The sequence below is a fragment of the Kribbella turkmenica genome, assembly GCF_004348725.1.
Classification (GTDB): domain Bacteria; phylum Actinomycetota; class Actinomycetes; order Propionibacteriales; family Kribbellaceae; genus Kribbella; species Kribbella turkmenica.
This window is the reverse complement of the sequence record NZ_SMKR01000020.1, coordinates 1-57,671: the sequence shown is the minus strand read 5'-3', so window position 1 is coordinate 57,671 and position 57,671 is coordinate 1. Positions and strand designations below refer to the sequence as shown.

Sequence of the window (57,671 nt, the reverse complement as noted above, 5' to 3'; positions counted from 1 at the left end):
GCATCCTGACCAGTTTGGCGGCCCGCGGCCGTCCGCCCCGGCCGGCGTTCTTGCCGGACGGAGCAGGAGCGGCCGCGGTGGGAGCGACTGTCGTCGTCACAGGGGCAGATCCTTCGTCGGACGGGGCTACTGGCCGCCGCTGTCGGTGGTCGTCTTGTCCTTGCCGACGATCCCCTCGACCGCCTCGTCGTAGTTCTTCGCGGCCTCTTCCGGCGACGACTGCCCGGTCATCACCGCTTCCATCGCGGTGATGATCTCGTTGGAGACCTTCGGGTACTCCGCGAAGGCCGGCCGGTACACCGTGACCGACACCAGGTCGGTGAAGAACTGGGTGCTCTTCGCCGACGACTTGTAGGTCTCGTCCGAGGCGACGTCCTTGCGGACGGCGATCTGCGCGCCTTCGGTCGCGTACTTGGTCGCGTTCTTCTGGGTCTGCAGCGTCTTGATCAGGTTCCAGGCCGCGTCCGGGTTCTTCGACTTCGCCGGGATCGCCCAGGTCCAGCCGCCGGAGAGACTGACCTTGCCCTTGCCGCCGCCGTCCTGCGTCGGCATCGCGGTCTGGCCGAGCACCTCACTCCACTGCGGCCACGGCTTGGCACCGGTCTTCTGCCAGTTGCCGTAGATCCAGGAGCCGTCGAGCGCGATCGCGAGCTTGCCGCCGGGCAGCAGCTCGGTGCCGACCTTGCTGCCCATGTTCGGGTCGAGCGCCTGCTTCGGGGTCGGCGCGAGGCCCTCGGTGAAGATCGTCTTGATGAAGTTCAGCGAGTCCTTGAAGCCCTGGCTGCCGACGACCCACTTCTGCTGGTCGTGGTTGTAGAGCGAGTCCTTGGTGCCGTAGAGCAGCATCTCGAAGCCCTGCATGGCGGAGGCCTCACCCATCGGCTTCCCGGAGTACACGTTCAGCGGGACGACGCCGGGGACCTTCTCCTTGATGGTGCGGGCGGCCGAGAGCACGTCGTCCCACGTCTTCGGCTGCCAGTCGGCGGGCAGGCCTGCCTTGGCGAACAGCTGCTTGTTGTACCAGAGCGCCCGTGTGTCGGTGCCGTCCGGGATGCCGTACGTCTTGCCGTCCAGCGCCTTCGCGGCACCCTTGGCCGTGTCCTCGAACTGGCTCCACTGGTCCCAGTTCTTGATGTAGTCGTCGAGCGGCCGCAGGTAGCCCGCGGTGATGTCGGAGTTGATCAGGAAGGTGTCTTCGTAGACCACGTCCGGCGCGGTGTTCGGCGACCGCATCATCAGCTGCAGCTTGGTGTAGTAGTCGTTCTCACTGGCCACGATCGGCAGGAGCTCAACCTTCGAGCCGGGGTTGGCCGCCTCGTACTCGGCCTTGACGCCGGTGAGGAAGTTCTTCATCACCACGCCCGGGCCCCATTGCTGGTAGGCGATCTTGAGGTTCGCCGGACCGGCACTCTGCGAGCCGCCCGCCTCCGGCTCCTTGGTCGTCGAGCCCTGGCTGCAGGCCGAGACCGCCAACAGCAACGCACTCACCGCGGCGGCTGCTTTGAAACGTTTCCTTGTCACCATCACGTCCACCTTCGGGCAATCGTTGTCATACCGGTACCCCGGCCCAAAACCGCTGGGCTTTCTCGTGACCGTAGGAGTCCAGGGTGGCTCAAGTCAATGCTTGACAGACAACGTTGTCCACGTCAGGACGCACCTACGCGGTGACCGGCAGGTAACGATCCGGTCACCGCGTTGTCATGACATTCAGACAGTAGCGAATCCAGCCTCCTGACGGGCAGGTACGACGCGTCGCGACCTGACTGCGCCGAGTCCGCAGAGCACCAGTCCGGCGAGCAACCAGCTGCCCAGTACTACGAGCGGTCCGGCCGCGCCGGCGCCGTCGAAGAAGCTCACCGAACGAAGCGCCGTACCTGCGGCTCCAGGCGGCAGCAACTGGCCCAGCGCACCCCAGCCGCCCGGCAGCATCTCCGGCGCGCTCGTCAGCCCGGACAGCGGGTTGCCGAGCAGCATCATCACCGCGGCACCGAGCGCCAGCCCTGCCTGGCCGAGGAGCCATTCGAGGCCGAGCAGCGTGAGGCTGACCGCCGCGATCGACAGCGCGATGACCCCCGAGTTGGCGAGGTAGCTGCCCTCGAACGACCCGAGCCAGAACTGCAGTACGGCGGCCAACGCGAGCCCACCCGTGATGGCGAACGTCACCGCGCCGACCATCCGCTTCGTCCCGCTCCGCACGAGCTGGGTGAGCAGAGCGGCCGCCGCGATCCCGCCGAGCACGAGTGGCAGCGCGCCCGCGGCGAGGCCCGCACCCCGCGGATCGTCGGCCGGCAGCGGCACGACGTCCGTCACCTTCGCCGGCGCCTCGGGCGACAGACGCGACGCCAACTGCGTGAGGATCTGCGCGACCGCCGGAGCCCCGGCCGACGCGGTCAGCACCTCGGACTGACGCGGGTCGAGCACGATGGCGCCGTACACGTCCCGGTCCTCGATCTTCTGCACCGCAGCGGCCCGGTCCGGTACGGCGGTGACCTCGAAACCACCCGGCATCGCGTGTTCGAGGCCCTGCTCGACCTGAGCGACCGCCTGCGCGGGGCCGGCGACCGCGAGCGGGAGATCCCGCGGCTCGGACCGCGCGGCCGGCCAGGCGAACGCGATCAGCAGCACCGTGAGTAGCACGGTGAGCAGCGTGACCACCACGAGCACCGGTGGGCGCCTTGGCGTCTCGGCAGCGTGTTCGGGTGTGTGGGCGGGGTGGCGCCCGGTCAGCTGTTCGGACATGAAGGACTCCTCGAAAAACCGAATGACCGTTCTTTATTGAGTCGAGCGTGCGACATGGCACCGCGACTTGTCAAGAACGGACATTCGTTTTATGTTCCCGTCATGCCGAAGGTCACCGAGGAGCACCGCGCGGCCCGCCGCGCCCAGATCGTCGCCGCGGCCCGCCGCTGCGTGATCGAGCAGGGGTTCCACAAGACGACGATGGCCGAGGTGATCCGCGAATCCGGGCTGTCCGCGGGCGCGGTCTACGGCTACTTCAAGAGCAAGGAGCAGATCGTCGAGGCCATCGCAGAGGAGGCACTGAGCACGGTCGACGAACTGTTCGGGAAGCTGCTGGCCTCCGAGGAGCCGCTCAGCCCGCTCGCCGCGCTGGAGGCCGCGCTGAATCACGTGGTCTCGATCGCCGAGCGGCCCGGCGGCGACGTGACCCGGGTCGCGATCCAGGCCTGGTCGGAGGCGCTCCGCAATCCCGCCATCATGACGATCGCGCAGGGCAAGTACGCCCAGGTTCGCGGCCGCTTCGAGGACGTCGCCCGCCGCGGCCAGGCCGACGGCACCGTTGATCCCTCGGTCGATCCGCGCCACATCGCCCAGGCGCTCTTCGGCATCGTTCCCGGCTTCCTGCTGCAGCGACTGATCATGGGTGACGTCGCCCCCGGCACCTACACCGCCGGGCTCCGCGCCCTGTTGCGCTCCTGAACCCGCGCCCACGGTCTGGCAGAAAGAGTGATGGATCGAGACCAGCCAGGTCGAGCTGCTACTTGACCTTCTCGGAGTCCGAACGCCGGGCCCGGAGCTTGACCACAACGAACCATGTCACCGCGGCAGCCGCAGCCGCGAGCACGACCCACTGGAAGATGCCTACCGAGGACTCCACCACGTGCCACCGCTCACCGAGCTGGTAGCCGGCAACGATCAGCGCCGAGTTCCAGAGGAAGCTCCCCATCGTGGTGAGCAGCAGGAAGAACGGCACGGACATCCGCTCCACCCCCGCCGGCACCGAGATCAGGCTCCGCACCACCGGCACCAACCGACCGATGAGGACGGCTTTCGAACCGTGCCGGTTGAACCACTCCTCGGCCTTGTCCACATCCTCGATACTCAGCAGTGGCAGCTTCGCGGCCAGCGTCCTGGTCCGACGACGGCCAAGAGCGGCACCCACGCCGTACAGGGCGAGCGCACCGACGACCGACCCGAGCGTCGTGAACACAATCGCGCTGGCGAGACCTAGATCACCACGACTGGCGGCGAATCCCGCCATCGGCAGGATCACTTCGCTCGGCAGCGGGGGGAACAGGTTCTCCAGTGCCACCGCGAGCCCGGCACCCGGCGCACCGAGCTGCTCCATCAGGTCGATCGCCCACCCGGCCACACCGGTCGGTTCGGTCGCCTGCAGCGCGGTCATCATCACCTGTTTCGTCGTGTCCGTGCCGACGACGCCAGGCGCGCGGACCGGGCCCGCACAGTGCGTCCGGCCGCCGTCCTCTCCCGGGATTTCCCAGTACAGAGCTGAGGAAGCCGCAGCGTCTTCCTGTCCTGTGCCCACTACTCTCGCGGGCATGCGGGCATGGCTCCGCTGGGTTTCCGTCCTCGCAGGGCCACGTGCACGACACTCGGCCGAACGGTCGATTGATCGTTGCGCACGGCAACTTGCCGTGGCTGAGGAGCAACACGTTCCACAACGTCCGGGAGTCGCCGCAGCGATGATCAGCACCTGGTCCTGGGCGGGAGCTGGGGTTCCGCCGAGAGCCCCGCCTCGGCCATCGATAGCTCACGCCGTCGGTCGAGGAAACCCTCTCCGCCGCGTCTCGGAACCGACCGTCAGCCGTGCAGAGGTGGTCGAGGTGGTCAACGACGAGCGCCGGATCGAACGTGACCCGCACGACGGCGTACAGCGTCTCGGCGACTGCTGCGACGTACGAACAGGCATGGCTTCTGAGGCGGACGTATATTCCTCATATGGAAAGTACGTTCGAGGTGCTGGCGGAGGGTCGGCGGCGGGACATCCTGGACCTGCTGCGCGCTGGTGAGCGGCCGGTGGGTGAGCTGGTCGACGAGCTCTCGCTGAGTCAGCCGGCGGTGTCGAAGCATCTGAAGGTACTGCGGGATGCCGGGCTGGTGGAGGTTCGTCAGGACGCTCAACGCCGGTGGTACCGCCTGCGCCCGGCACCCCTTGCCGAGGTCGACGCCTGGCTCGAGCCCTACCGCGACCTGTGGCGCACTCGCCTGGACGCCCTGGAGACCCACCTCGACACCATGGACTGACCCCAGCCGCAAACGAGCGCGCCGGCCACCGGCGGGGGTGGCGCGGCTGGTCGGCGCGCGGTGGGTGGTTGCGCGTGGTCGGCGGGATGGTGGGTGGTTCAGGTGAGTTCGGGGACTCGTAGGTGGGCGAGAGAGAGTTCGAACTCGCAGACGTCGAGGACCTTGGCGCCGGCTTCCTTGGTGGTGGCGGAGCGCATGGAGGCGGCGGCTTCGCGGTTGCTGTCCATGGCTTCCTGGCTGTCGTACGTAACCGAGGAGACGGCGCGGCCGGAGGTGCGGTCGACGAGGAGGCTGGCGCTGCAGAACCCGGCCAGGTCGTCGAGTCTCGGCAGGGACGCCAGTTTGTAGACGTCGATCGACCGGTCGAGGTTCATCGGGTCGACCTGCACCCAGGTGGCACGGACGCAGGCTCCTTCACCGGAACGGTGGTCACGGTGCAGGACCGCGATCTCCCACTCCTCGACCGTCGGACTACCGCCGCCCATCAGGTCGGCGATCCGGGCGCGGACCGGCCTGAGCTCTTCGTCGGTGGCCCGCATCGCCTCCTCCGACTGCCAGGCGCTCGTAACGATGCACCGGCCGGACTCCCGGTCGGACAGCATGGACAGCCCGATACAGCCGTCCATCTCCAGGAGCATCGGCATCACTTCGTCGCGCATCTGCGCGATGCCGGCGTCGATCGACTCCGGCTTGGCGTGGATCGTGGTGGAGCGTGCGTACACGGTCCACCCCCTTTGCCTCAGGGCAGCGCCCCGGTGGCGCCACCGGTCGCACCCAACATTGCTCCGCAACCAGAGCCGTGGCAATGCCCCGGAAACCCCACGACCAGGCCTATCCGGATGTCGATCAGGCCAGCGGCACAGAGGGGAATCGGGGCCCGAACTTCAGCCCGGACGGCCGCACCCTGTACTTCGTCGACACCCTCCCGCACCGCCGCCTCGAAGCCATCACCCTGTACGACGGGACGCCGGGCGAGCGCAGCACCATCGCCGAGATCAGCGGCGGCAATCCCGACAGACTGGTGCTGGACGAGGGCTGCGTCTGGGTGGCGGTCTGGGATGCGAGCGAGCTCCGCCGGTATGCGCCGACGGGTGAGCTCCTGGCCAGGGTCGAACTGCCGGTCCCCAAACCGACCGCGGTCTGCTTCCAAGGCGGCACGCTGGTGATCACCACCGCCTCGCTCGGACTCGGTCGGCCGCCTGCCGGAATCACCTGTTCGCTGCCGACGTCGGCGTCACCGGCCCGCCGGACCGTCCCTGGCTCGGGCGGCCTTCGACCTAACACCTCGCGCGGCCGGTGGTGTCGACCGCGAACGACAGTGTCGGCTTCGAGGGCGCGGTCGGTGCCGCGCCGGCCAGTGTGAACGTCCGATACCGGCCAGATCGCACCAGTCATGTTCCTCCAGGGCTTGACGGCAGCTCTATGAAGATCAACCATCTAGTCTCTGGATATTACACCTGCATAGTCGATGTTGTATCAGGATAAGTGCCGATCTTGGGAGAGGAGGGCCATGCCTCGTATCGGACAGACAGCTGATGCCACGGCCAGAGCGAGGAGGCTGGTCCGAACGAGGCTGCTCACGGTCAGCTCGATTGATCGCCCCTGTCCCGTAGCGCGGTGCGCCAGAGTCGCATCGGGTGGCAGATGATTCCGATTGCTGTGCTCCGGTGATCGGGCCCGGCCGCCTGAGCCAACGCCTGCTGCTCGGCGAGAATGCCTGGCCGTCTCAGTCCAGGCACCTCTCTGTCGCACCCCTGCAGAAGCCACTGCACCCCTGCAATTGATACGGATGGAGATCGGGTCGTGAGTGAGACAACCCCGTCAAGTCGCCAACCCCAAGGCGGGATCTCCCGTCGCTCGGCGATCCGGCTACTGGTCGGCGCCGCCGTTTTGCCGCCCGTCGTTGATTCACTCACCGGCGTAGCGGTGGCACAGGAGGCGACTGCGCCTGGACAGGCGCCGCTGCCGTTGCCTCTGCGCCGCCTGGATAAGCCGGGCCTGACAATGGAGCCGGTCGCGACGATCGCTGGCCGGCGGCACCGCGCCACGTTTTTTCGTGCTGCTTGGGAGGGTGGCTGGACGTACGTGCGCGAGATGGAGGTGCGTGACGGTCGCGGGTGGCTGCGGGTAACGGATGCGGAATCACGCTTCGACGAACAATGGGTCGTTCTGACGGGCTCTGACGGCAATCCCAACGATTACTACACGTCGATGACGCCCAACTGGGTGAGCTTCGACTCCCTGCGCCAACTCGACGACCGAACGGTCGAACTGCGCAGCACTCCGCCGGGAGCCTACGATCTCACTGTTCGCTGGAGTCTCGTCGGCGACAATCCGGAGCTGCACTGGACCATCACGGCCGGCCGGGACAGCAACTATGTGGTCGGCTACCAATCGTTCGATGCTGTCAAGCTCGATGGCGTCGACGAAGTTCTGTGCGGAACCCGCCAGCATGCGAAGTTCGTTGAAGGCTCCAGATCACTTGGCGCCTGGGAACTGTTCGCTCCGATGTCACTGACCGAGCGGCGACTCGCCAACCGGCAAGTGACTATGGGCGTCTACGTCCCTGGTGAGGTGCTGCTGTTCGAGCACGAGCGGGAGCTCGGCCCAGATGGGCAACCCTTCGCTATGAGCCTGGGCAACGACGATCGCGACGTGCAGCCGGTCGTCTTCGCACCGCAGATCGGCAGTCGCTCGTCGCTGGCCGCTGGCGAGAGTCGCGGCTACGCGTTCGGCTTGTATGCGGCCCCCGGGTCGATGTATGACGCCTACACCGACCTGACACGCAACGAGTACGGCTATACCGACTACCGACGCAACGTCTACGAGACGTCGCTCACCGACACGGTCCACAACATTATCGACCTGATCCTGATCGAGCCAGCCCAGGACGATAGCGAGACCTTCGTGCCGTCCTTCAGCGGGTGGTGGAACCGCGGCAAGGGATTCGCTGACATCGAGAACGACCGCGCCATCCGCACGACGGTCGCATCGGCACTGCTGTCCGCCTTCTATCTCACCGGCGACACCAGGCTGTACGACAAGCGAGCCCGACCCCTGATCGAGTATCACGTGTCTCGTCCCGGCCATGGCAGCACGCCGATCATCGGCAAACCCGTTTACGGGAACCGGAACCTGTACCGGATCGGTCGCGTTTCCGGCGACGCCTCGACCCTGGTACCTATCTACGAACAAACACGTGGCCAGAACGCCGGCATCCACAACCTTGCGATGGATCTGATCAGACGGCGCCCGCCGCGCGAGGCTCGCACGCCCATGAGCAATCCATTGCAGGCATACCTTCTCACCAGGAATCCGGCCTACCTAGCCGAGTTGCGCGCCGAGGCCCGCCGTTATCTTCGCGACGAGATCATGCGCCCTTACACCACCAATCAGCCCGAGAACGGGTTCGCGTACTGGCATTCCAAGGCTTGGACCGAACTTCTGGTGACCTACGAGATCACCGGCGACCAGGACATCCTCGACGCCGCGCATCGCGAAGCCAAGAGGTTCATCACTCAGACGCAGGTGCGACCAGTCCCCGATACGACGGTGACCGTGCCGAACCAGCCGTTCATCGACAGCCAGGTGAAGATCTGGCCTGACGGAACCCTATTGCCCGACTATCCCGTCCGCACAGTCAAGAGCGAGCAAGTGCCGGCATGGATGGTGTCTACTTGCGGCGTCACCTATGAACAGTTGACCACGCTCAGGATTCCTGATGACGGCAAGAGTCCGGTCGGCGGCTTGACGTGGATACCGTGCCGGGCAGGCTTCTTACTTCGGCTTGCCGAGCACACCGGTGACCGGCTCATCCGCGACGTCGCGCACAATCTCGTCGTCGGCCGGTATACGAACTACCCCGGCTATTACAGCCGGCAGCACAGCGTGACGCAGATGAAGCCAAGGTTCCCGCTCGAGGGCCCGAACGGCGTTAGTGCAATTTACTACCACCACGCTCCCGCACAGCTCGCCATGACAGTGGACTACTTGATCTCTGAGCACGTGACGAGGTCGGCGAGCCGCATCGACTTCCCCAAGCACTTCGAGACCAATTACGTCTTCTTTCGCTATTACGTGTACGGCCACGCGCCGGGCGTCTTCTATGGAGAGGACAACGTCTGGCCGTACTTCCCGAAGGGCATCGTTGCCGTCGACAACCCGCAGGTCAACTGGTTCACCGGAATCGGCAACAATAGTTTGTACCTCAGCCTGACCAGCGAATCCGAGCACACCGAACCCGTGACGATCGGCTTGGCGACGGTGCTCACAGGGCTCGACCCCCGTCGGCGCTATGACGCCGAGATCATTCGCGACAATGGCAGCCGCACCCCTGCCACCGTACTCGGCGGAAAGCTAACCACCACCGTCTCTGCAAAGGGAATCACGGCCGTTGTCATCCGCGGGGTAGAGATCACCGTACCTTGGCATTGGACATCCGACACGACCGACCGATCCTCAAGCAGCTACCACTTCGAGGACATCGATCCCGGAAGCGACCAGGGGCTCGTCCGCGGCATGCTGCTCGTCCGGCCCGATCGGTCCGGCTACGAAGCCTACGTGCAGATCGACGTCCTGACCGAAGCGCGGATGGTGTACTCAATCGATGGCGGCGCCGAGCAGGAGGCACCGGCCAAGGTCTTCCCGTTCGAATGGACGATCCCCGTCGACGATCTGGCCAGCACCTTTACCTACAGGGTGGTGTCCGGCAACCGGAGTAGCCAGCCCCGCACACTGCGGCTGCCACCTGCGGTCACCGGCATCGTGCCGCGAGGGCAAGCCGCCTGTGGGGAATTGTCGTGCTCGCCGGACACAACGCCGGGCGACAGCGTCCGGGTTCAGGCCAGGTTGCGCAACGGGTCAGGCGCCGTCCTGGAGAGCGCATCCGTCAGCCTGTCAGTACCAGACCGTTGGTCGGTTGACGTCGCTGATCAGGTCCCGACTGAGGTTTCGGTCGATGGCACCGCGGTGTGGACGTTCGACGTCGGCGTGCCGGACGATGCGACCATCGCGAAGCACGCGCTGACCGCGCGCGCGACGTGGGCTGGCGGCTCCACCGACCTGGAAGCGACAGACATCGAGGTCATTGCGCCGCTAAAGGTCACCATGCTCACTGGTGACCCATCCGTCTTGGCGAAACCAGGCGACGCCCTCAAGATCACCGCCGCCGTCCTCAATATGGGCCCAGTCCCGCGCCGGGGCCCGCTCACGCTCACAGCTCCTCCAGGCTGGCACGTGTCCGCAGCGGTCGAGTACGACGTGCCTGGCCGTTCGGAGAGCGAGTACACATTCAGCCTCACCTCGCCAACAGCGGCGCCGCCTGGCGGCACACATCGAATCTCCGTCGCCCTACCGGACGCCCCGGCCCGCACGATCACCGTTCTGATCGCCAGCAGGGAGATCGTCGTTGACGACAGCCACTCGTGGCCCACCTACACCGAAACGGGCTGGTGGAATCCTAGCGGCCTGGTCGGCTGGAACGGAACCAGCCGATACAGCGAGGAAGGCAAGCTTGGAGGAACGGCGACCTGGCGGCCCGACCTTCCCAACGACGGTATCTACGACGTTGCCGTCTGGTACCCGACCAATCCCGCCACCACTACCGCAGCCGTTTACCAGGTACATCACGCCGACGGCGAGGAAGAGTACGCCGTCAATCAGCAGCAAGACGCCAACGGGTGGCGACACCTCGGCCGGTACCGTTTCGCCGCTGGCACGGACGGCTACCTCCGCCTGGTGGTCCGCAACTCGGGATTTCATCGCGCCGACGCCGCCCGGTTCGAGCTGGTCGTAGCGGCTGAGTGAGTAAGGAGACATCGTGAAGAACATGCTGATCGCCACCGTCGAGACCATCCCCATGCGCATCGGCCTCGACGGCCGGGGAGTGTCGACCTCAAGACCACTGGTCCGCACCAGCCCCGACGTCGAGGCGATCCACCAACGGAAAGGTGTCCGACGTCGTCAGCGTGCACACGCAGGTACTTGCCTTGTTCGCCGGCGTTGGGTCCGAGGTCAGGCAGCGCCACCTCGCTCGGCTGCTGTCGTCCACGACGAACCGGTCACTGGCCACGTCCAGCGCAGCGTCGCCACCTTTGACTCCCAAGATGGCGACCGTGCCGCCTCGCCGGGCACAATCGATGGCGAGTCGCGCCGTCCCGGGCGCCCCCGCGCATTCGACCACGACGTCAGCTGGTGGTGCGTTATCCCCAGTGCCGTCACCAACCTGGTGTACGTCGTCAGCTGCCAGCTTCTGAGCGAACGCCAAGCGCTTCTCGTCCAGCCCCAGTACCTGAACGGCCGCGGCGCCAAGCGCTCGGGCAACTTGCGCGGCTAGCAGCCGCGCGGTGCCATCGCCGACGACGGTGATCGTCCGGCCCGCCAGCGGAGGACACCTTAAGGATGCGTGACACACCACCGCGGTCGGCTCCGGCAATGCTGCGACGTCCAAGCCGACAGTCGGCGGTAGGTGGCAACGCTTGATCGGCGCGGAGAACAACGTACTCCGCCAAACCGCCAGGCGCCGTGAACCCCACCTCACCGTAGCCGCGTTCACACAGCTGAACCTGGGCTCAGGTGAGAACGCATCGCCTTCTCGGCTCCACCGACGTCGCGGTCGCGCACTGCCTGCAGGACGGCTCTGTGGGCGTCGACCACCTCGTCGAAAGAGTCACCACGTGCGAAATAACCCTTGTAGCTGGCGGCGAAACTGCGGCGCAGTGATTGCTCGAACCCACCAAGCACGAACGCGAGCAACTTGCTGCCACTTGCCATTGCCATGCCTTCATGGAATGCCACGTCAGCGTCATGGAACCGCTGCTCCCGCGTTGGTTCCCTCCAGCGCGACAGCATCTGCATCTGTGCAATCGCCTGCTCAAGGGTGGTCAGCGTCGCGCGGCCAACCGTGCGCGCGGCACGGCCAGCGGCAAGCGCCTCCAACGACTGCCGGATCTCGCACAACTCAAGCAAGTCGCCTACGGCGTCGCGCTAGCCCCACACTGCCCACTCGGCCCCATCGCGCTTGCCGCCAGCCTGCAGGTCGACCTCGCAGCGCCGAAGTTCTTGATCCAGGAACAAAGCCTCGGCATCCGCTACAACGCCAACAGCGACCTCCTCGACTACCTCGTCGGACCCCGCCGTCTTCAAGTTCGTTGACGGACACATCACGCGACCATCCGGCCCCGGCCTAGGCATCGACATCGACGAAAACGCCGTCCGCGAGGCCGCACAACACCACCACTGGCACGCTCCCGTTTGGCGACACCGCGACGGTTTCCCACGCCGAATGGTGACTGACACATAGAAGGGTTGGATCCCGGGGTGGGGTCCACCGCCGCCCACGTGATCATCGCAGAGATCGGGCTGGACATGACCCGCTTCGCCACCTGTGCTCGTGGGCCGGTTCGCCCCCGGAACCAAGGAATCGGCCAGCAAGACCGACACCTTCCTCGACGAACGCTACCGGCGCATCGCCCTCCCTTATGTCCGTACTCCTGGTGGTGTGCCACGACCGGCCGCCGTGACGAGACTGGCCCGGGCCCGCCGCAGGGTCGGGCTATCGCTCGATTAGTTGCCGCTCACCGATGCGTACGTGGACTGTCGATGTCAGCGGGTCGACCTCGAGTGTGCCGGTGGCACCGGTCGAGTCCTCCCATTGCGCGGTCCAGGTCGTCGCGGAACCGCGTAGGCCTGGTTCGGTTGCCCCCTGCTGGTGCGCTCGTACAGATGCCCACACGAGGGGGACTCCCGCACACCGAGGGACGGCTTGTATGGATCGCCTGGTGTGTCACAGGTGACGGTGCTCCCGTCACCCAGATCCCACACTGCCTCCTCGACCTGAGCGGTCACTATCACCGTGACCGAACCTTCGGAGCCGCCGTCGGTGATCGGCCCCCACGTCGTCGGGCCCGGATTCTGCACCCACATCCACGCCGGCGCACCAACGAGATCCATCGAGTCCGCAACGTGCTCGATCGGCTTCGGCGCCATGCCGATTTCGACGGGCGCGACGTTCATCCCAACGAGCACGGTCCCGGGCGAGCTCTCTTGGATTGACCACAGGCGGAGCGCTCGGACCGTTGGGGAGCCACATGTAGCCCGCCGCTCCCCATGAGACTTCCCCGACGGCTCCGGCCAGCTTCCCCCCGTGATAGATCCAGCCGTCGTCAGGATCGCCTTCCCATATCCCGTAGTAGATGCTGCCTGGCCGATTCAACGCGCCACCTGGCCGAACGTCGTCGATGTCCTCAGCCGGCAACCCGCCCTGACCCAGGTGATCGACAGGGAGTCACCAGTCATCGGGTGGTGACTTCCTGTCAATCACGGGGACTCAGCTGATGTCGATGCTGATCGGGTAGCGGACCAGGTCGCGGTTGAATCCGGCGCAGTAGGTGATCTTGGTCGCGTAGATGTACGCCGTCGATCCGGTTGTGTTGAAGTTGATCGAGGTGCTGTCGGGGTCGAGCAACGACGGGTACTGGTATCGCTCGACGCCCGGATGGGTGCCGCAGCTCTCCCCGAACTGACCATACCGGGGGAGGTCCATGACGGTCTGCGGCGTCGACCAGTTGGTCAGGTCCGACGACGTCGATGCGCGGACAACCGTCTTGGTAACCCCGCCCTCGGTGATCGCGACGTGGGAGATCGCGAGATAGAGGTCATGGCCCTCGACCTTGATAAGACTGCGGATCGGTGAGCCGATCCCCGTGGCGACCCCGGTGCATTCGTGCGCCGCGGGGTCACCCGGCGCCACGGGGTAGGGACTGGCGAATTCGACGCTGAAGCCGCCGACGGCGCCGACCCAGGCCCGCCAGGACGCTGGGTCGGCGATGTTGTTCGTGCGGATCAGGCAGCTGCCTTCCCTCGCCGGCCAGTCGTACGACAGCATGGCGTAGAGGTAGCCGTCGTCTCCCTCGACGATGTTCGACGGCACGAACGTGCCGAGACGGTCGGACCGGTTGGCGTCGAACTGGTAGGGCGGGCCGGCGACGAACCGCGGGGTCCCCTGCGGCGGCGAGGTGAACGAGTAGCCGCCGTCGGTCGACGTCGCCTGGACGGTGGTGCCATACCAGCACTGGCCTTCGACGACGCAGTCCTTGTTGGGGTAGTGGTCGGGGTGGTAGTCCATGGCCACCAGCGCGTGGATGGTGTCGCCATCGGTGTAGAACGTCTCCAGCCAGCCGCGGTTGTCGTAGGTGTCCGGCTCGGGGCTGTTGCCGGCCTCGTAGATCATGTGCGCGCAGTCGCGCTCGACGTCGTTCAGGGTCGGACCGATCGAGGCCCAGTGCCGGTGGTGCGTCGCGATCAGGTGGACGTCGCCAGCGGAGTCGCGGAACGCCCGGGCCGCGGCGTCGGGAAGGTCGCCTGTCGCACTCGTGTCACACGAGCCGCCCACCGGGGCGTCGTAGTCGAAGACCGTCTCCCTGGGGCCGGTGACGGCGAAGCTCACGGCCAGCGGAGCGGCGGCTGGGCTCGGGGTGTCTGCCGCCGCCGCCGTGGCGGCAGTCGCGGCCAAGGCCAGGGCGGACGCGATGAGGGCGAACTTCCGGGCGCCATAACGAAGGCTCATCTCGTCTCCTCATCCGTGGGGCGGTGAACGGTCATTTGAGCGAGGATTGCAGTACCGCACTGCGGATGTTACATCTGCAATACGGCACTGTCTAGTAGATGCTGGCCAGTCCTCCGCAAGCGGCCTGTAAGGTCCTGGTCGCGACTCTCCAACCGACCGCGGTGCCCAGCGCCACTTATCACCGCAATGTGACGTCGCCGAGGTCCGCTCGCGGCTGGACGTCTTCGTCAAGGACATAGGGATCGTCACGTCGCTCGCCCGCGAGGCGCACGTCGCGACGCCGATCGCGTCCGCCGCCCAACAGCTTTACCTCCTTGTTGAGAACGCGGGCCTCGGCCCGCACGACGACCCGAGTGTCGTGCTCGCCCTCCGGCGTGCCGACTGGGCCTGACGCGTCGATCCGGTTTACACCCGCCCCGCTGACGCGCGTGGCCCTATCGGCGAGCAATCGGCCGTCTCGCGAATCTGCAGGCCGTCCCTGAGTTGCGCGCTCTCGCCAGCATCGGCTCGAACCAGATACCACCACCACCGTGAACGCGGAGACGCCATCATGACCGCCACCGCCGTCGCGGGCCGATCAGCCTCGTGCTCGCCGGCGTCTAGGGCGACTTCGACGAACCCATGACGATCGCCGAGGTGGCCGACCTGCTGGACATCTCCCCGCACGCTGCGGTACTGCGAGCGGGCGGGCTTGGTCCACGTCGACCGGGACAGCAGCGGCCACCGCCTCGACATGCTTCTGCAGCATCGCGACACCATCCGTCGCCAGCTCCGCGAACTGACCTCTCGTTCTGCCGCGACCGAGTACAAGATCGCTACCTACGGTGGCCACACCGGCGACTGAACTCTACGGGCGGTTGGGAATTGAAAACAGGACGGGCCCGGAGCAGAAGGAGTCGCAAAGCGCTCCAGCATCCCGACCGGCCACCACCAAGTCTACGAACCCCACAGCGGCCGCGCGCCCTGAGGAGGCAGGCGCCCCTGGTCCCGTCTGATCAAGGGGATGGTGCGAGCAGGATGTGGACTCCGGCCTCGCGTTCGAGTCGGCGTCGTTGATCCTGATCGAGGTCATCGGGTGTCGAGATCACGACTGCGGAGACGCCGTGAAGTTCGGCCAGCCCGATCAGCCGGTCGAGCTCCGACCGAGCCTGGTCGAAGTCCTCGCACAAGATGGAGTCCATCGCGAATCCCTCGCGGGCGGCGAAGTCGGTGAACCTGCGTCTGATGGCGGCCTTCTCGGGCGCGGTGGCGAAGAAGATCTCGCGGAAGTAGCCGATCAGCAGTGGGCGGGTGTGATCGGCCATCTCAGGTCTTCCTCGCCTCCGGTGAAGGGGAGGCCGCGCCAAGCACATCGTTGGTGACTCGCAGTCCGGCGAACCGCCTGCGCATTGCCTGCTCGTAACGGGCGGCAAGCGGAGCTTCAGCGACGTACTGCGCGATGACGTGCTCGCCGAACCAGACTCGGACTCTACGCCGGTTCAGGCGGCTCCCATCAAGTGCGGTCGCCGTCACTGCTCGTTCACATCTTCGGCCAGGTCAGCAAGGAACCCGCCGATGCCTGCCGCAGCAAGCAGGCACAGCAATGCGAAGACGACTTCGTACAAGTGCACTTCTTCTCCCCTGCCTCAAGCGCGGCCATCGAGACCCCGGTGGCCGCGGTAGTGATCGCTGAGCACGCCCAAGGCTGGCGGTGAGGTGCCGGTCGGGCCGTGGTGCAGCTGATGCTGCCCAAGATCGTCCGCATGGCCCGGTCGCAGCAACGCGGCTTGGTTCCCTTCGAGGACGCGGTTAGCCGAGTAGTCGCAGCAATGTGGGAGCAGATCATGTGCGAACCATTGCCGAGTGCAACCCTCCGAGCGCTGATCGGCGACCGAGGCCGATACCAACGCGCGATCAACGAGCTCCAACGGCATCTGCTGGTCACCACAGCCGGCGTTCACGAGGCCGGATCCGGCTGGCCTGCCGCGTTGATCGCGCTGACCTGCGACCAGTTCGACGTCGGCGGCGGGACCGACCACGCAGGAGTGGCCGCGCAGTTCCTCGACACGATGCTGGAGACCACGCCCGGCGAGCTCGGCCGCGCCTTCCGGTGGCCGGCGACGCAGGCACGAGCCTGCCTGGACGAGTTGGTCGACGCCGGCCGGGCGACGTACGACGGAACCCGGTACTACCCGCCGAGCCGCTAGCGCAGTTCGGCGAGGTCGAAGAGGTTGCCCTCCGGGTCGGCGAACGTGATCCAGTGCGTGTCGAACTCGTCGTACTCGTCGAGCCGCTTGGCGCCGAGGCCGACGAGGCGGTCGACCTCTGTGGACCACTCGGCGGTGACGAGGTCCAGATGGATGCGGTTCTTGCCGCTGCGTCCCTCGGGCACCTTGATGAACATCAGCCCGGTGCCGTCACCCGACCGGCCCACGGTGGCGACGAACTCGTTGCCGTAGTCGTCGACCGGCTCCTGGAGCACACCCGACCAGAACTCGGCCAGGGCGCGCGGGTTGTCGCTGTCGAAGGTGACTTGGGCGATGGAGGTGGACATGTTCAGCCTTTCGGTGCGGGGATGCGCTGGATCGGCCAGCAGATCTCGGTTCGCCAGGCGGCCGGGTCGTCGACGTCGCCCGGACTGACGACGTACAGCTCCCGGATCGGCCCGGGGGCGACCTGACAGTGTTCGGCGACGTGACTGCCGAGCGCGCCGTAGGTGCGGTCGAAGTCGTTCAGCGGACCGCTGTGTACTCCGATCGCGAAGAATCCACCTGGGAGGTCGACGATCTCGACCCCGTCGGCCGGCACCTGGTCGGGCGCGACCGGGAGGAACGCGACCACCTCGCCGGTGTCCTCGGTGAAGAAGTCGTCGCTGTACGTCGCTCCCGGCGTCGCGAGGATCCCGTACTCCGCACCGATCGCCCCGAGCCGGCCGAAGGTCCGCTCGCACCACGGCCCGATCTGCTCGCGTTCCACCTGATCGCGGACGCCGTACGCGCGGAACGCGGGGACGAAACGGTAGTCGACGTCCAGGGCCGGCTGCCCCGGGGTCAGCATCTCGCGCAACGACGTGACGACGTCCCGGGTGTGCGCGAGCTCCTGCTCCATCCGCTCGAGGTGAGCCCGCAGGGTCTCCTCGCGGCGGGCGCTGTCGGGCGTCTCCACGAGCTCACGGACCTCCGCCAGTGGCATCCGGAGCTCCCGGAGCCGCCGGATCAGCAGTGCCGTGTCGACCTGCGTGGTGCCGTACCGCCGGTAACCCGACGACGGGTCGACCGAGACCGGCGCGAGCAGGCCGATCTCGTGGTAGTGGTGCAGTGTCTTCACGCTCAGATGCGTCAGGCGGGAGAACTCCCCCACCGTCACCAAAGCCGCCATGTCCCTAACCTCCACCCTCCGGTAACCGGAGAGTCAATTCATACAGAGAGCCCCCGCGACGCTGCGTCGCGGGGGCGGCAAGGCGCTGACTGCGGTGAGCCCGGCGCCCGGCGAGGTGGTGACGAGAGGCGCGGTCGCGGGTGGGGGCGAGCTGGCGGGGCCCGCCCCCTTTCGTCAGCCGCGGTAGCGGCCGATGACCTTGGTGTAGTCCCAGGGTTGCTGGGGGACGCCGCTGCAGCTGTCGGCGGGACCGCCGGTACAGGGGCGGTCGCGGTTGACCGACCAGAAGGTGAAGCGGGCCAGGTGGTGCTGGGACGCGTACGCCAGCATGGACTCGAAGTCGGACAGGTTGACACGCTCACCGGCGACGTCGGTGACGCCGTTCATCGAGGAGATGCCGATCTTGCGGTACGCCGCGTCGTCGCTCAGCCCGTAGGCGTCGCGGACCCGGTTCTTCAGCCCGTCGGCCGCCTGCCGGGTCAGCGTGGCCATGTTCGTCGAGCCGCCGCCGAAGTTGAACGGCATGATCACCCAGCCGTCCAGGTTCAGCCCGGAGGCCGCACCGCGCCGGATCAGGTCCTGACCGTCGCTGTCCGGCCCGGTGGTCGACGTACCGAAGGTCAGGTAGGTCGCGATCCCCGGGTTGTTCTGCTCGACGATCTTCAGCGCGTCGATGACCCGCTGCCGCACCGTCGCATTGGTGAACTCGCCGGCCTCGATGTCCACGTCGATCGCCTTCAGCGACAGGGCGTTGATCACCTTCTGGTACGCCGCCGCCAGCTCGCCGGCACTGCCGCAGCTCTGGCCGAGCTTGTTTCCGGACCAGCCGCCGACCGAGACGACGACGTCGCCGCCGTTCGCGCGGATCGCGGTGATCGCCTGCTGGTCGACACCACCGGTGAGCGGACGCTGCCCGTCCCACATCGGGTTGCAGTACCCGTTGGACAGGATGAACGCCATCGTGAACCACTTCACCCCGGTCGCGTTCATCACGGTCGCGGGATTCGGCGGGCTGCCCCAGCCCTGGTAGAGGTACGGCGCCGCCGCCATCGGCGCGCCACCCGTCGGCGGCGGGCCGTCGTCGGCCGGCGGCGCGTTCCACTTCTGGTTCGCGGCACCGGTGCACGACCATAGCTGCAGCGGCGTCGCGTTCGCCGAGTTGTTGCCGGTGACATCGAGGCACTTGTTCGCCTGCGGGTTCACCAGGTCGTGTCCGGACGTGTACGTCCACTGCTGAGCCGCGGTCCCGTTGCACGTCCACAGCTGCACGCGCGCGCCGTTCGCGGTGGAGCCACCGCTGACGTCGAGACACTTGCCCAAGGCCCGCAACGTGCCGTCGCTCGACCGGGTCCACGACTGCGCCGCCGTCCCGTTGCAGTCATACAGCTGTACGACGGCGCCGTCCGCACTGTTGGCTCCGGCAACATCGACGCACTTCGCGGCCAGCCCGGTGATCGTCCCGGTCGCCGCCCGCGCGGGAGTCGCCGTGACGAGCAGCCCCGCGCCCAGCACGAAGGCCGCGGCCACCGCCGCTGCCCGGCGCATCAGACGTTCCACTTCTGGTTCGCCGCGCCCGTGCAGGTCCAGATCTGCAGCGGCGTCGCGTTCGCGGAGTTGTTGCCGGTGACATCGAGACACTTGTTCGCCTGCGGATTCACGAGATCTCTCCCGCTCGTATAGGTCCATTGCTGGGCCGCACTTCCGTTGCACGAGTAGAGCTGGACGCGAGCGCCGTCGGCGACGGAGCCGGCGCTGACATCGAGACACTTGCCGAGCGCGCGGATCGTCCCGTCACCGGGCCGGGTCCACTGCTGGGCCGCCGTACCGTTGCAGTCGTAGAGCTGGACGGTGGTGCCGTCCGCGCTGTTGGCGCCGGCGACGTCGACGCACTTGCCGGCCAGCCCGGTGATCGGCGTACCCGTGCCGCCACCACTTTGCGAACCCGTCCAGGTGAACGTCGCGGACGTCTTGGTCGGCAGGGTGTAGACGAACGACTGCGATCCCCAGTTGACCCGCACCGACTGCGAGCTTCCGGTGGCGTTGAACGCGATCAGCGCCTTCGAGCCGTCCGGGTTCTTCCAGGCCACGTTCTTCACCGAGTTGTTCGCGGTGGACTCGATCCGGACCGCGCCCCGCTTCACGAACTTCGTCAGGTGACCCATCGTGTAGTACTCGACCGTCTTGTCGACCTGGCCCGCGCGGCTGCCGCCACGCTGCACCGTCACCAGACCCGTGCACACGTTGCAGCCGGCACCGACGTACGGCAGGTGATTCTGGTCGAGGGCGAGGCTCCACTTCACCCAGGACCTGCTCCAGTTCCTGGTGTAGTCGATCAGGTTGTTCATGTCCTCGACCTGCTGGTTCGGGATCCAGGTCCCGCCGGAGTGCTCGGTCATGTAGTGGTTCACGGCCGGGTACTGGTTGTGCACCTGGGTCTGCAGGTTCACGTCACCGCCGTACCCGTGCCAGGCGATCCCGCCGAACAGCGGGTCGTTGCGCAGCGCGGCGTCGGCCAGCGGCACCGAACCGAGGTCGTTGTAGTTGCCCCAGTTGTAGTCGAGGATCATCACCTTGGTGGTGATCCCGGCCGCCCGGAACGCGGGGATCAGGTGGTTCTTGGTGAACTCGAGCAGGCCGGAACCGTTCCAGTTCATCGACGCGTAGCCGGTGTCGTCGGTGCCGCAGCAGGTCGGCTCGTTCTGCACCGACACGTAGTCGATGTGGTTGCCCTGGGCCTCGTTCTGCTGGACGTACCTGACGAAGTACTGGGCGTACATCGGGTAGTACTCCCACTTCAGCCAGCCGCGGTTGGTGAACTTGTTGTTGTCCTTCATCCAGGCCGGCGAGCTCCACGGCGCGCCCTTCACCTTCAGCGCCGGGTTCAGCTGCCGGGCCTGCTTGGTCAGCGGTACGACGTCGGTCAGGTCGTGGCCGATGCTGAAGTCGTTCAAGTCGCAGCAGGTGTCGTCGTAGGAGTAGTTGAACCGGGCCAGGTCGGAGGCACCCATCGGGTTGCGGACGAAGGCCAGACCGATCCCGTCGACCGGGTCGAACAGGTCCTTCATCACCTGGTTGCGGGTGGCCGCGGTGATCGTGTTGCTGCTGTTCAGCAGCCAGGCGGCGCTGTCCGTGAACGACGCGCCACCCCCTTCGAACGACTGGTACGTCGTGTTCTCGTCGACCGTGATCGTCTGGTTCGCGGTCCCGCCGGCCGGGCCGAAGGTGACCGGCGCCTGCGGCTGCAGACCGCGGGTCACGGTGCGGCCGGCGGAGTCGTTGGTGGTGGTCAGCCAGATGTTGACCTGCTCGCCGGCGGCCTGCGCCGGTGGCGGATTTCCGACACTGAGTCCGGCGGCGACGCAGGCGGCTGCGACGGCGGCCGGCAGGAGGCGTCGTCGCCAGGGGCGGGCACGACGAAGGGTCCCGTTCGCGGGCATGGGGCGGTTCTCCCTTGGCTGGAAGGGTTTCAGGGGTTCCGGCGTCTGCCCGCGCCGCAACAGGTGGTCAGCACGAGGTAACCATCGGTACACAAGAGTGTCAACGGCGTGCCACGACTTCTTTCAGGTCTTGTATTTAGTCCCGACCTTGACGTGAAAGCGTTCTCACAGCAAGATCCGGCCCAGCCCTGTCTCCCGACCGCCCCCGCGAGAAATGAGGCATCATGAAGCGTTCCCGCATCACGGCGCTCGTCGCGATCGGTGCCGCCCTGGTCGGCGCCGCACTGCTCCAGGCCCCCGCCAACGCCGATCCCCAGGAGGCCGCCGCACCGACGGCGATCATCTGGGAGGACAACTTCGACGGCCCGGCCGGCCAGGCGCCGGACCAGACCAGGTGGCGCTACGACATCGGCGGCTCCGGCTGGGGCAACAACGAGCGCCAGTACTACACCAACAGCACCCGCAACTCCGCCCTCGACGGCAACGGCAACCTGGTGATCACCGCCCGCCGGGAGAGCGGCGGGCACCAGTGCCACTACGGCACCTGCGAGTACACGTCGGCGCGGTTGCTCACCGCGCAGACCTTCACCCACACGTACGGGCGCTTCGAGGCGCGGATCAAGATTCCCCGGACCCAGGGGATCTGGCCGGCGTTCTGGATGCTCGGCGGCGGCAACTGGCCGAACGACGGCGAGATCGACATCATGGAGAACATCGGCCGCGAGCCGGCGACCGTGCACGGCACGCTGCACGGACCGGGGTACTCCGGCGCCGGCGGCATCGGTGCGTCCTACAACCACCCGAACGGCTGGGCGTTCGCCGACGACTTCCACACCTTCCGGATCGACTGGGAGCCGAACTCGATCAAGTGGTTCGTCGACGGCGTCCAGTACCAGCACCGCACGCCGGCCGACCTCGGCGGCCGGACCTGGGTCTTCGACCACCCGTTCTTCATGATCATGAACGTCGCGGTCGGCGGGAACTGGCCCGGCTACCCGGACGGGACGACCGTGCTGCCGCAGACGATGACGATCGACTACGTCCGCGTCTCCACGATCGGCAGCAGCTCCGGCGGTACGCCGATCACCGGCCTGGCCGGCAAGTGTGTCGACGTCGCCGCGGCCGCCACCGCGGACGGTACGCCGGTCCAGCTCTACGACTGCAACGGCACCAACGCCCAGCAGTGGACCCGGCCGGGCGACGGCACGATCCGGGCCCTGGGCAAGTGCCTCGACGTGAACGCCGGATCGGTTGCCGACGGCGCCAAGGTCCAGCTCTGGACCTGCAACGGGACCGCCGCCCAGCAATGGGTCTACACCTCCGGCCGCGACCTGGTGAACCCACAGGCGAACAAGTGCCTCGATGTCACCGGCAACAACTCCGCCAACGGGACCCCTTTGCAGCTCTGGACCTGCACCGGCGCCGCCAACCAGAAGTGGACCGTCTGATCCCGTTCTGATGGGTTGGCCCACCAGAAGGCGGGTTGGCCCACCGGAATCCGGGTGTGAAACCCACACGCTGGTGGGTCAGCCCACCAGAGGGGAGCTAGCTTCGTGACGGTACGACGCCGCCGTCGCGGAGCAGTCGCAGCACCGGCAGGGTCGCGGCGCCCAGTGCGACCGCGTCCCTGCCGAGCTCGCACAGCTCGATCGTCACCTGTGCGTACGGCTGACGCAGCGCATGCTCGCCGACAGCCTCCCGCAACCGTGGCAGGTACCGCTCGCCCAGCAGCAGCCCGGCCCATCCGCCGAGGACGATCCGCTCGGGATTGACCAGGTTCACCAGATTCGCCACTCCGGCGGCGAGGTAGCCGACCGTGTCGTCCACGATTCTTGCCGCGACCTCCGACGTACCGACGGCGTCCAGCAACTCGACGAAGGCCGTCTCCTCGTCCGCTGCCGGCACCACCCCACCGGCTTCACGGTACCGCTCGAGCACGGCCTCGGCACCGACGTACGCCTCCAGGCAACCGGCCGCGCCACACCGGCACCGGCGGCCGCCGTACGCGATCGTCATGTGGCCCCATTCGCCGGCGGAGCTGCGGGTTCCGCGGTAGCTGGAGCCGTCGGCGACCAGTGCCGCACCGACGCCGGAGCCGATCAGCGCGACCACCGCGTCGGTGGCGCCGCGGCCGGCGCCGAACCACATCTCCGCCTGGCCGAGCATGTTCGCGCCGTTGTCCACCTGGATCGGCACCTCGGTGCCCTCGGCAAGCATTCGCCGCAGTGGTACGGCGTCCCACCCGAGCGTCTGGGCGTCGACGACCTCGTTCCCCTCGACCACGCCGGCGACCGCGACGCCGAGGCCGAGGATCAGCTCGGACCGTACGCCGGACGACGCGATCACCGCCGCAAGCCCTTCCAGCACGTGTTTCACCACCACCGTCGGCGAGGTGGTGTCGATCTGGTGGTCGGCCCGCGCTAGCACGTTCATCGCGAGGTCGAACAGCTCGACCCGGACCCGGGTCTCGCCGACCTCCGCCCCGGCGACGTACCGGAACGCCGGGGAGACCCGCAGCAGGATCCGCGGCCGGCCGCCCTCGGAGTCGACCGACCCGGCCTCCTCGACGACGCCCTCGGCGATCAGCTCGCTGACCAGGTTGCTGACGCTCGCGGCGCTCAGCGAGGTCCGGTGCCCGAGCTCGTGGCGGCTGAGCAGGCCCTCCCGGTAGATGGTGGTCAGCAGCGCCGACCGGTTGGACCGCCGCATGTCGCGCACAGTGGTCCGCCGAACGTCCATGCCTCAACCCCTACCTGGTTCCGGCCTCAGGCAGGCCGCTCACGCAGAGTTCATCACGCTCTGCGGCAGGCCGGAAGGCGGCTCTTCCTCCAGGTCGTGAACTAAGACCTGTTTCGTTACCGTCCCGTGATTGACGAGCCCCGCCGGCTCGGCTTCACTCTACGGAACCGCTTCCGAAACCGGTTCCGGCGAGCAGTCGGGGCCACACCCGCCCGAGGGGAGCTGTGCAGTGTCGATCACGATCGCCGATGTCGCGGCGCGCGCCGGCGTCAGCAAGACGACGGTCTCGCGCGTCCTCAACGGCAAGGGTGAGCTCGACCTGCGCACCGCCGAGCGGGTCCGTCAGGTGATCGCCGAGCTCGGCTACGTGCCGAGCGCCCGCGCGGTCGGCCTGGCCCGCGGCCGCACCCGGATCGTCGGCATGCTGGTCCCGTCGCTGACCTGGCCCTGGATGGGCGAGGTGCTGCAGGGCGCCGTCGACGTGGTCGAGAGCCAGGGGTACGGCCTGCTGCTGTTCACCTTCAACCGGGGCGAGGAGTCGATGCACCAGTTCGCCTCCCAGGTCTCGGCCCAGTCGTTCGACGGCCTGCTGGTGATCGAGCCCGAGGGCACCCTGACCTACATCGAGCAACTGCACGCCCGGGGTCTGCCGGTCGTCCTGATCGACGACCGCGCCAAGCGCCCGCAGTTCCCGTCCGTCGCCACCACCAACCGGGCCGGCGGTGAGTCCGCCGCCCGGCACCTGCTGGAGCTCGGCCGCTACCGGCCGCTGGTGATCACCGGCGTCGAGCGGTTCGGCTGTACCCACGAACGCCTGGACGGCTTCCGCGACACCTACGCCGAGGCCGGTATCGAGCTCGACCCGGAGCTCGTGTTCGAAGGCGACTTCACCCATGAGAGCGGCCGCCGAGGAGTGCAGTACGCGCTCGAGCAGCGGCTCGCGTTCGACGCGATCTTCGCCCACAACGACCTGTCCGCCGGCGGCGCCATCCAGGCCGTCCGGGAGACCGGGCGGAACGTGCCGAACGACGTCTCGGTGGTCGGGTTCGACGACATCCCGTACGCCGAGCACACCGAGCCCCCGCTGACCACGGTGCACCAGCCGATGCGCCAGATGGGTCAGGCGGCGGCCCGGATGCTGATGGGGTACTTCGGCGGCACCCCGCTGCCCGAGGACCCGCAAGTGCTGCCGACGACGCTGATCGTCCGCAGCTCAACCGCCCCGAAACCCACCGCACGGACCAGACCCGCCCCGAAACACCGGTCCCACTGAAGTCTCCGGCGGCGGGGCAGCTGCCCCTGTCCCGCCGCCGGTGAACCCCCCGATATCGATCCATTAAGGCGTCAGCTCTTCCCATGAGAGCGTTCTCACGCCACGATGCACTCGCTCGCGCGGCTCAGGCGTGAGCATCCGCCAACAGATTCACAGGAGGAACCGATGCGAGCACGACGCACAGTCGCGCTGGCCCTTTCGGGCCTGCTCGCGGCAGCCACCCTGGCTGCCTGTAGCAGCGGGGACGGGAACACCACGAACACCGGGTCCGGCAGCGCCGCCACGGTGCTCAACATCGGCATGCCGAACGGCCCGCAGACCGAGAACCACAACCCGTTCCTCGGCTCCTCCTCGGGTGCCTCGCTGGGGTACCGGTGGATGATCTTCGAGCCGCTGGTGATGATCAACGGGATCAAGCCGACCGAGGCCGGCAAGCCGTGGCTGGCGACCGAGTGGAAGTGGGCCGACAACTTCACCAAGCTCTCGCTGACCATCCGCGACGGCGTGAAGTTCTCCGACGGCAAGCCGATGACGGCCGAGGACGTCGCCTACTCGTTCCAGCTGCGCAAGGACAACGAGGGCCTGAACCAGGACGCCATCCCGTACGGCACCATCACCGCCTCCGGCAACAAGGTCGACCTGACCTTCACCCGGTCGCAGTTCGTCAACCAGAACAAGATCCTGACCGTGTTCGTCGTCCCGAAGCACCAGTGGTCGACGCTGAAGGACCCGAGCCAGGACACGCTGAAGAACCCGATCGGCACCGGCCCGTACACGGTGAAGTCGTTCACCCCGCAGACGACCACGCTGACCGTCCGCGACTCGTACTGGCAGGACCTGCCGAAGGTGAAGGAACTGCGCTACACGTCGTACAACGACAACAACGCGCAGACCACCGCGCTGGCCAACGGCGCGTCGGAGTGGAGCTTCGTCTTCGTCCCGAACGTGAAGGCCGTCTACCAGGACAAGGACCCGGAGCACCACAAGCTGTGGTTCCCGGCGAACCTCGGCATCCACGGCCTGTGGATCAACACCACCCGCAAGCCGTTCGACAACCCGGCGCTGCGGCGGGCGATGGACAAGGTGATCAACCGCGACGACATCTTCATGCAGGGTGAGGCTGGCTACTTCTACCCGAAGGTCGAGTCGATCACCGGCATCCCGACCCCGGCGGGCGAGTCGTTCATCGCGCCGGAGTTCAAGGACAAGTTGCACTCGGTCGACGTCGAGGGCGCGAAGAAGGAGCTGGCCGACGCCGGCTTCACGCTCGAGGGCGACGTCTTGAAGGACCCGACCGGCAAGCCGGTGACGATCACGCTGACCGACCCGGCCGGCTGGTCCGACTACATCACCGACCTGGAGATCATCAAGGACAACCTGTCCACGATCGGGATCAAGGCGACCGTGGACAAGGCCAACCAGGACGCCTGGTTCAAGGCGTTCGACGAGGGCAACTTCGACGCCGGCATGCACTGGACCAACGGCGGCGCGACGCCGTACGACATCTACCAGAACATCATGGACGGCAAGATCCTGAAGCCGATCGGCAAGGGCGGTGTGAGCGGCAACTACGGCCGGTTCAACAGCCCGGAGGCGACCAAGGCGCTCGACCAGTACGCCAACGCCACCGACGACGCGACCAGGACCACGGCGCTGAACACGCTGCAGCGGATCATGGTCGAGCAGATGCCGGTGGTGCCCACCTCGGCCTCCAACGTCGGCGGTCTCTACAGCACGAAGAACTGGGAGGGCTGGCCGGACGAGCAGAACCAGTACGCGCCTGCCCAGCCGACCCAGCAGAACGCGCTGCAGATCGTCCTCAACCTGAAGCCCGCGGGCGCTCAGTGACCGTCGCGCCGCGGCGCCCGGGGTGACCCCCGGCGCCGCGGCGCCAAGCCACCAGTGCCGTGATTGGAGTTTCATGACGGTGACCGACACCGAGGTGGTTCTCGAGGCCGACGGCCTCACCAAGCACTTCCCGGTACGACGGGGAGTCCGCGACCTGCTCACCCGGGAGCGCAAGGTCGTGCACGCCGTGGACGACATCCGGCTCACGCTGCGCCGGGGCCGCGTCACCGCCCTCGTCGGCGAGTCCGGCTCGGGCAAGTCGACCGTTGCCCGGCTGCTCGCCCAGCTGTACGGGCGGACGTCGGGAGACATCCGGCTGCACGGCGACTCCGTCACCGTCAAGGGCGGCCGCAAGTTCCGGGCGTACTGCCGCCGGGTCCAGATGATCTTCCAGGACCCGTTCGCGTCGCTGAACCCGACGCACACCGTGCGCTACCACCTGACCCGCGCGCTGAAGATCCACGGCCGGTCCGGCGACACCGCGGCCGAGCTCGAGGCGAACCTGCGCGACCTGCTGCTCCGGGTCCAGCTCACGCCGCCGGAGCGCTACCTGGACAAGTTCCCGCACGAGCTCTCCGGCGGTCAGCGCCAGCGGGTGTCGATCGCCCGCGCCCTCGGCGCCGATCCCGAGGCCCTGCTGGCCGACGAGCCGGTGTCGATGCTCGACGTCTCGATCCGGCTCGGCGTACTGAACCTCTTGCGGGACCTGAAGGAACGGCTCAACCTCGCGATCCTCTACATCACCCACGACATCGCGTCGGCCCGGTACTTCGCCGACGAGACGCTGGTGATGTACGCCGGCCGGATGGTCGAGGGCGGCGACTCCGAGACGGTCACCCAGAACCCGGCCCACCCGTACACCCGGCTGCTGATCGAGAGCGCGCCGGACCCGGACCGGCTGGACCGCGTCGGCGACCTGCAGCCTCCCGAGGAGCGAGGAACCGGGGAACCGCCGAGCCTGATCGCGCCGCCGACCGGCTGCCGGTTCCACCCGCGCTGCGTGCACGCGATGCCGAAGTGCTCGACCGACCTTCCGCCCCGCTTCGAGCTGCCCGCGAACGACGACAGCAACCGGGGTCACTGGGCGGCGTGCTGGCTCTACGAGGAAGGAGCCGCGAAGTGAAGTTCCTGCTGCAGCGGATCGCCTTCTACCTGTTCACCGCGTGGGCGGCGCTGACCATCAACTTCTTCATCCCGCGGATGATCCCCGGCGACCCGGTCACCTCGCTGATCAACAAGTTCCAGGGACAGATGAGCACCGAGGCGATCAACTCGCTCTACGTGCTGTTCGGTCTGGACAAGGACGCCAGCCTGTGGGGTCAGTACGTCGACTACTGGGGCCAGGTGTTCCGCGGCGACCTCGGACTGTCGTTCACCTTCTTTCCCACGCCGGTCGCGGACATCCTTGGCCAGAGCCTGCCGTGGACGATCGCGCTGGTCGGCATCACCACGTTCGCCAGCTTCATGATCGGTACGTCGCTCGGCGTGCTCGCCGGCTGGCGCCGCGGCTCGTGGCTGGACGGCCTGTTGCCGGTGACAACCTTCTTGTCGTCGATCCCGTACTTCTGGCTCGGTCTGCTGGCGATCACGCTGCTGGCGGGACCAGGCAGCATCTTCCCGTCGTCCGGCGGCTACGAGCCTGGCCTGGTGCCGTCGTGGAACGGCGAGTTCATCGGCAGCGCGATCCAGCACAGCCTGCTGCCGGCCGTCACGATCCTGATCTCGTCGGTCAGCGGGTGGATCCTGAGCATGCGGAACATGATGGTCACGGTCGCCTCGGAGGACTACATCACCGTCGCCCACGCCAAGGGACTGCCCGAACGCCGGGTGATGGTCAGCTACGCCGCCCGGAACGCGCTGCTGCCGAACGTCTCCGGCTTCGCGCTGTCCCTCGGCTTCATCGTCGGCGGCACGCTGCTGGTCGAGATCGTCTTCTCCTACCCGGGCATCGGCTACAACCTCTTCCAGGCGGTCGGCGCCAAGGACTACCCGCTGATGCAGGGCATCTTCCTGGTCATCACGCTGTCCGTCCTGGTCGCCAACCTGATGGCCGACATCGCCTACCTGCTGCTCGACCCGCGCACCCGGAAGGAGGGCTGACCAGGTGTCCGCACCAGCCAGCACCATCACCGCCGTCACCCCCGAAGGTCCCGAGGTCGCGGCGGCCCCGGCGAAACGTCGCCGGTTGCGGTTCGTCGCCAACCCGAAGGCGGCCACCGGCCTGATCGTGCTCGCCTTCTTCTGCGTGATCGCGGTCATCGGGCCGTGGATCGCGCCGTACGACCCGTCCGCGCGCAGCAGCGACCTGATCCAGCCGCCGTCCGGCAAGCACTGGTTCGGTACGACGCACCTCGGCCAGGACATCTTCAGCCAGGTACTCGTCGGCACCCGCGGCGTGATGTTCGTCGGCCTGCTCGCCGGCATCGTGGCGACCGCGCTGTCGGTTCTGATCGGCGTCAGCGCCGGCTTCCTCGGCGGCGCCGCGGACGAGAGCCTGTCGGCGTTGTCGAACGTGTTCCTGGTGATCCCGGCGTTGCCGCTGATCATCATCGTGGCCTCCACCATCCCGAGCGCCGGCGACCTGATGGTTGCCCTGGTCATCGGTTTGACGTCGTGGGCCTGGGGTGCCCGGGTGTTGCGAGCCCAGACCCTGTCGTTGCGCCGCCGCGACTACGTCGAGGCCGCGCGGGCGACCGGTGAGACCACCTGGCGGATCATCACCGCCGAGATCATGCCGAACCTGACCGCGATCATCGCCTCCGGCTTCGTCGGCACGGTGATCTTCGCGGTCATGTCCGAGATCACGCTGGCGTTCATCGGTATCTCGACCATCTCGGAGTGGAACTGGGGCACGATCCTGTTCTGGGCGCAGAGTCAGCAGGCCCTGGCCCAGGGTGCCTGGTGGTGGTTCGTCCCGGCCGGTCTGGCGATCGCGATCCTCGGTACGGCGCTGTCGCTGATCAACTTCGGGATCGACGAGTTCGTCAGTCCGCGGTTGCGCAGCAGCGGTCACACCCGAATGAGGACGAAGGACGGTCACACCGTCCGGATGCGGGTCGGGTTCACGCCGGTGCTCGGGTCCAAGGAACAGCCCGCGACCCCCGTCGTACGGCGCACGAAGGAGGACGCGGCATGAAGGAACCGGTGCTGGAGATCAAGGACTTCTGCGTCGACTACGGTCTCGGCGACCAGGGGGTGCAGGCCGTCCGCGACGTCACGCTGACGCTCCACCGCGGTGAGGTCCTCGGACTGGCCGGCGAGAGCGGTAGCGGCAAGTCGACCCTCGCGTACGGCGTCACCCGGCTGCTCCCGCCGCCGGGCGTGATCAGCGGCGGCTCGGTCGTCTACCACCCGCCGAACGGCGACTCGTACGACGTGATGGCGCTGAACGACGCCGAGTTGCGCGCGTTCCGGTGGGCCGAGACGTCGATCGTGTTCCAGGGCGCGATGAACTCGCTGAACCCGGTCCACAAGGTCTCGACCCAGATGCTCGACGTGATCAGGGCGCACGAGCCGGGGCTCACCCCGCAGGCCCGGACCGCGCGGGCGCAGGAGATGCTCAAGCTCGTCGGCATCTCCGCGGACCGGATGGACGCCTACCCGCACCAGCTGTCCGGCGGCATGCGCCAGCGGGTCATGATCGGAATGGCGCTCGTGCTCGAGCCGCAGATCGTCATCATGGACGAGCCGACGACCGCGCTCGACGTGGTCATGCAGCGGCAGATCCTCGCCCAGCTGGTCGAACTGCGTGAGCGGCTCGGGTTCTCGGTGCTGTTCATCACCCACGACCTGTCGCTGCTGGTCGAGTTCTCCGACCGGATCGCGATCATGTACGGCGGCCGGATCGTGGAGGAAGCGCGCTCGGCCGACCTGTACAAGGACTCGCTGCACCCCTATTCCGAAGGCCTGCTGAAGTCGTTCCCGGCGTTGCGCGGGCCGCGGCGGGAGCTGGCCGGGATCCCCGGTTCGCCGCCGGATCTGCGCGGGATGCCGTCGGGCTGCTCGTTCCACCCGCGGTGCCCGCACGCGTTCGACCGCTGCTCGGCGGAGATCCCGGTTCTCGGCGTGCCGTCGGCGCGCAACGATCCGGACCGGTCGGTCGCCTGCTGGCTGCCCGGCCGCGTTCCGGTCGGCTGATCTCAACTACATCTCTGTCAGGAGTCTCTACATATGAGCACTACTTCTGTCTCGGGGGACGCCGAGCTGATCGCGGGTCTGCCGGCCGGATTCCGGTGGGGTGTCGCGACGTCGGCGTACCAGATCGAGGGCGCCGTCGCCGTCGACGGGCGGACGCCCTCGATCTGGGACACCTACTGCCGGGTGCCCGGTGCGATCGACAACGGCGACACCGGCGACGTCGCCTGCGACCACTACAATCGGATGCCCGCCGACATCGCCCTGATCAAGGAGCTCGGGTTCGACACCTACCGGTTCTCGGTGGCGTGGCCGCGGGTCCAGCCGCGCGGGAAGGGTCCGGCCAACCTGGCCGGGATCGCGTTCTACGACCGGCTGGTCGACGAGCTGCTTGCCCAGGGCATCGACCCGTGGGTGACGCTGTACCACTGGGACCTGCCGCAGGAGCTCGAGGACGCGGGCGGCTGGCCGGTACGCGACACGGCGTACCGGTTCGCCGACTTCGCGATGCTCGTCTTCGACGCGTTGAGCGACCGCGTCGACACCTGGACCACGCTGAACGAACCGTGGTGCTCGGCCATGCTCGGCTACGCGTACGGCGCCCACGCGCCCGGCCGGCGTGAGTACCCGGCGGCGCTGGCCGCCGTCCATCACCTGCTGCTCGGGCACGGACTGGCCACGCTGCAGATGCGCGAGGCGGCACCCCGGAAGATCGACATCGGGATCACGCTGAACGTGGCGACGGCGTACCCGGCCTCGGACGCGGAGCCGGACGTCGACGCGGCCCGGCGAGCGGACGGGATGGGCCGGCGGATCTACCTCGACCCGCTCGTCCACGGTCAGTACCCGGCCGACGTCGTCGCCGACCTGGCCGCGGAGGGAGTCGTACTGCCGGTCGAGGAGGGCGACCTCGAGCTGATCTCCGCGCCGATCGACGTACTCGGGGTGAACTACTACTTCAGCCAGAAGTTCACCGGGTACGCCGAGGACGGCCGTATCGTCGGCGACGACGGTCTGCCGATCAGCCGGACCTTGCCACTCGACAAGCCGCGCACCGCGATGGACTGGGAGATCGTCCCGGAGGGGTTCACCGATCTGCTGGTGAGCATCGCCCGCGACTACCCGGGGCTGCCGATGGTGATCACCGAGAACGGCTCCGCCTTCGACGATCACCCCGACCCCACCGGCTTCGTCGACGACACCGACCGGGTCACCTACTTCACCACCCATCTGGCCGCCGTCGCCGCCGCGATCCAGCAGGGCGCCGACATCCGCGGCTACCTCGCCTGGTCCCTGCTCGACAACTTCGAATGGGCCTACGGCTACGCCAAACGCTTCGGCATCGTCCGAGTCGACTACGAGTCCCAAACCCGGACCCCGAAGGCCAGCGCCCTCTACCTGAAGTCCCTCGCCGAACAACATCGATCCCAGTAACCCGAACCGCCAGGCCATCACATCCGCACCTCCGCCCTCCCCCCCGCGGCGGCGACAGTCCGAGCTCAACTTGTGATGGCCTGGCGGTCCGATCGCTAGCCCTTCTGATGCACCCGGGTGAGTGGTGCCGGGGTCAATGTCTTGTGGGCCCTGAGGTAGCCGGCGAAGGTTTCGTGGTCGGTGTTGTTGCGGACGGGGTCGGTGTAGGCCTTGAAAGCCGGGTAGCCGTCGGCGCCGATGACCGTGTAGGCGAGCGCGGCGACCCGGTAGGTCTTGGTGGGGTCGAGGGCGGCGCCGTCGATCTTCACGTCGGCCGGGGCGACCCGGTCGCCTACGGGGCGACTGGCGTCGAAGGCGTAGGTGACGTTGGCGGAGACGGCGAGCGGGGCGAACTTCACCGTGCCGTCGGCCTGCGTCTTCCACTGCTGCTCGAGTACGGCGTCCAGTTGCGCACCGGTCAGGCTCACCGTCAGCACCGGGTTGCCGTATCCGTACGCGTCCCACGACTCCCCAAGCATCACCCGGCCGGCCGCGTCGCCGGGCTTGTTGCTCGTGGCAACCAGCAGGTCGCCGCGGAGGGCGGTGGATCCGATCGCGGGCTTCGTCGCGATCAGGCCGAGGTCGGCCGGCCCGGTCTGCCTGGCGGTCCACAGGTGTACGTCGGCGGCCAGGTCGCCGAACGTGCTCTCGCCGGATGCGTTCGCCGTCCGGGTGAAGTCACCGGTGATGGTCGCGACCGGTTCGGCGTACTTCCGCTCCCCCGCGGTCGTCCAGTAGTCGACGATCCGCTGGATCTCCGGGTCCGGCGTGACGTCGCGGGTGACCGCGTGGTTGGTCGACGTTGTCTTGTCCCGCAGCACCTCGCCGGTGCTTCGGTCGAGCTGGACGTTGATCTCGTTGATCAGGCGCCCGTGGTTGGCCGCCTCGACGACCGGGCGCGGGTTGCCGGCCGGGTCCGGGATGCTGCAGTTGAACGCCGCATGCCAGTGACCGGTGACGATCGCGTCGATCTGCGAGGTCACGGTACGCGCGAGTTCGATCGCCGGACCGCTCGGGTTGACGCAGTTGTCGTACGTCGCCGACGCGTCGGTCCCGCCGTCGTGCACGTTGAGCACGATCGCCTTCACGCCCCGCCTGGTCAGCTCCGCCGCGGCCGCGTTGGCCGACGCCACCGGGTCGAGCGCCCGCAACTCCGGCTGGAACGACGTCGAGCCGACGGGGGTGTCGGGCACGGTCAGGCCGATGAACCCGATCGGGTACGCGCGGCCGTGGTCCTGGACCCAGCGGATCGTGTACGGGGCCACGATCGTGCGGCCCTTGGCGTCGACGATGTTGGCGGACTGGAACTCGAAGTCGGCACCGTGGAAGCGGCGACCGGTCGAGTCGGTGAAGCAGCTGTCGACCCCGATGGTGCCGAAGCACTTGCCCTTCGCCATGTGGTCGACGAGGAAGCTCTTCGACCTGTCGAGCTCGTGGTTGCCGACGCTGGAGAACTCGACACCCAGCGCGTTCAGCACCTCGACGGTCGGCTCGTCGGCGTGCGCGTCGACCTCGAACGGCCAGCCGGCGAAGCTGTCCCCGTCGGCGAAGAAGATCGAGTTCCGGTGGCCGGCCCGGATGGTTTTCAGGTGCGTGGCCAGGTACGCCGCTCCGCCGACGACCTGAGGTTTGCCGTCGGGACCGGCGATGGTGCCGCCGTCCGCGGGGGACGGTGGTCGCAGGTAGCCGTGGAAATCGGTGATCGAAACCAGCTGGACCGCGACGCCGCCGGCGGCGGAGTCCGGTACCGATGTGGTAACGGCCGCGGCGGCCGAGGACAGCGCGGCCGGGGTCAGGCCGGCGGTCAGGACCGCGGCGAGGATGGTGGCGGTTGCACGTGGGCGGCAGGCTCTGCGCACAATTGTCTCCTCAGGTGTCTAAGCAAGCACTTTCCGACAGGATGAGACTGCCTCACGATGAACACGAAGTCACTACCGAACGGCGATTGATCGAATCCGGAAAGAATCTGACGGCCCGGATCTGAGACCACACCTGCCACCGGCGCCCAGATCTGATCGAATGCGAACGTGGTGGCCGGTGGTCCCGCGAAGCCTCCGGCCACCACCCGCCCGACTGAGGGCCTGGTGCAGCCCGGAGACGCGGACCCGCCGGCCCACCGACTGCCTGACGACGCGGACCGCCTCGGGCCGGCATTCGCCCGCGTGGGCCCGCGCAACCAAAACCTGGTTACGGCAACGGTCATCACCTGGTCCTAGCAGTGGCCTTGCACACCAACACGGGACTGTGAACAGCGAATAACCTGTTCAACGGCTCGACCGGGTGTTCAGCGCCCCGATCGCCGGGCCGCTCGGACGGGAGCGGACCGGCGATCTCACCTGGCTTCGGCTGAGCGCGTGCAGGAGGAAATCCTCAGCAAGTAGCGGTGGGCGCTGCCCAGTCGGCGCGGTCGTTGTAGCCGCCGTCGCCGGCGTCGCCGACGGACAGGTCGAGCACGCGTACGCCGGTCAGGTCGACGTCGATCGCCTTCGGGTTGTCCCGGTCGACCACACCGCTGTCGTACAGGACCTTGCCGTCACCGATCACCTGAAACGTCGCGGTGCCGCCTTCCGGGCCGACATTGCGGACGGCGTCGTCGATCCCGACGGTCCCGGTCAGCCGGGTGCACGCCTTGCCCAGGTAGTAGCGGACGGTCGACGGCGAGGCGACCCCGATCCCGGTCGGGTACGTCGTCCCGACCAGCTTGATCGGCGAACCACCGCCGACACTCTCGTCGATCGTCGGCGACATCCATCCACTGGTCGCGCTGATCCATTCGTGGTGCGACAGCGCCACCGTGCCCTTCGGCGGCTCGGGTGCGACGATCACCGGCGACACGGTCGTCTGCTGCTGGACGCCGTACCCGATGGTCTTGTACGACGTCGTCGCGGTCAGGCTGTCGGATCCGGGAGCAGCACCCGCAGGCAGTTTCACCGTGAAGCTCACCGTCGCCTGCTGACCACCAGGAAGCACAGAAGGCGCCTTGGTCAACGACTGCACCGTCCACCCGGTGCCACCAGCAACCTCCACCGCCGGCTTGAACACCGGCAGCAGCCCATCGTTGCGGACAGCAACCTGAACGGTCAGTTCATCGCCACCGGCAACCACCGGCGCCACGCCCTCCGGCTGGGCATCGGTCCCGACCTTCGTCACCTGCGGGATCCCAGCAGTCACGTGCGGAGCACCCGGTACGCCGCGAGCCGGCTGCACCCGGAACAGCGCAGTACCGTGCGCCGGCACCGCCGCACTGATCGTCCCCGCGCTCTCGGTCACGGCATTGGTCCAGGCGTTCTTCACGGTGAACCGCGCACCCGACAGCCCGATCGCACCGGCCGTCGTCGTGAGCGTCCGCGCGCTGTCACCCCGGTTCAACAGCACGACGGCGCGCCCGCCGTCAGCGAGCCGCTTCACCCACGTCTCCGTCGTACCGGCCGCACCGACCCGGACCGCCTGAACCGCGGCCCGGTCCTGGTTGATCGCGATCACGTCGGGATCGGTCAGGGTGGCGATCGACGTCGCGGTCAGCTTGCGAACGTCGCTGCCGATGACGAGCGGCGCGGCGGCCACGGCCCACAGGCTGAACTGGCTCCGGAACTCCTCGTCCGACATCCCGAGCTCGGGACCGAGGTAGTCAGGGTCGCTGAACGCGCCCGGCCTTACGACCTCGGGGTGCCGCGCGTTCGCGTCGTAGTTCCGCAGTACGTCCTTGAACTTGATGTCGCCGAGGAAGCCGACGTCGGTGTACGTACGCCACGACTGCGCGATCGCCGAGGCGTACGACCACGAGTTGATCGACTGCTGGGACTCGGGGTAGTCGCCCCAGTCCGGCGAGGTGACCGGGTTGCAGAGGTTGAAGATCATCGGCCGCTTGCTCGCGTTGTTCCGCAGCGCCTGGGCGAACTCGGTGAACACCGTCTTCGGGTCCAGGTCCGCCGCGATCCCGCAGAGGTAGTCGACCTTCACCGCGTCGAACCCCCAGGCGGCGAACTGGTCGGCGTCGCGCTGGTAGTAGCCGCCGCTGCCGAGACCGCACCTGCCGGGGATGTACGGACCGGCGTCGGTGTAGATGCCGGCCTTCAGGCCCTTGCTGTGGATGTAGTCGACGAGCGGCTTCAGCCCGTTCGGGAACTTGGCCGGGTTCGGCTGCAGGTCACCGGCCTCGCTCCGGGGTACGTCGGCCTGCCAGCCTCCGTCCAGCCAGACGATGTCGTAGCCGGCCTTCGCCAGTCCGCGGCTCACCAGCGAGTCCGCGACCGACTTGATCGTGTCCTCGGTGAAGTCGCCGCCGAGACCGTAGTACGTGTTCCAGCCCATGTACGGCGTGGGGCTGATGACGTCGGCCGGTTGAGCACCGGTCGCAGTGGCCGGTGGCGTGGTGGTGACGAGTGAGACGGTCACCAGGGCCGCCGCCGAGAGCAGGGTGGATAGTCGCTTCATCTGTTGTCCTTTGCTGCCGTTGAGCGGAACGGTCAGTCGAGTGCTTCGACGACCAGGCAGTTCGAGTCGGTCGAACCGTCCCAGCGGACGCCGACCTGCAGCAGATAGCTGCCCGGGTGGACCTCGTCTCCCACCCGGTAGTTCGTCGCGGGATCCAACTGGACGAGCGGCACGCGTCGCGGCCTCGTCGGCAACGTCCCGCGCACGTTGCCGTCACCCGTCTCCCACAGGAACACCACGGACTTGTCGGCACCGACGTACTGCAGGCCGGCGGACAGTCCGTGAACGTTGCCGTTCACCACCACGTCGCGGATGGACTTGTACTGCGCGATGTGGCGCTGCGCCGTCTTGAGCCGGTCGTCGCTCCACCGCGACACGTCGGCGCCGATTCCGAGAACGCCGGACATCGCCACGTGGAACCGGAAGTCGAGCGACCGCTGCCGGCCGTCATGCGTACCGACGGCATCGGTGACCCACGAGCTCATCAGGTGCGGCGCGTAGCCGGTGAGGAATCCCCGCTGGATCCTGAGCCGGTCCAGCGGGGCGGTGTTGTCGCTCGGCCAGAGCGTGTCGACCCGCGCGGCCATCGCGAGGTCGACGCGGGCACCGCCGCCCGCGCATCCCTCGACGTACACGCCGGGATGCTCGGCCCGCAGCCGGTCGAGGATCGCGTACAGGTGGGACACCACGCGGCCGTCGAGATCCCGCCGCTGGTCGCCGGCGTCGAGCCGCGGCCGGTTCGCGTCCCACTTGAGATAGCTGATCCGGTACGACGACAGCAGCCGGTCGAGCGTCGTCCAGATGAACTCGGCGACGTCGTCACGGCTCAGATCGAGCAGCCACTGGTTGCGGACCTGGAGGGGCTCGCGGCCGTCGGTCCGGAGGATCCACTCGGGATGCGCGGTGGCCAGCACCGAATCGGGGCTGACCGACTCCGGCTCGACCCACAGCCCGAAGTCCAGCCCGAGCTCGCCCAGCCGATCGATGAACGCGGCGAGCCCGTCCGGGAACTTGGCCGGATCGACGTCCCAGTCACCGAGCCCGTGGCGGTCGTCGGTCCGGCCGGTGAACCAGCCGTCGTCGACCACGAACGTCTCCACGCCGATCGCCGCCGCGCGGTGCGCAAGCTCCAGCTGGTGCTCCACACGGACGTCGAACTCGGTGGCGAACCACGAGTTGTAGAGGACCTTCGGCGTACGGCCGCGGCTGAGCCAGCGCTGGTAGTCGTGGAAGCGGCGTGCCAGGCCCTCGGGGCCCTCAGCGCTGTAGGCGCCGACGGCCCTCGGCGCCGCCCACGACTCCCCCGGCGCCAGCCGAAGCCCGAGGTTGGACGGCGCCCGGCCGGCTCGGATGCGGGTCTGCCCGGTGGTGTCCACCTCGGCCGACATCTCCCAGGACCCGGTCCACGCGAGTTGGACGCCGTACCCGTCGACCGAGAGGAACGGCGAGTAGGAGTGCCCGGTGATGCCCTGCGCGCTGCCGATCGTGAACAGCCCGCGCTCAAGCGTCACCTCGGACTGCTGGAACTCGCTGTTCCACTCACCCCACAGGTACCGAACCGGGCCGCGAGCCGGAATGACGAACGCCGCCGAGTCGTGGCGGTGCAACGTGATCTCCGCGGCCCCGTCGTTCCGCACGGAGACCCACCGCTCCACCACATCCCCGACCATCCGGTAATGCAGAACCAGTCGGACCGACAGCACCTGGTCGTGGAACTCCAGCTGCAAGTCGTCCCCGGCCTTGACTCCCGCGAACGTCGGGCGGAGTTCGTCGGAGCCGTCGGGGCCGGACACGACCAACTCTGCCGGCGCTGTGTATCGCACGCCGCGGACCGCGTACTCGAGGGGCTCGACGTCCGCGCGGGGCAGGAAGTGTTCGGTGCCGGCCGGCGCGACCGTCGACGGACCGTCGGCGACCGCATGCGGGCCCCAGGCAACCAGTTCGGCCCACTGCCCGTGATCCGGTACGCCGACGACGTACGATGTACTGTCGCCACGCAGCGTCCACGTCTTCACTTGACCGCTCCGATCGCCAGACCGCCGACGAAGTGCTTCTGGAACCGGAGGAACACCGCCACCGTCGGGATCGCGGCGATCACCGTCCCCGCGGCGATCACGTTCCACGACGAGACGAACAGCCCTTGCAGACCGAGCAGCGCCGGCGTGACCGGCATCTTCTCGCCGGAGCGGATGACCGTGATCGACCAGAGCAGGTCGTTGAAGATCCAGGTGAACGACAGCGCACCGAGCGCGGCCATCGCCGGCCGGGTCAGCGGCAGGATCACACTGGCGTAGATCTTCCCCGGCCCGGCGCCGTCGATCGTCGCCGCCTCCTGGATCTCCCGCGGCAGGTCGCGCATGAACCCGTGCAGCACGAACGTGTAGAACCCGAGCCCGAACCCGACGTGCACCGCGATCAGGGCGATGAGTGTGTCGTAGTACCCGATCAGCTCGACGAACCGCGAGATCGGGATCAGCAGGATCTGCGGCGGCAGCAGGTTCCCCATCAACATGAGCAGCAGCACGGTCCGCCGGAACGGGATGCTGTACCGCGCCAGCCCGTACGCCGCGATCGACGCGAGCCCGAGACTCAGGATCACCGCCGGGATCGTCACCACCAGGCTGTTGACCAGCGCGCGGAACTCGTCCGCGTCCTCCCACGCCGACTTGTACGTCGAGAACGTGAACGAGTGCGGCAGCGAGCCGAGCCCGTTCGCGGCGACGTCGTCGAAGCTGCGGAACGAGATCACGATCACCCAGAGGATCGGCGCCACCCACAGGAACGAGACCAGCCCCATCGCCAGGTGGTAGCCGGACGTCTTGAGGCGGTTCATGTCTCCTCCCGGAAGGCACGGATCAGGTAGCCGAGTATCACGGCCAGGGCGAGCAGGAAGATCACCACGGCCAACGCGGAGGCGTACCCGAGCTGGGTGGACTGGAACGCGGTCGAGTACATGTACGTGCTGAGCAGCTCGGACGAGTGGTACGGACCGCCCTTCGTCATCGACCAGACGATGTCGAACGACCGCAGCGAGTCGATCACGATCACCGACAGCACGACCGAGTTGACGCCCTTCAACTGCGGGATGGTCACGTACAGCGTCCGCTGCCAGGCCGAGGCTCCGTCGACCTTGGCCGCCTCGTACAGCGCCGGGTCGACCGCCTTCAGGCCGGCCAGGTACAACACCATCACGTAGCCGATCTGCCGCCACAGCGCCGGCACGATCACGGCGTACAGGGCGGTGTCGGGATCCGCGAGCCAGGGCTGGACGAAGTCACCCAGACCGATGGTCCGCAGGATGGTGTCGACCAGTCCGTCCGGCTGGTAGAAGACGCGCCAGATCAGCGCGGTCACGACCAGCGAGAACACGACCGGGGTGAACAGGGCCGCCCGGTAGATGCCGACGCCGCGCCGCTCCCGCTGCAGCAGCAACGCCATCCCGAACCCGCCGATCACGCTCAGCCCGCCGAACAGCACGAGCCAGATCGCGGTGTTCTTCAGCGCGGTCCGGAAGATCGGGTCCGACGCCATGTCGCTGAAGTTGCCGAACCCCACGAACGTCGGCGCCGACAGCCCGTCCCAGTTCGTCAACGCCAACCAGAACCCCTGCACCGCCGGCCAGAACACCCACACCGCTTCCACCGCGAACGGCACGAACACGAACACCAGAATCAGCGGGGAAACCCGCCCCGTCGCGGAGCGCTTGGCACGGCGGGACGCGCCCCCGCCGGCCCGTGGTGCGGACGGGCCGCGAGCCGTCTCGGTCAGGGCGGACGTCACGCCGTGAAGACCTTCTCGGCGGCGACCTGCCAGTCCTTCAGGATCTGGTCGAGCTGGTCCGGCTTGTCCAGGAACTTGGTCAGGGCGGCGTCCGCGGTCGGCTGCAGCGCGTCGCTCGAGTCGCGGTTGAAGAACTGGGTCAGCTCCGCGGCACCCTCGATCATCGCCTTGCCCTTCTTGACCAGCGCCGTGTCCGCGGCCTTTCCGTCGGGATTCGCCGGGATCGCCGTACCGGAGGAGTTCTGGACGTAGGTCTCCTGCGCCTCGGCAGTCGCCAGCCAGGCCATGAACTTCTTCACCGCGTCGGGGTCCTTCGCCTTCCTCGACGCGAAGTACCCGTCGGTCGGCGCTTCCTCGGCCACCGGTACGGCGGGATCGATGATCGGGAACTGGAAGAAGTCGATGTCGTCCAGCGCGTCCTTCGGCGCGGAGTCGGCGAAGAACGTGCCGATCAGGAACATCCCGGTTCTGCCGGCCAGCAGCGCCGACGTCGCCTCCTGGAACGGGAACGACTTCCCCTTCGGGTCGAAGTACGGCAGTGCCTCGCGCCACCTGGTGAAGACCGCCTTCACCTTCGCGTCGTCGAAGCGGCCCCGGCCGGCCAGCAGCTCGCGGTGGAACGGCGCGCCGTTGATCCGGATGTTCAGGTAGTCGAACCAGGCCGACGCGACCCACGGGGTGTCGCCGAGTCCGATGCCGATCGGCGGGATGCCCTTGCCCTGGATCGTCCTGCAGACCTGCAGGAAGTCGTCCCAGGTCTTCGGCGGCGTCACGCCCCACTTGGCGAAGTTCGACTTCCGGTAGAACATGCCCCACCAGTAGTAGCTGGTCGGCACGAAGATCTTCTGCCCGTTGGTGCTGGTGGACAGCGTCTGCATCGACTTCGGGTAGTTGCCCAGGCCGTCCCACACACTGGTGACGTCGAGCAACAGGTCCTTCTTCGCGTACGAGTCCGCGACCGAGCCGGCGTACCAGGTGTACACGTCCGGTGGGTTGGCCGACGTCAGGTACGTCGGCAGCTGGGTCCGGAAGATCTCCGACGCGACCGTGTTCAATTTGACCTGTGCGCCGCCGGTCTTGTTGTACGCGGCAACGAGTTTCTCCATCGCGGCCTTCGCCTGCTCGCTGGAGAGGTTCGACTGCAGCGAGAGCTCGCCGGTCGCCGCGCTGCCGCTGCCCGGACTCTTGGTCGAGGTCGCACAGCCGGGCACCAGGGCGGCCGCCCCGAGCACTCCGAGCCCCTTGAGGAACGTCCGCCGATCTGCTGCCAGACCCGTCATGCCAACTCCTGGAATCGCCTCGCCGGCCGTGCCAGTCGAGTGAGTGGTGTGTTGCCGACGATCTTGCGGCGAGCGACTGCGGGTGTCAATATTAATTCGTAAATTACGAGCAAATCGCTTGACGGGACGATGGCGTCACGGTCAACTGGTGCCTCGTTGTTCATCGGTGCAGAGCTTGGTTCGAGGAGGCGCGGCGTGCGGTTGTCGGGGCGGGTGATCGTGGTGACCGGGGCCGCGTCCGGAATCGGTGCGGCCTGCGTCGAGCGGCTGCTGGCCGACGGCGCTTCGGTGGTGCAGGTCGACGTCCAGCCGTGCAAGGAGGTGCCAGGCCGGGCGATCGCCGTACTGGGCGACGTCTCGGCGCCGGACACCTGGGCGGAGGTGCGGTCGCGCGGCCGCGACGAGCTCGGGCCGATCGACGGTCTCGTCAGCAACGCGGTCGCGGTCGACGTGAAACCTGCGCACGAGTTGCCGCCGCCGTCCTGGCAGCGACAGCTCGACGTGAACCTGACCGCCGCGTTCCTCGGCTTCCGCACCCTGTACGACGACCTCGCGGCCGGCTCCGGCTCCGTCGTCCTGGTGTCGTCGGTGCACGCCCTGGTCGGTCTGCCCGGACACCCCGCGTACGCGGCGACGAAGGGCGCCCTGGTCGCGCTCGGACGCCAGCTCGCGGTCGAGTACGGCGGCTCGATCCGGGTGAACACGGTGCTGCCGGGACCGATCGACACCGCGATGTGGGACCGTGTCGATGCCGAGGGCCGGGAACAGAGCGCGCGAGCGACCGCGGTCGGGCGGCTCGGCCGGCCCGGCGAGGTGGCGCAGGCGGTGGCTTTCCTCTTGTCGGAGGAGGCGTCGTACGTCACCGCCGCCAGTCTCGTGGTCGACGGTGGTTGGTCCGCGGTGAAGGACTCGGCATGAGGGAGAAGGGTGTGGCGGGGATTCAGCGCGGCGTGACGCGGGGCTTGCACGGTCAGATCGTGGAGGTGATGGCGCAGCGCATCCTGTCCGGGCAGATCCCGGAGGGCGCGACCATCAACGTGCCCGATCTGCAGGCCGATCTCGGCGTCAGTCTCACCGCGGTCCGCGAGGCACTGAAGGTGCTGACCGCCAAGGGACTCGTCGACGCGCGGCAGAAGCGCGGCACGTTCGTCCGGCCTCGCTCGGACTGGAACCTGCTGGACGCGGACATGATCCGCTGGCACTTCGACGACGACGTCCGGCCCGAGCTCCTCGAGGAACTGCACGAGGTCCGCGGCATCGTCGAGCCGGCCGCTGCCCGGCTGGCCGCTCAGCGGGCGCAGTCTGTGCACCTGGAGGCCTTGGACGCGGCGCTCGAGCAGATGGCCTCGGCGACGGACGACCTCGCCGCGGTCGACGCCGACCTGCGCTTCCACCGCGCGCTGCTGGCGGCCACCGGGAACGAGCTGCTGACGAAGATGGAAGTGATCATGGAAACCGGGCTGGCCGATCGCGACCGCCTGGTGCACAAGGTGAAGCCGTCCGACGATCCGGTGCCGAGTCACCGGCGGGTGGTCGATGCCGTCCGCGCCGGTGACCCGGCGGCGGCCGAGCTGGCGATGCGGGAACTGCTGGCGAAGGCGGCCGAGGACCTGACCGAGGTGCGCGGATCGTCCGTCTCGGCCAAGGGCCGCGGGAAGCGCCGCCCGTGAAGATCGAGAGGGTCGAGACGTTCCTGGTTCCACCGCGCTGGTTGTTCTGCCGGATCGAGACGAGTGACGGTGTCGTCGGCTGGGGTGAACCCGTGGTCGAGGGACGCGCGGAGGTCGTCCGGACCGCGATCGAGACGCTGTCGGAGTACCTGATCGGCCAGGACCCGCTGCAGATCGAGCGGCACTGGCAGGTGCTGTCGAAGGGCGGCTTCTACCGCGGCGGACCGGTGCTCAGCAGCGCGGTCGCCGGGCTCGACCACGCGCTGTGGGACATCGCCGGCAAGGTGTACGGCGCTCCGGTCGCGGCACTGCTCGGCGGACGGGTCCGCGATCGCGTCCGCGTCTACGCCTGGGTCGGCGGTGACGAGCCGGCCGAGATCGCCGACCAGGTCGCGGAGCAGGTCGCCGCCGGGATGACCGCGGTCAAGATGAACGGCAGCGGGCGGATCCAGCCCTCGCCGTCGGTCGCCGAGATCAACGACATCGTCGCGCGGTTGACCGCTGCCCGGTCGGCGTTGGGCGACACGCGCGACGTCGCCATCGACCTGCACGGCCGGGTCGGTGTCGCGGGGGCGCGGCGGATCCTGCGCGCCGTCGAGGATCTGCAGCCGTTCTTCGTGGAAGAGCCGGTGCTTCCTGAGCACATGGGCCACCTGCCGGAGGTGGTCGGCGCCTCGACCGTGCCGCTGGCGCTGGGTGAACGGCTTTACCACCGGGCCGACTTCGTCGCGCCGCTCACTGCCGGCGTCGCGGTCGTGCAGCCGGACGTGTCGCACGCAGGCGGGATCTCGGAGCTTCGGCGGATCGCTGTCCTGGCCGACACGCATGGTGCGATGACGGCGCCGCATTGCCCGCTCGGTCCGATCTCGCTGGCTGCCAGCCTGCAGGTTGCCTTCGCTACGCCGAACTTCCTGATCCAGGAGCAGAGCCGAGGCATCCACTACAACCTGGCGGGCGACCTGACGTCGTACGTGACAGACCCGACGCCGTACACCTGGGTCAACGGTCACGCCGAGTGGAATCCGCTGCCAGGGTTGGGGATCACGGTCGACGAGGCCGCCGTCCGCGCGGCCGACAAGACCGGCCATGCCTGGCGGAACCCCATGTGGACGCACGAAGACGGCTCGTTCGCCGAATGGTGAGCCCACCCGACGCCGCCGGCGTGACCGTCGACGCCTTGGACGGCGGCCGCTGGACTTCGCTTCGGCTCGCCGGCCGGGAGTGGCTCTGGCAGGGCCCGGGCATCCTCGCCGGACCCCGAACCGGCCACTGCGCCTTCACCGACGCCGGCGGCCTGGACGAATGCTTTCCCACCGTCCGCGGTACCCCGGACCACGGCGGCCTCTGGAACCAGCCCTGGGACGAATCTGTTTCCTATGCCGACACGACTCTGAGCCGGACCTTCATGTTCGGCGCCGACTCGGTGACCGTCGACTATCACCTGCTGGCACCCCCGGGCTACCACTTCATCTGGGCGGCCCACGCCCTCCTGGACTGCGAGGTGGGAGCCACTGTCTCTGCACCATCTGGCGTTAGCTGCCGGGTGTACCCCGAGGCGGCCGGCTACCTGCCGGCACCGTGGCCGACCGGTGCTCCCTGGATCACCGACTCCTGGCCGACCTCTCTCGGCCTCGACACCTATGGATCCTCCGACGGGACCGCGGTCGGCGCCGTCCTGGTGGACTGCCCGACCGCGTCCGTGGTCGATCGCGGGGCCGAGCTGAGCTTCGAGCTGAGTTGCCCAGGGCAACCGGTCTCGACCGCGGTGTGGCGCAACCAGGCCGGCTTCCCGGACGGAGCGCCGTACCGGAGTCTCGGCGTCGAGCCGATGCTCGGCCGCGTCTTCGACCTCGCGGAGGCAGGCCCAGGCGACGCCGCCGTCGTACCAGCGAGCGGTGAACTGGCCTGGCGGCTGACCGTCACCGCCAGACCGGTCTGATGGCGCTACCCGAGGGGCAGATCGAGTACGGCGTTCGGCACCGCGGCGCTGTTCGTCGTCCGGATGCTGTTGAGCTCGGTCCCCGTCAGGGCTCGGTTGTAGATGCGGACCTCGTCCAGCGAGCCGTCGAAGTGGTGCGCACCGTCGAGTCGCTGGCCGACGTACATCTTGAAGGGCCGCGCCGGACTGACCGATCCGCCCGGCGCGGCCACACTGGCGGACCGAACTCCGTCGACCCAGATCGAGAGGGTTCCGGCTTTCCGCTGGAGAGCTACGTGATGCCAGGCCTTGTCGTTGTACGCCTTGATCGTGGCAACGGACGCGGTGCCGGCGTTCGTGGTGATCAGACCGCGGATCCGGCTGCTCGCCGGTTCGGCCCGCAGCCAGAACTGCGGGGACTCGTTGATGCCGTACCCCCAGAAGATCGCCTGGCTCGCCGTACTCGCGCCGTACTTGATCCACGCCATCGCGGTGAAGTCTCCGGCACCGAGCGCCAGCGACTCGGCGAACGGCGGCTGGATCGCGTCGTCGACGCCGTCCAGGTCGCGCGCCTGCCCGAACTTCCCGGCGATCGGAATCGTCCCGCCGCGCAAGTAGCTGTCGTTGCCGAGTCCGGAGACATCGGGGGTCGTGGTCCCGAGCGGCGCGTCCGGGTGGCCGATGTCGGTCTCGGTGAACCGGGCGAACCTGATCTGGTCCCGCGCGTCGACCGTGCCACCCTCGTACAGCAACCCGATCTCGCCGGTGTCCAGGATCGCCATGTCGGAGTAGCCGGACCAGTCACTGGTGATCCGGGTGCCTTCGGCAACGGACTGCCAGGTCTTGCCCTCGTCGAAGCTGGACCGGATCGTCATGTACCGGCGCCGCTCCGGATCCGCGGGTGCGGCGAACAGGATGCGGTTGTACTTGTCGCCTCTGTCGACCGCCCGCAACCGCTGCAGCGAGCTCTGCACCACCGGCGTGGTCAGCCCCGGAATCGTCGCGTACGGCGCCGCGTACGTCTGACCACCGTCGTTGCTGACCGCGAACATCCGGCTGGCTCCGGGGCCACCCGCGTTGTTGCGGGCAACGGCATAGATGCCGCCGTCGACCTTCTCGACGACACTGATCTCCTGCGGTACGGCGCCGTCCGTCCGCACATCCGTCGCACCCTTGTGCCACGTCTCACCGTGGTCGTCACTGTAGACGAGCTGTCCGGCCTGGCCACCGGCGCCGTTGTCGTAGTTCGTACCGGCGACCAGCCGGCCCGCGTGGGCGCCCCGCGTCAACTGGATGCCGTGCACCGGCCCGGTCGCGTACCAGCCCCAGGCCGGGTCGTCGATCTGGTCCCCGATGTTCCTCGCCTTGCTCCACGTCCGGCCGTCATCGTCACTGACCTGCACGTACGGCGTCCGCGGCCTGGTCGTCGTGCCCGGATCCATCGTGCTGAGCAGCACGATCCGCCCGGTCTCGTAGTCGACGATCGGCGCCGGGTTACCCCTGGTGGCGATCGCATTCGGGTCGGAGTCCGTCCCCGACAACACCGTCTGGGCCGCCGACCAGGTCCGCCCGTCGTCCTCGGACCGCCGCATCACCAGATCGATCTCCTGCGAGTCCCCACACCAAGTCCGCCGAGCCTCGGCGAACGCCAACAACGTGCCGGCCTTCGTCCGCACGATTGCCGGAATCCGATGGCACCCGTATCCGGCGTCTCCCTTGTTGAACAACACGGTCTGGGTGACTGCGGCCGGCTCGGCCTCGGGGCGTGTCTCGGTCGGTGGCCGGGCCGCCGCCGGGGCGGCGGGCACCAGGAGGGCGAGGGCGACCAGGAGCGGAAGACGTGTGGGCATGAGCGGATGCCTCCAAAGGAACAGAAAGTAAACAACAGGGCGGGCTGTTCGTTCCGTAACTTATCCACTCTGCGGCTGTCCGAAACCGATGACATGGGACGTCCTATGTCTGGATCGATCCACTAGCGTGGGCCCGAGGAGGAACTCATGGATCTGCTGGCCGAACTTCGACACCGCAAGGTGCTCGCCATCATCCGCGCCGACGGTGCCGACCGCGCCCTGGACTGCGTCCACACCCTGGTCGACGCGGGCATCACCGCCCTCGAGGTCTCGCTCACCACACCGGGCGGCGTCGAGGCGATCGCCAAGGCACGGTCCGAGTACGGCGCGTCGATCCTGATCGGCGCCGGCACCGTGATCACCCCCGCCCAGGCCGACGAGGTCGCGGCAGCCGGCGCGGGGTTCGTGGTCACGCCGGCGATCACCCGGGGAGCGCACCGCAGCGTCGAACTCGGGCTGCCCGTCCTCTGCGGCGCACTCACCCCGACCGAGGTCGTGGCCGCTTTGGACCTGGGCGCCACCGCGGTGAAGATCTTCCCCGCCAAGGTCTACGGACCCGCCTACTTCCGCGAACTCCGCGCTCCTCTGCCGGGTGCGCCACTCATCGCGGTCGGCGGCGTCGACGCCGACACCGCGCCGGAGTACCTGGCTGCCGGAGCCTTGGCCGTCGGCGTCGGTTCACCACTGCTCGGCGACGCCGGCACCGGCGGATCTCAGGCCGGCCTCGCCGCACGCGCGCAGTCCTTCCGCACCGCCCTCGGCGTCTGACCCCCAGACCTTCTCGGAGCCTGCACATGACGGACCTGTTGACGATCGGCGAGACGATGGTCTCGCTGCGGACCGCCCGGCCGATGCGGCTGGGCGGCGACGCTCACCTGTCGATCGCCGGATCGGAGAGCAACGTCGCCATCGGGCTCGCCCGGCTGGGGCACCAGGCGGCGTGGCTGGGTGCCGTCGGCAACGACGAGCCGGGCCGGTTGATCCAGCGGACGCTGCGAGCCGAGGGAGTCGACACCCGTTGGCTCCGGTTCTCGGACGAGTCGTTCACCGGTTTCATCGCGTTCGACCAGCCGTCGCACGACATCACCCGGGTCAGCTACCACCGGCGCGGGTCGGCCGGTTCCACGCTGACCAGTGCAGAGTGCGTTGACGCTCTGAACGCCGCGGCGCCCCGGCTACTGCACGTCACCGGGATCACACCGGCGCTCTCGGGCTCCGCCCGCGCCGCGACGCTTGACGTCGTACGGGCAGCCTCGGAGTCCGCCGTACGCGTGTCCCTGGACGTCAACTACCGCGGCCGGCTCTGGTCCCGCGCCGAGGCGACCGCGCTGCGTGAGCTGCTCCCGTTCGTACACACGGTTTTCGCGTCGGACGACGAACTCGACATCCTCACCGACGCCTCCGAACCGGTCCGTGGCCTGCTGGACAACGGCATCACCGAGGTCGTCGTCACCGCGGGCGGCAAGGGCGCCTGGTCGCACACCGCCGACGGCACCATCCACCGTCCCGCCCTCCCGGTCACTGTGGTCGACAGCATCGGCGCCGGTGACGCCTTTGTCTCCGGCTACCTCTCCGCCACCCTCGACCATCTCTCCCCCGACCAACGCCTCGACCGCGCCACCACGTCCGGCGCCTTCTGCGTCACCGCCACCGGCGACTGGGAGTCCCTTCCCACCCGCGCGGACCTGACCCTCCTCACCCGCACCCAAGGCACCGCCCTCCGCTGACCAGCCCGACACGACTGAGTTCACACGCGCCGGGCACCGGGGCGGAGCACAGCTCCCCACGAACGGAGGGACGGTCATGACCAGCCCGAGCGGTCCGTACGAAGGCTTGACCCCCACAACCCACGAGGACCCCGCCGAAATCACCGACAGCGAGGTCAACGAGGCGCTCGAACGCGGCGGCGAAGTCGACCTGACCGGTCAGGAAATCCGCCACGACGAAGGCGCCCAGCCCGACACCAACCGCAACGACAAGCCTCAACCCCCGACCAAGGAAAGCCAGGGGTAACCCGCAACCACGGCTTAGCACCCACCTCGGCAGCAGGACCAGCCGGGCTGGGTCCTAGTGATGTCGTTTTCGGCGGTGGACTCGATGGTCAGGCGAGGAGGTCGGGGTCGGACTCCAACTCCTGGTCCGGGTCCAGCGGCAGGACGATCCGGAAGCGGGTGTCACCGGGTCGGGACTCGACGCGGAGGTCGCCGTGATGCTTCTTGACGACGATGCGCCAGGAGATGTCGAGACCCAGACCGGTGCCTTCACCGATGGGCTTGGTGGTGAAGAACGGCTCGAAGATACGGCTGCGGATCTCCGGCGGGATGCCCGGACCGGTGTCGCCGATCTCGACGACCGCGTAGGCGCCGTCCTTCCTGGTCCGGATCGTCAGCGTGCCCGTCCCGCCCATCGCGCTGACCGCGTTGTCGATGATGTTCGTCCAGACCTGGTTCAGCTCGGCGGCGTACGCCGGGATGGGCGGCAGCTCCGGATCGAACTCCTTCACCACGTCGAGCCCCTGGAGTTTGCCCGACATCATCACCAGCGTGGACTTCAGCAGCTCCCGCAGGTCGACGACCTGGTACGGCGCCCGGTCGATCTGGGAGTACTGCTTCGCGGCCCCGACCAGTGTCGAGATCCGGGTGACGGAGTCGTCGATCTCGTTCATCAGCGACTCGGTGTCGATCGTGTACATCAGCCAGCGGACCGCACCCTCGAGGTACTTTGGCCCGACCGCGGCCAGCACCTCCTCCATCCACGGCACGTCCAGACCGGCCGCGGCCAGCACCGGGGCGACGTCCCAGCTCGCCTGGACGTCGTGGTCGTCGAGCCAGTCCGTCAACGCATCCTCGGCGTCGGACAGCTCCATCGGGGAGACGTCCTTGTCCTTGGTCTTGTCCAGCCGCTCGACCGCCGCCTCCTGCAGTTCGACGATCTGGTGCAGCTTGGTCGCGTCCAAGGTGCCGTCGGCAAGCATCGCCAGCTTGGAACGCATCCCGGCGACCCGTTGCCGCAGGGTCGCCGCGGCCCGGACCGCCGCCGCGGCCGGGTTGTTCAGCTCGTGGGTGAGCCCGGCCGACAGCGACCCGAGCGCGAGCAGCCGTTCGCGCTCCCCCACCGTCTCGTTGGTCCGCCGCATACCCATGACGAAGCCCTCGATCAGGTGCACGGCCATCGGGAACCAGCTGTTCATCATCTGCGCCATCGTGGCGGCGCTGATCACGTAGAACTCCGACGGCTCGGTGACCCGCATGGTCGCGGTGTACGACTTCCTGTCGTCGGCACCGAAGAAGGCGTTGAACGCACCGGCGTACACCCCGCGCTGGCGGGTCCGGTTGATCTCCACCTCCTCGCCGTGCGACAGCTTGCACAGGCGGAGCTCACCGGACAGCAGGATGTAGCAGCAGGTGGCCGGTTCCCCCTCGGTGAAGACGATCCCGTCCTGCACCGACTCGACGTACCCGGCTTCGGACAACCACTGCAACTGTTCGTCGGTCAGCGACTCGAACAGGAAGAGCGTGCGCAGCTCGTCGGGAGTCAGCCGTCGCGCCTGCTCGGTCTGGTCAGTCATCAGAGCATCTCCAGGTATCGGTGCACCAGTGTCACGGCCATCGCTCCGTCGCCGACCGCGGAGGCGACCCGCTTCACCGACTCGGCTCGTACGTCGCCCGCGGCGAACACGCCCGGCATGCTCGTCTCCAGGTGGTACGGCTCCCGCTCCAGTCCCCAGCCCGGCGGTTTGCCGCGCAGGTCCGGACCGGTGAGGACGAAACCGCGCTCGTCGCGCAGCAGGTCACCCGGCAGCCAGTCCGTCCGCGGCGCCGCTCCGATGAACACGAACATCCATTCCGTGTCCACCTCACGGCTCTCACCGGTCCCGTTGTTACGGAGGGTGGCCCGCTCGAGATGGTCCGTGCCCTTGCAGTCGACCACTTCGGTGCAGGTGTGGACCTCGATGTTGTCGATCGCCTCGATCTGGTCGATCAGGTACGTCGACATCGTCGTCGTCAGCGATGGCCCTCGGACGAGCATGTGCACGCGTTTCGCGTGGTTCGAGAAGTACACCGCGGCCTGGCCGGCGGAGTTCGCCCCGCCGATGATGTAGACCTCCTGGCCGGCACAGCTCGGGCCCTCGGTCGTCGCCGAGCCGTAGTAGATCCCGCGTCCGCACAGGTCGACCACACCAGGTGCTTCCAGCGTCCGGTACGACACCCCGGTCGCGAGGATCACCGAGTGCGACGAGATCTCGCTGCCGTCGGAGAACCGCAGCCGTCGGGCAGACCCGAGCGTCTCCAGACCGACGACCTGGCGAGCCGTCAGCAACTCGGCCCCGAACCGGACCGCCTGCCGCCGGGCCCGGTCGGTCAGCTGGGCCCCGGACACGCCGTCCGGGAAGCCGAGGTAGTTCTCGATCCGGCTCGACTGGCCGGCCTGTCCACCGGTCGCCAGCTGCTCGACCAGAACGGTCCGCAGGCCCTCGCTGGCGCCGTACACCGCAGCGCCCAGCCCGGCCGGGCCGCCGCCGACCACGACCAGGTCGTAGAAGTCCTTCGCCGGCGACGTGGTCAGCCCGACCTTGTCGGCGAACTCGGCCTCGCTCGGCGCGACCATTACGGTGCCGTCCGGGGTGATCACCACCGGCAGGCTCGAACCGTCGATCCCGGCCGCGTCGAGCAGCCGCTTGGCCTCGTCCTCGTCGACGCCGAGCCAGTTGTACGGTACCGCGTTGCGGGCGAGGAAGTCGCGGGCCGCGAACGACGGCGCCGACCAGCGGTGCCCGATCACCCGGGTCTCGTCGGTGGACGGCTCCGGGGTGGACTTCCACAGGTCGAGCATCGCGTCGACCACCGGATAGAGCTTCTCCTCCGGCGGGTTCCACGGTTTCAGCAGGTAGTGGTCGAGGTCGACCACGTTGATCGCCTGGATCGCCGCGTCGGTGTCGGCGTACGCCGTCAGCAGCACCCGCCGGGCCAGCGGGAACAGGTCCATCGCGGCCTCGAGGAACTCGATGCCGGACATCTGGGGCATCCGGTAGTCGGCCAGCAGCAGAGCCACCGGCTCACCGCGCAGCTTCAGCTCCCGGAGGGCGTCCAGCGCCTGCCCGGGGTTCTCGGCCCGGACGATGCGGTGGTCCTCGCCGTACCGGCGGCGGAGGTCACGGGCGATCGACCGGGAAACGCCGGGGTCGTCGTCCACGGTGAGAATCACCGGGCGGGTCGTTGACGCTGTCATGCCTCTTTCATACCAGCGCCGCACCAGAATCCGGGAAGGGTAATTCCCGCACACCTTCGCTGGGGTTCCCCAGCCCTCGGACCTGCGGGAAACCTCAGGGCAACGCGGCGAGGTACGGCGCGTGACTGTTCCTGAACTCCCAGCCGTAGTACCTGTCCCAGTTGATCGACCACGTCATCAGCCCGCGGAACGCCGGCGACGCGCCGCCGCGGAGGCTGTAGCCGCCGCAGTTCTGGCCCTTCACCAGGCACTCGAGCGCCTGGTGGACGGCCGCCGGGGCGGTGTAGCCGTTGCCCGCGCTGACCGCCGCCGGCAGCCCGAACGCGATCTGGTCTTCCCGTAGTCCAGGGAAGGTGTGGCCGGTGCTCGCGACCGGGAAGCCGGCCTTGACCATGTCGGTCATCGCGATGTGGAAGTCGGCGCCGCCCATGGTGTGGTACTGGTTGTCCAGCCCCATCACCGGACCCGAGTTGTAGTCCTGGACGTGCAGAACGGTCAGTGCGTCCCGCAGCGCGTGGATCACCGGCAGGTAGGATCCGGTCCGGTTGTCGCCACCGCCCGCGCCGCCGTAGAACTGGTAACCGACCTGCACGAAGAACGTCTCCGGTGCCATCGTCAGCACGAAGTCCGAGCCGTACTTCGCCTTGAGCGACTTCAGCGCGGAGATCAGGTTGACGATCACCGGCGTCGTCGGGTTGCGGAAGTCGGTGTCGCCCGGGTCGAGATACAGCGAGTGGCCCTCGAAGTCGATGTCCAGCCCGTCCAGGCCGTAGCGGTCGATGATCGCGCTGACCGAGTTGACGAACGCGTCCCGTGCCGCGGTCGTGGTGAGTTGCACCTGCCCGTTGGCGCCGCCGATCGAGATCAGCACCTTCTTCCCGGCCGCCTGCTTGGCGCGGATCGCGCTGATGAACTCTGCCTCGGTCTCCACGTTCGGGCACTCGGCCACCGGGCAGAGGGTGAAGCGGATGTCGCCGGACGTCGCCGAGGTCGGCTCCCCGAAGGCCAGGTTGATGATGTTCCACTCCACCGGTACGTCGGCCATCCGCACGTACCCGGACCCGTTGGCGAAGCTCGCGTGCAGGTAGCCGATCAACGCATGCTTCGGCAATCCCGTGCTCGTGCACCCACCCGTCGTACCTGTGGTCGCAGTCGACTTGGCCGACTCGCCCGAGCCGTTGTACGCCGCCACCGAGTAGGTGTGGCTCGTGCACGCCCCGAGCCCGCCGATGGTCGCCGACGTACCAGTGACGGTCTGTACGACGCTGGCCCCCTCGTACACGCGGTAGCCGGTCACTGTGCCGGTGGACGCGCCCCAACTCAGCGAGATGCTGCTGGTCGTCGTGCCAGTAATAGATGGTGTGCCGGGAGTGCCGGGACCGGAGGGGTTGCCGCCAGGACCGTCGAGGCTGATGTCGTCCGCCTGGTACGCCGGCTGGCCGTACCAACCGTGTACGTAGACCTGCACCGACGTCTGGCTCGCACCAGTCGTGAAAGACACGCTCAATTGCGTAAAGCTGGTCGCGGACGGCGTCCACGTCGAGGCGCCGCCCGTCACACCCAAGTAGACGTACGACCCGCGCACCCAGCCCGACAAGGTGTACGCCGTGTTCGGCTGCACGGACACGGTCTGACTGCACTTTGCGTGGTCCGAGCTCGTCACCGCACCGTTGAGGGCGTAGCCACCAGTGCGCACCGGACTGGTGACCACAGACCCACCGGAGCACGTCCATCCGCTCAGCGATCCAGTCTCGAAGCCCGGGTTGGACAGGACGTTCGCCGCCTGCGCGGTCTGCGTCCCGCCGACCAGGAGCAGGATCAGGCCGAGGACGACGGCAAGGCACCGTGAACGCATGGCAGACCTCCGGGGCGGTTGGGTCCATTTAGTAGAGATGCTCCATAACTCCCTGGTCAATGCGCCGCCCCTGTCGGCTTCCCGACGCTGTCCGATCGCCGCCTACGCTCGGGGCCAGGTCGACTGCTCGCCATGATCGCCGACGACTGGACCTCAGGGTCCGGTGCGGTCGAGCTCCCCGCGCAGTACCTGCTGGCCACAACCACCCGCTGACACCTGCTGTTCGGCAGGTGGCGCGGGTCAGGGTTGCGTGCTGGTCTGCAGGGGCTGCTTCGGTACGGCGACTCGCACCTGCGCTGCTGTGGTGTCGGCCGGCACGTTGATGGTGCCCTGCGAGACCCATTCGGCGATGTTGGCCACCATGGTGCCGACCGCCTGCTGCGACGCCGCGTCCGGCGCCGGGACGGTCCAGTTCGACGGACAGCGCCGAACCAGGAAGCAGCCATAGGCGAAGGTGGAGCCGTTGAATACACGTGCACCGGAGGGCGCCGTGAACGTGGTGGCGTGCATCGGCACGGCCCTACCGTTCGAACGACAGGTCCCGGTACCACTCGCGACCGTGGTGAGCCCTGGATGCTTGTACAGCCCGGGCCAGACGTAGTCGACCTCACCGGCGATGAACCCGGGCAGCCGTGTGCCCGCAGGAACGCCGTCGTAGATCCAGCCCGTCCCAGTGGTCAGGGTGCTGGCTGTCACCGGGCAGAAGTACTCCGCGCCCAGAAGCGGCTGTGACGCGTACGCGTCACCCAGATAGCGCCAGGTCGTGGAGGTGTAGCCGTCGGTGTACCGGTCGATGTCCCACGCGCGCCGGTCGTCGCCGGTGAACGTGATCAACCGGTACGCCGTATTCGCACCGAGGTTCGCCACATTCACACCACGCGCGATCGCCTGGCTCAGCGCAGCCCGCATCCGCAGCGAGTAGTACTCGTCATGCCCCGGCAGGAACACAGTGGCCGCCCGAGCCGGCAGTTGACCGCCGAACTCGTCCAGGTCGTTGTTCGTCCAATACGTGACATCCAGCCCCTTCGACTCGGCCCAGAACACGAGACCCTGCTCGAGTGTCAGGTACTGGCCGGATCCCTGTCCCTCGTTGTACGGACGATCGAAGGTCAGCCGGCCCGATCCGGTTTCCGGCCCGCTGTAGAAGCTCACACCGCCGTAGCGGTTGTACGCCTGCCAGGTCGTAGTCGCCTGCTGGATCAGGAGGTCGTGCTTCGTCCCCGTGTCGTCGCGAACCGTCAGTGGCGCGTACGACGCGGACTGCCCGTCGCTGACCTTGATCAGGTACGTGCCCGGTACCCAGTCCTTGTCGACCGGGATGCTCAACGTCTTGGTCCAGTGCGCGGCCGACGTCATTCGCAAGTCGTGCCCCTCGGCCGACGTACCTCCGGTGATCGGAGCGTCCTGAACCACAGTCGGTACGTCGTCCTGTCGCCAGACCTCACGCGCTCCGAGACCCGCGTAGTACCCCATCCGGTAGGCAACGACGCTGACCGGGTTGCCGGACGTGACCTTGAGATCCACCGTGTCACCGCAGGTGGCCGAGACCTTGGTCAGGTACGCGGCCAACTGACCGTTCATCGAGGCCGGAATGACCCAGTCACCGGTGCCGGCCTTCGCGTTCTCGGCGACCGTCGTCGGCCACGACGACGGGCAGCCGGGCGGAATCGCCGCGAAGCCGGTCGCGGCGACCGCAGGCATAGCCGCGGGCGGCGCGATCAGCGACAGACTTCCGGTGCCGGACGAGAGCACGGTGCCCGTCGAGGTGGTGGCGGACAGCGTCAGTGGCATGATGCCGCCGTACTTGGACAATCGAACGCCGTACAGCGGAATCGAGATCCGTGCGCCGGCGGCGAGATTGAGCACGGCCTTGGGTTTCCAGGTCGCGTAGCCGCCGGCGATGCTCAGCGTCCCGTTCACCGAGGTCACCGTGCCGGTCGATGCCGTGGGCAACTGCATGCGCACCGAGCCGAGGGTCCCGGCGCGGGTGACCGTGCTCCGGTAGCGCAGCTCCGTCGTCTGTCCCGGGATCGGATTGGAGGCCGTGACGGTCGTGGCAGCGGTGTAGGTCTTCAACGGCTGTAGTACCCCGTAGCCGGACGTCAGGGTCTGCCGGGCGGTGCCGATCGCCTTGAAACCCAGGGTCCACGGGCCGCCTGCGGGCAGGCGGAAGCCGTAGAACGGGATGACGAGCCGGGTACCGGCCGCAACCGTGATGACCCGCGTGGGCCGCCACCGCAGCACAGTCGACGACACCGAACTGACCGTACCGTTGACCGACGTGATCCGCCCGGTCGACCCGGCCGGGAACGCAACGGTGATCTCCCGGATCGTCCCTGCCTTCAGCACATTCGCGCGATACGTCAGCGTCGTCGTCCCGTTCGACGCCGCGGTGGCGGTAACCGTGACACTGGCACTCGCCGCATCCGCGGACCGCGTCACAAACAGCACAGCAGCAGCCGCGACAACAAGCACGACAGCAGAGGCAAGCAGCCTCCGGACCATGGTTCCCCCCAGGTCGTGATGATGAAATCCCCGGACGGAGACTACGAGAAGAACCCCCGTTCCCCGAAAAAAGTTGCCGATCAGTGACCAAACCGGACTAATCCGCTACCAACCGTAGCCATCCCGCTCCGTACAGTTCACGATGGAAGCCTCCGGCCCAGTCCATCTAGCGAGTTCTATGAGGCTTTGGCCGCCCCGCGTCACACAGCCACGCTCGCCATGATCGCCAGCCTTGGAGGGAGTCATTGGCAACGTGAAACCGGGCATGTTAAGGGCCGCAGGGGGTGAGGCAGGGCCAAGGGTGACCGCAGCGTGAACCG

General features: G+C 67.9%; 47 protein-coding genes and 1 pseudogene (1 of these 48 running past the window's edge). 23 read left to right on the top strand and 25 right to left on the bottom strand.

Annotated features, from left to right (window positions below; translation table 11 throughout):
- The 3 genes from E1218_RS07015 to E1218_RS07005 all read right to left on the bottom strand — a co-directional run.
- Nucleotides 1–100 carry the 5' end (the start) of a carbohydrate ABC transporter permease gene (locus E1218_RS07015; RefSeq protein WP_132317474.1) on the bottom strand. Its footprint begins 842 nt before the window's first position, so the window shows 100 of its 942 coding nt (coding positions 1–100); it begins with the start codon at nucleotides 98–100; its stop codon lies beyond the left edge, outside the window.
- Between the two features lie 26 nt (nucleotides 101–126).
- A complete protein-coding gene (locus tag E1218_RS07010; RefSeq protein ID WP_233712065.1) occupies nucleotides 127–1,488 on the bottom strand; it encodes an extracellular solute-binding protein in 1,362 nt (453 codons plus the stop codon).
- Nucleotides 1,489–1,707: 219 nt separating this feature from the next.
- Nucleotides 1,708–2,739, bottom strand: coding sequence for an ABC transporter permease (locus tag E1218_RS07005; RefSeq protein WP_132317470.1), 1,032 nt, complete (start codon nucleotides 2,737–2,739; stop codon nucleotides 1,708–1,710).
- Between the two features lie 102 nt (nucleotides 2,740–2,841).
- On the opposite strand from E1218_RS07005, the gene E1218_RS07000 reads away from it, so the two are divergent.
- A complete protein-coding gene (locus tag E1218_RS07000; RefSeq protein ID WP_132317468.1) occupies nucleotides 2,842–3,438 on the top strand; it encodes a TetR/AcrR family transcriptional regulator in 597 nt (198 codons plus the stop codon).
- 58 nt (nucleotides 3,439–3,496) lie between these two features.
- Here the strand turns inward: E1218_RS07000 and E1218_RS06995 are convergent, their stop codons facing one another.
- Entirely contained in the window at nucleotides 3,497–4,144 is a 648-nt protein-coding gene (locus tag E1218_RS06995) for a DedA family protein (RefSeq protein ID WP_132317466.1), read from the bottom strand.
- A gap of 554 nt (nucleotides 4,145–4,698) precedes the next feature.
- On the opposite strand from E1218_RS06995, the gene E1218_RS06985 reads away from it, so the two are divergent.
- Nucleotides 4,699–5,004: an ArsR/SmtB family transcription factor gene (locus tag E1218_RS06985; protein ID WP_132317462.1), complete on the top strand. Its 306-nt coding sequence runs from the start codon at nucleotides 4,699–4,701 to the stop codon at nucleotides 5,002–5,004.
- A 98-nt stretch (nucleotides 5,005–5,102) separates the two neighbouring features.
- On the opposite strand, the gene E1218_RS06980 is transcribed toward E1218_RS06985, so the two are convergent.
- Nucleotides 5,103–5,726: an antibiotic biosynthesis monooxygenase family protein gene (locus tag E1218_RS06980; RefSeq protein ID WP_132317460.1), complete on the bottom strand. Its 624-nt coding sequence runs from the start codon at nucleotides 5,724–5,726 to the stop codon at nucleotides 5,103–5,105.
- Between the two features lie 83 nt (nucleotides 5,727–5,809).
- Here E1218_RS06980 and E1218_RS06975 point away from each other — a divergent pair, with 83 nt between their 5' ends.
- Together E1218_RS06975 and E1218_RS06970 are read left to right on the top strand one after the other, a co-directional pair.
- Nucleotides 5,810–6,367: an SMP-30/gluconolactonase/LRE family protein gene (locus tag E1218_RS06975; RefSeq protein ID WP_132317458.1), complete on the top strand. Its 558-nt coding sequence runs from the start codon at nucleotides 5,810–5,812 to the stop codon at nucleotides 6,365–6,367.
- Between the two features lie 440 nt (nucleotides 6,368–6,807).
- The gene (locus E1218_RS06970) at nucleotides 6,808–10,809 is read left to right on the top strand and encodes a golvesin C-terminal-like domain-containing protein (protein ID WP_165949151.1); all 4,002 of its coding nucleotides are present in this window, start codon (nucleotides 6,808–6,810) and stop codon (nucleotides 10,807–10,809) included.
- An 88-nt stretch (nucleotides 10,810–10,897) separates the two neighbouring features.
- Here the strand turns inward: E1218_RS06970 and E1218_RS38120 are convergent, their stop codons facing one another.
- Nucleotides 10,898–11,416 carry a zinc-binding dehydrogenase gene (locus tag E1218_RS38120; RefSeq protein ID WP_407657583.1) on the bottom strand — a complete coding sequence of 173 codons (519 nt, stop codon included), beginning with the start codon at nucleotides 11,414–11,416 and terminating at the stop codon, nucleotides 10,898–10,900.
- Between the two features lie 137 nt (nucleotides 11,417–11,553).
- Nucleotides 11,554–11,940 (bottom strand): FadR/GntR family transcriptional regulator, encoded by a 387-nt coding sequence (locus tag E1218_RS06960; RefSeq protein ID WP_233712067.1) that lies wholly within the window; start codon nucleotides 11,938–11,940, stop codon nucleotides 11,554–11,556.
- On the opposite strand from E1218_RS06960, the gene E1218_RS38390 reads away from it, so the two are divergent.
- On the top strand, nucleotides 11,854–12,156 hold the full coding sequence (locus E1218_RS38390) for an enolase C-terminal domain-like protein (protein ID WP_325052814.1): 303 nt from the start codon (nucleotides 11,854–11,856) through the stop codon (nucleotides 12,154–12,156). The genes E1218_RS06960 and E1218_RS38390 overlap by 87 nt on opposite strands.
- A gap of 1,174 nt (nucleotides 12,157–13,330) precedes the next feature.
- Here the strand turns inward: E1218_RS38390 and E1218_RS06955 are convergent.
- Nucleotides 13,331–14,569: a hypothetical protein gene (locus tag E1218_RS06955; protein ID WP_165949149.1), complete on the bottom strand. Its 1,239-nt coding sequence runs from the start codon at nucleotides 14,567–14,569 to the stop codon at nucleotides 13,331–13,333.
- Between the two features lie 214 nt (nucleotides 14,570–14,783).
- Between E1218_RS06955 and E1218_RS06945 the strand changes: the two genes are divergently transcribed.
- Complete coding sequence (locus E1218_RS06945; protein ID WP_132317478.1) at nucleotides 14,784–14,960, top strand: NAD-binding protein; 177 nt, start codon at nucleotides 14,784–14,786, stop codon at nucleotides 14,958–14,960.
- Between the two features lie 273 nt (nucleotides 14,961–15,233).
- A pseudogene (locus E1218_RS37930) lies at nucleotides 15,234–15,290 on the top strand (hypothetical protein); the annotation flags it as partial.
- Nucleotides 15,291–15,564: 274 nt separating this feature from the next.
- Here the strand turns inward: E1218_RS37930 and E1218_RS06935 are convergent.
- Nucleotides 15,565–15,873 (bottom strand): hypothetical protein, encoded by a 309-nt coding sequence (locus E1218_RS06935; RefSeq protein ID WP_132317446.1) that lies wholly within the window; start codon nucleotides 15,871–15,873, stop codon nucleotides 15,565–15,567.
- A 405-nt stretch (nucleotides 15,874–16,278) separates the two neighbouring features.
- Here E1218_RS06935 and E1218_RS06925 point away from each other — a divergent pair, with 405 nt between their 5' ends.
- Entirely contained in the window at nucleotides 16,279–16,755 is a 477-nt protein-coding gene (locus E1218_RS06925; RefSeq protein WP_132317442.1) for a hypothetical protein, read from the top strand.
- Here the strand turns inward: E1218_RS06925 and E1218_RS06920 are convergent.
- The 4 genes from E1218_RS06920 to E1218_RS06905 form a co-directional block, all read right to left on the bottom strand.
- A complete protein-coding gene (locus E1218_RS06920; protein ID WP_132317440.1) occupies nucleotides 16,752–17,102 on the bottom strand; it encodes a VOC family protein in 351 nt (116 codons plus the stop codon). The two genes, E1218_RS06925 and E1218_RS06920, sit on opposite strands and share 4 nt — an antisense overlap.
- 2 nt (nucleotides 17,103–17,104) lie before the next feature.
- Nucleotides 17,105–17,926 carry a MerR family transcriptional regulator gene (locus tag E1218_RS06915; RefSeq protein ID WP_132317438.1) on the bottom strand — a complete coding sequence of 274 codons (822 nt, stop codon included), beginning with the start codon at nucleotides 17,924–17,926 and terminating at the stop codon, nucleotides 17,105–17,107.
- A 174-nt stretch (nucleotides 17,927–18,100) separates the two neighbouring features.
- A complete protein-coding gene (locus tag E1218_RS37055) occupies nucleotides 18,101–19,471 on the bottom strand; it encodes a chitinase (RefSeq protein ID WP_132317436.1) in 1,371 nt (456 codons plus the stop codon).
- Nucleotides 19,471–21,363, bottom strand: a complete 1,893-nt coding sequence (locus tag E1218_RS06905) for a ricin-type beta-trefoil lectin domain protein (protein WP_132317434.1) — start codon at nucleotides 21,361–21,363, stop codon at nucleotides 19,471–19,473. Before E1218_RS06905 ends, E1218_RS37055 begins: the two co-directional genes overlap by 1 nt.
- Nucleotides 21,364–21,587: 224 nt before the next feature.
- On the opposite strand from E1218_RS06905, the gene E1218_RS06900 reads away from it, so the two are divergent.
- Complete coding sequence (locus E1218_RS06900) at nucleotides 21,588–22,811, top strand: glycoside hydrolase family 16 protein (RefSeq protein WP_132317432.1); 1,224 nt, start codon at nucleotides 21,588–21,590, stop codon at nucleotides 22,809–22,811.
- 97 nt (nucleotides 22,812–22,908) lie between these two features.
- On the opposite strand, the gene E1218_RS06895 is transcribed toward E1218_RS06900, so the two are convergent.
- Nucleotides 22,909–24,102: an ROK family protein gene (locus tag E1218_RS06895; protein WP_132317430.1), complete on the bottom strand. Its 1,194-nt coding sequence runs from the start codon at nucleotides 24,100–24,102 to the stop codon at nucleotides 22,909–22,911.
- A gap of 229 nt (nucleotides 24,103–24,331) precedes the next feature.
- Between E1218_RS06895 and E1218_RS06890 the strand changes: the two genes are divergently transcribed.
- From E1218_RS06890 to E1218_RS06860, 7 genes are all read left to right on the top strand, one after another.
- Nucleotides 24,332–25,375: a LacI family DNA-binding transcriptional regulator gene (locus tag E1218_RS06890; RefSeq protein ID WP_132317428.1), complete on the top strand. Its 1,044-nt coding sequence runs from the start codon at nucleotides 24,332–24,334 to the stop codon at nucleotides 25,373–25,375.
- A 165-nt stretch (nucleotides 25,376–25,540) separates the two neighbouring features.
- The gene (locus E1218_RS06885; protein ID WP_132317426.1) at nucleotides 25,541–27,223 is read left to right on the top strand and encodes an ABC transporter substrate-binding protein; all 1,683 of its coding nucleotides are present in this window, start codon (nucleotides 25,541–25,543) and stop codon (nucleotides 27,221–27,223) included.
- 73 nt (nucleotides 27,224–27,296) lie between these two features.
- The gene (locus E1218_RS06880; protein ID WP_132317424.1) at nucleotides 27,297–28,346 is read left to right on the top strand and encodes an ABC transporter ATP-binding protein; all 1,050 of its coding nucleotides are present in this window, start codon (nucleotides 27,297–27,299) and stop codon (nucleotides 28,344–28,346) included.
- Nucleotides 28,343–29,323 carry an ABC transporter permease gene (locus tag E1218_RS06875; protein ID WP_132317422.1) on the top strand — a complete coding sequence of 327 codons (981 nt, stop codon included), beginning with the start codon at nucleotides 28,343–28,345 and terminating at the stop codon, nucleotides 29,321–29,323. The genes E1218_RS06880 and E1218_RS06875 overlap by 4 nt, the downstream gene beginning before the upstream one ends.
- A gap of 4 nt (nucleotides 29,324–29,327) precedes the next feature.
- Nucleotides 29,328–30,359, top strand: coding sequence for an ABC transporter permease (locus E1218_RS06870; protein WP_132317420.1), 1,032 nt, complete (start codon nucleotides 29,328–29,330; stop codon nucleotides 30,357–30,359).
- On the top strand, nucleotides 30,356–31,360 hold the full coding sequence (locus tag E1218_RS06865) for an ABC transporter ATP-binding protein (protein WP_132317418.1): 1,005 nt from the start codon (nucleotides 30,356–30,358) through the stop codon (nucleotides 31,358–31,360). The genes E1218_RS06870 and E1218_RS06865 overlap by 4 nt, the downstream gene beginning before the upstream one ends.
- Before the next feature lie 33 nt (nucleotides 31,361–31,393).
- The gene (locus tag E1218_RS06860) at nucleotides 31,394–32,791 is read left to right on the top strand and encodes a GH1 family beta-glucosidase (RefSeq protein WP_132317416.1); all 1,398 of its coding nucleotides are present in this window, start codon (nucleotides 31,394–31,396) and stop codon (nucleotides 32,789–32,791) included.
- A 95-nt stretch (nucleotides 32,792–32,886) separates the two neighbouring features.
- Here the strand turns inward: E1218_RS06860 and E1218_RS06855 are convergent, their stop codons facing one another.
- The 6 genes from E1218_RS06855 to E1218_RS06830 form a co-directional block, all read right to left on the bottom strand.
- Nucleotides 32,887–34,689: a bifunctional metallophosphatase/5'-nucleotidase gene (locus E1218_RS06855; protein WP_132317414.1), complete on the bottom strand. Its 1,803-nt coding sequence runs from the start codon at nucleotides 34,687–34,689 to the stop codon at nucleotides 32,887–32,889.
- Between the two features lie 511 nt (nucleotides 34,690–35,200).
- A complete protein-coding gene (locus E1218_RS06850) occupies nucleotides 35,201–37,264 on the bottom strand; it encodes an NPCBM/NEW2 domain-containing protein (protein WP_132317412.1) in 2,064 nt (687 codons plus the stop codon).
- A 32-nt stretch (nucleotides 37,265–37,296) separates the two neighbouring features.
- Nucleotides 37,297–39,279, bottom strand: a complete 1,983-nt coding sequence (locus tag E1218_RS06845) for an alpha-galactosidase (RefSeq protein ID WP_132317410.1) — start codon at nucleotides 39,277–39,279, stop codon at nucleotides 37,297–37,299.
- Nucleotides 39,276–40,097 (bottom strand): carbohydrate ABC transporter permease, encoded by an 822-nt coding sequence (locus tag E1218_RS06840; RefSeq protein ID WP_132317408.1) that lies wholly within the window; start codon nucleotides 40,095–40,097, stop codon nucleotides 39,276–39,278. Before E1218_RS06840 ends, E1218_RS06845 begins: the two co-directional genes overlap by 4 nt.
- On the bottom strand, nucleotides 40,094–41,044 hold the full coding sequence (locus tag E1218_RS06835) for a carbohydrate ABC transporter permease (protein ID WP_233712063.1): 951 nt from the start codon (nucleotides 41,042–41,044) through the stop codon (nucleotides 40,094–40,096). Before E1218_RS06835 ends, E1218_RS06840 begins: the two co-directional genes overlap by 4 nt.
- A complete protein-coding gene (locus E1218_RS06830; RefSeq protein ID WP_132317406.1) occupies nucleotides 41,041–42,324 on the bottom strand; it encodes an ABC transporter substrate-binding protein in 1,284 nt (427 codons plus the stop codon). The genes E1218_RS06835 and E1218_RS06830 overlap by 4 nt, the downstream gene beginning before the upstream one ends.
- Nucleotides 42,325–42,519: 195 nt before the next feature.
- On the opposite strand from E1218_RS06830, the gene E1218_RS06825 reads away from it, so the two are divergent.
- Genes E1218_RS06825 through E1218_RS06810 form a run of 4 tightly spaced genes read left to right on the top strand, consistent with a single transcriptional unit; the run spans nucleotide 42,520 to nucleotide 45,933 of the window.
- A complete protein-coding gene (locus E1218_RS06825; RefSeq protein ID WP_202865814.1) occupies nucleotides 42,520–43,242 on the top strand; it encodes an SDR family NAD(P)-dependent oxidoreductase in 723 nt (240 codons plus the stop codon).
- A complete protein-coding gene (locus E1218_RS06820; protein ID WP_132317402.1) occupies nucleotides 43,239–43,994 on the top strand; it encodes a FadR/GntR family transcriptional regulator in 756 nt (251 codons plus the stop codon). Before E1218_RS06825 ends, E1218_RS06820 begins: the two co-directional genes overlap by 4 nt.
- A complete protein-coding gene (dgoD, locus tag E1218_RS06815; protein ID WP_132317400.1) occupies nucleotides 43,991–45,136 on the top strand; it encodes a galactonate dehydratase in 1,146 nt (381 codons plus the stop codon). The genes E1218_RS06820 and dgoD overlap by 4 nt, the downstream gene beginning before the upstream one ends.
- Nucleotides 45,130–45,933 carry a hypothetical protein gene (locus E1218_RS06810; RefSeq protein ID WP_132317398.1) on the top strand — a complete coding sequence of 268 codons (804 nt, stop codon included), beginning with the start codon at nucleotides 45,130–45,132 and terminating at the stop codon, nucleotides 45,931–45,933. Before dgoD ends, E1218_RS06810 begins: the two co-directional genes overlap by 7 nt.
- Nucleotides 45,934–45,938: 5 nt before the next feature.
- Here the strand turns inward: E1218_RS06810 and E1218_RS06805 are convergent, their stop codons facing one another.
- The gene (locus E1218_RS06805; protein ID WP_132317396.1) at nucleotides 45,939–47,762 is read right to left on the bottom strand and encodes a sialidase family protein; all 1,824 of its coding nucleotides are present in this window, start codon (nucleotides 47,760–47,762) and stop codon (nucleotides 45,939–45,941) included.
- Nucleotides 47,763–47,909: 147 nt separating this feature from the next.
- Here E1218_RS06805 and E1218_RS06800 point away from each other — a divergent pair, with 147 nt between their 5' ends.
- From E1218_RS06800 to E1218_RS06790, 3 genes are all read left to right on the top strand, one after another.
- Nucleotides 47,910–48,530, top strand: coding sequence for a bifunctional 4-hydroxy-2-oxoglutarate aldolase/2-dehydro-3-deoxy-phosphogluconate aldolase (locus E1218_RS06800; protein ID WP_132317394.1), 621 nt, complete (start codon nucleotides 47,910–47,912; stop codon nucleotides 48,528–48,530).
- Nucleotides 48,531–48,556: 26 nt separating this feature from the next.
- The gene (locus tag E1218_RS06795; protein ID WP_132317392.1) at nucleotides 48,557–49,489 is read left to right on the top strand and encodes a sugar kinase; all 933 of its coding nucleotides are present in this window, start codon (nucleotides 48,557–48,559) and stop codon (nucleotides 49,487–49,489) included.
- A 76-nt stretch (nucleotides 49,490–49,565) separates the two neighbouring features.
- A complete protein-coding gene (locus E1218_RS06790) occupies nucleotides 49,566–49,775 on the top strand; it encodes a hypothetical protein (protein WP_132317390.1) in 210 nt (69 codons plus the stop codon).
- A gap of 88 nt (nucleotides 49,776–49,863) precedes the next feature.
- On the opposite strand, the gene E1218_RS06785 is transcribed toward E1218_RS06790, so the two are convergent.
- The 4 genes from E1218_RS06785 to E1218_RS06770 all read right to left on the bottom strand — a co-directional run bounded on the left by E1218_RS06785 (nucleotide 49,864) and on the right by E1218_RS06770 (nucleotide 57,288).
- The gene (locus E1218_RS06785; protein ID WP_132317388.1) at nucleotides 49,864–51,330 is read right to left on the bottom strand and encodes an ATP-binding protein; all 1,467 of its coding nucleotides are present in this window, start codon (nucleotides 51,328–51,330) and stop codon (nucleotides 49,864–49,866) included.
- Entirely contained in the window at nucleotides 51,330–52,991 is a 1,662-nt protein-coding gene (locus E1218_RS06780; protein ID WP_132317386.1) for an FAD-dependent oxidoreductase, read from the bottom strand. The genes E1218_RS06785 and E1218_RS06780 overlap by 1 nt, the downstream gene beginning before the upstream one ends.
- A 94-nt stretch (nucleotides 52,992–53,085) precedes the next feature.
- Complete coding sequence (locus tag E1218_RS06775) at nucleotides 53,086–54,846, bottom strand: chitinase (RefSeq protein ID WP_132317384.1); 1,761 nt, start codon at nucleotides 54,844–54,846, stop codon at nucleotides 53,086–53,088.
- A gap of 240 nt (nucleotides 54,847–55,086) precedes the next feature.
- Nucleotides 55,087–57,288 (bottom strand): N,N-dimethylformamidase beta subunit family domain-containing protein, encoded by a 2,202-nt coding sequence (locus tag E1218_RS06770; protein ID WP_132317382.1) that lies wholly within the window; start codon nucleotides 57,286–57,288, stop codon nucleotides 55,087–55,089.
- Between the last annotated feature and the right edge of the window lie 383 nt (nucleotides 57,289–57,671).

Coding starts and splice junctions, on each gene's coding strand:
- E1218_RS07005 (WP_132317470.1), bottom strand. CDS start 2,739: ATGTCCGAACAGCTGACCGGGCGCCACCCCGCCCACACACCCGAACAC.
- E1218_RS07000 (WP_132317468.1), top strand. CDS start 2,842: ATGCCGAAGGTCACCGAGGAGCACCGCGCGGCCCGCCGCGCCCAGATC.
- E1218_RS06995 (WP_132317466.1), bottom strand. CDS start 4,144: ATGACCGCGCTGCAGGCGACCGAACCGACCGGTGTGGCCGGGTGGGCG.
- E1218_RS06985 (WP_132317462.1), top strand. CDS start 4,699: ATGGAAAGTACGTTCGAGGTGCTGGCGGAGGGTCGGCGGCGGGACATC.
- E1218_RS06975 (WP_132317458.1), top strand. CDS start 5,810: ATGCCCCGGAAACCCCACGACCAGGCCTATCCGGATGTCGATCAGGCC.
- E1218_RS06955 (WP_165949149.1), bottom strand. CDS start 14,569: ATGAGCCTTCGTTATGGCGCCCGGAAGTTCGCCCTCATCGCGTCCGCC.
- E1218_RS06935 (WP_132317446.1), bottom strand. CDS start 15,873: ATGGCCGATCACACCCGCCCACTGCTGATCGGCTACTTCCGCGAGATC.
- E1218_RS06920 (WP_132317440.1), bottom strand. CDS start 17,102: ATGTCCACCTCCATCGCCCAAGTCACCTTCGACAGCGACAACCCGCGC.
- E1218_RS06915 (WP_132317438.1), bottom strand. CDS start 17,926: ATGGCGGCTTTGGTGACGGTGGGGGAGTTCTCCCGCCTGACGCATCTG.
- E1218_RS37055 (WP_132317436.1), bottom strand. CDS start 19,471: ATGCGCCGGGCAGCGGCGGTGGCCGCGGCCTTCGTGCTGGGCGCGGGG.
- E1218_RS06905 (WP_132317434.1), bottom strand. CDS start 21,363: ATGCCCGCGAACGGGACCCTTCGTCGTGCCCGCCCCTGGCGACGACGC.
- E1218_RS06900 (WP_132317432.1), top strand. CDS start 21,588: ATGAAGCGTTCCCGCATCACGGCGCTCGTCGCGATCGGTGCCGCCCTG.
- E1218_RS06895 (WP_132317430.1), bottom strand. CDS start 24,102: ATGGACGTTCGGCGGACCACTGTGCGCGACATGCGGCGGTCCAACCGG.
- E1218_RS06885 (WP_132317426.1), top strand. CDS start 25,541: ATGCGAGCACGACGCACAGTCGCGCTGGCCCTTTCGGGCCTGCTCGCG.
- E1218_RS06880 (WP_132317424.1), top strand. CDS start 27,297: ATGACGGTGACCGACACCGAGGTGGTTCTCGAGGCCGACGGCCTCACC.
- E1218_RS06865 (WP_132317418.1), top strand. CDS start 30,356: ATGAAGGAACCGGTGCTGGAGATCAAGGACTTCTGCGTCGACTACGGT.
- E1218_RS06860 (WP_132317416.1), top strand. CDS start 31,394: ATGAGCACTACTTCTGTCTCGGGGGACGCCGAGCTGATCGCGGGTCTG.
- E1218_RS06850 (WP_132317412.1), bottom strand. CDS start 37,264: ATGAAGCGACTATCCACCCTGCTCTCGGCGGCGGCCCTGGTGACCGTC.
- E1218_RS06840 (WP_132317408.1), bottom strand. CDS start 40,097: ATGAACCGCCTCAAGACGTCCGGCTACCACCTGGCGATGGGGCTGGTC.
- E1218_RS06830 (WP_132317406.1), bottom strand. CDS start 42,324: ATGACGGGTCTGGCAGCAGATCGGCGGACGTTCCTCAAGGGGCTCGGA.
- E1218_RS06820 (WP_132317402.1), top strand. CDS start 43,239: ATGAGGGAGAAGGGTGTGGCGGGGATTCAGCGCGGCGTGACGCGGGGC.
- E1218_RS06810 (WP_132317398.1), top strand. CDS start 45,130: ATGGTGAGCCCACCCGACGCCGCCGGCGTGACCGTCGACGCCTTGGAC.
- E1218_RS06805 (WP_132317396.1), bottom strand. CDS start 47,762: ATGCCCACACGTCTTCCGCTCCTGGTCGCCCTCGCCCTCCTGGTGCCC.
- E1218_RS06800 (WP_132317394.1), top strand. CDS start 47,910: ATGGATCTGCTGGCCGAACTTCGACACCGCAAGGTGCTCGCCATCATC.
- E1218_RS06795 (WP_132317392.1), top strand. CDS start 48,557: ATGACGGACCTGTTGACGATCGGCGAGACGATGGTCTCGCTGCGGACC.
- E1218_RS06790 (WP_132317390.1), top strand. CDS start 49,566: ATGACCAGCCCGAGCGGTCCGTACGAAGGCTTGACCCCCACAACCCAC.
- E1218_RS06785 (WP_132317388.1), bottom strand. CDS start 51,330: ATGACTGACCAGACCGAGCAGGCGCGACGGCTGACTCCCGACGAGCTG.
- E1218_RS06780 (WP_132317386.1), bottom strand. CDS start 52,991: ATGACAGCGTCAACGACCCGCCCGGTGATTCTCACCGTGGACGACGAC.
- E1218_RS06775 (WP_132317384.1), bottom strand. CDS start 54,846: ATGCGTTCACGGTGCCTTGCCGTCGTCCTCGGCCTGATCCTGCTCCTG.